Genomic DNA, 57,671 nt, shown 5'->3' with positions numbered 1-57,671 from the left:
GGCTCGGGTACGGCGAAGACGGCGGACGACGGCGCCCGGGTGGCGCTGGCCTGGTTGGGGCACCCGGGTACGGTGCTGGCGCTGATCGTGCTGGTCGTCAACGACCACCTGCTCAAGGCGGCCTTCCCGGGGTGGATCACCGGGAAGCTCAGCGACGTGGCCGGGCTGGTGGTCGCTCCACCACTGCTCGCCGCCGTCGGCACCCTGCTGGTTCCGCGCCTGCCGGCACGCGGCACCGCCGTGGCCGCGCTCGCCGGTGTCGCCGCCGGCTTCATCGCCGTCAAGACCAGCGGGTACGCCGCGATGGTCGCCTCCGCAGCCTGGAGTGTGGTCAGCGGACCGTCCCTGGTCCGCGCGGACAACACCGACCTGCTCGCCCTGCCTGCGCTGGTGCTGGCCGGCCGGGTCTGGCACCGGGCCCGCCGTGATCCGGTGGGCGGCCGGTCCGTGCGGCTGGTACGCCTGCTCGTCGTGCTGCCGGCTGCGGTGCTGGCCGTGGCGGCCACGTCCCCGATCCCGTACCCGGACGCGGGGCGGGTGGCTGTCGTCGAGGGCCGGCTCGCCGCCGGGACCGGTTACGGTCCCGGTGCCGGCGGCCGCGGGCCGAGCGCGTGGCAGATCAGTGACAATGCCGGAGGCGGATGGCGGCAGGCGACCGAGGGCGAGTCCGGTCGGCTGGCCGACGATCCGCCGGAGCCGGGCACAATGAGCTGCTCTGCTGCCGTCCCGCAACACTGTTATCGACCGCTGACCGGACGGATCGGGGTGCAGCAGAGCGAGGACGCCGGCCGGACCTGGCGGACGGGCTGGGCGGTTACCGAGGAGCAGCGGGCCATCCTCAGCCGGCTGTACCCAGCGGCCGGTGCCCGGCTTGCCACCCAGGAGGTCGTCGTGCTCGATGTATCCGGGGGCGGGTACGTGGTGCTGGCCGCCAACGGCCGGGACGGGTTCGTGGTCCGTCGGGTCAACGGGACCTGGGAGAGGATCGGCTTCGTCGGCGCGCCCGCCCAGAGCGACCCGTTCGACGGCCAGCCGCCCCGGCTCGGTGTCAGCAGTCCGGCCGACCGTCCGGACGATGTCTTCCGGGTGGTCGCCCTACTGGCGCTCGTCGGCGCCCTGGCCCTGGTGACGGTGGCGTTGCGTGCCGGCCGGCGGACCGGACTGGTCGGTGGCCTGCCGGTGGCGCTGTACGGCGGGCTGGCGCTGGACGCGCTGCTGCTCTCGTGCGCCTGGGCGATGCCGACCGATGAACTCCTCCTGCGTCCGTCGGTCGGGTTGACCGTACTGATCGCGGTTACCGTTGCGCTGGTCGCATTGGGCCGGGTGGCTCGGGCCGATTCCGGGTGGCTGGTGTTCGAGGCCCTGATGGCCGCCGGGCTGACCATGATCCTGACCGCGTTGCCGCTGGTCGGCTGGCTCTACGGCCGGCCGGCGCACTCGGCCACCGCAGTGCTGCTGGCCCTGGTGGCGACCCTGCCCGGCCTGGCGCTGGCCGTGCGGGCGGGCCGGCTCGTGGTGCGGCCCGACCGCGCCGACCCACCCTGGCCGGATCCGGTACGCCCGGCATAGCCCCGGGTCAGGGCAGACCGACCAGGTCGGCCATCAGCCGGGTCTGGTGGTCGAAGTAGGCGTCCTGGTGGTGGACACCGTTGTTCAGCCGGCCGAAGATCTCGAAACTGATCAGGCCGAAGAGCTGGGTCCAGCCGGCCATGCCCCGGGCCAGCAGCGCCTCCGGCAGGCCGGGGACGAAGGCGGTGCCGATGGCGGTGAGGTCGGTGCGGACCGGTTCGGGCAGCTCGTCCGCCGGGGGTGCGGCCAGTCGCCCACGGGTGAGGCCGTCCCGCAGGATGCCCACCAGGACGACCGGCGGGCGCTGGGCCGGGCCGATGGTGTCCTGGGGGGCGGCGTAGCCGGGCACCGGGCTGCCGTAGATCAGGGCGTACTCGGCAGGGTTGTCCAGGGCCCACCGGCGGGCGGCGCGAAACACGGCGTGCCACCGTCCCCGCAGGTCGTCGGGGGAGACCTCGGCGTCGGCGGCCTCCACCACCGTGCCCAGGGCCTGGTAGGCGTCGATGATCAGCGCGGTCAGCAGCTCGTCCCGGCTGGGGAAGTAGCGGTAGATGGCCGACGAGACCATGCCGAGGTCACGGGCGACGGCTCGCAGGGAGAGGTTGGCGCCGTCGGCGGCGAGGTGCCGGCGGGCGACCGCCTTGATCTCGTCGATCATCTCGGCCCGGACCCGGGCCCGTATCGAGGGTGCCGTCATGATGCCAATCTGCCACAGAGGAGAGCGGCAGACAAATTAGAGAGCACTGCTCTTGACGTGGTGCACGGCTCTCCGGCATGCTTCTCATGGCGAGAGCGGTGCTCTCGTTTCGTACTCCCGAACTGAAGGGTGACCACTCATGTCGCTGCAGGTGATCGTCGGCGCCGGTCCGGTCGGCACGGCCACGGCCCGCCTCCTCGCCGAGCAGGGTGAGCAGGTCCGGATCATTACCCGGCGCGGCGCCGGACCGGAGCATCCGTCCATCGAACGGGTCGCCGCCGATGCCACCGACCCCGACCGACTCACCGCCCTCACCACCGGCGCAGCCGCCCTCTACAACTGCGCCAACCCGGCCTACCACCGCTGGCCGACCGACTGGCCGCCGCTCGCCGGCAGCCTGCTCGCCGCCGCCGAGCGGACCGGCGCGGTCCTCACGATCACCGGCAACCTCTACGGGTACGGGCCGGTCGACGGTCCAATGATCGAGCAGACCCCGCTGCGGTCCCGCAGCGCCAAGGCACAGGTCCGGGTGCGGATGTGGCAGGACGTGCTCGACGCCCACCGGGCCGGCCGGCTGCGGGCCACCGAGGTGCGCGCCTCTGACTTCGTGGGGGCGGGCGCCAACTCCTTCCCGAACGTCCTGGTGCTGCCCAGGGTGTTCACCGGCCGGCGGGCCTTCGTCCCGGCCGACCTGGACGCCCCGCACAGCTGGACGTACGTCGGCGACGTCGCCCGTACCCTGGTCGCCGCAGCCGCCGACGAGCGGGCCTGGGGGCGGGCCTGGCACGTACCGACCGCACCGGCGGTGTCGCTGCGCGAACTGGCCACCCGGGCGGCGGCGCTCGCCGGTGCGCCCACGCCGAAACTGTCCCGGCTACCGGTCCCGGTGGTCCGGCTCGGTGGCCTGTTCGACCCGACCGTCCGCGAACTGCGCGAGGTCCTCTACCAGTTCGACCGGCCGTTCCTGCTGGACTCGACGGCGGCGCAGGAGACGTTCGGCATCCGTCCCACCCCGCTCGACGTGGTGCTGCGGGAGACCATGGAGTCGCTGGGCGTCACCGGTACGGCGGAGCAGGGTGTCGGCGCGCGTTGAGTTGTTAAAAGGGGGCCCTTCCTCTACCGAAAGCGTTAAGCGGGGGCCCTTCCTTACGTTGAGCGGAGGGCGGCGATGAGGACCGCCACCAGGGTGAGGGCCGCCCCGAGCAGGGTGGTCGGCCCCGGGTGGGATGCGTTGGTCGGCACCAGCAGGTCGACCAGGACCGCCCCGACCACCTGCCCGGCGATGGTGGACAGGCCGAGCAGGAGCACCCCGGTGAACCGGACCACCGCGGCGGCCATCGCGATGAAGATGACCCCGATCGGCCCACCGAGATAGAGCCACGGTTCGGTCGGGAGGCGGCCGTCCGGCAGCCCGCGCAGCACGATGTCCACGGCGAACGCGATCAGCAGCACGGTCGTACCGACGGCGAAGTTGACCAGCGTGGCGACCAGTGGGCTGCCGGCGGCCATCCCGACCCGTCCGTTGACCGCCTGTTGCCAGGCCATGCCGAGCCCGGCGAGCGCGGGGAGCAGGGCCAGCCCCAGCACCTTCAGGTCGCCGATCCGGTCGCTGACCGCCAGCAGCACGGCCAGCACGGTGAGCACCGCCCCGGCCAACCGGGCCGTGGTGGCCGGCTGCCGACCGGCGGGGCCGAGCCCGGCCCGGTCCACGGCGAGGCTGCTCGCGGTCTGCCCAGCGACCACCGCGACGGTGAACACCGCCACCCCGAGCGCACCGACGGTCGCCCCCTGGGTGACCACGAGGAACGCCCCGCAGGCGCCGCCGAGGCACTGCCAGGGACGTAACGTCCCGTCCGACAGGGCCGACCGCAGGGCGCCCAGGGAGTGGCGGCCGGCCGGGGTGGCCGGGACCATGATCAGCAGAAGGAACAGGCCGACACCGAAGGAGACCACTGCGGTGGCGATCCCGTCACCCAGGCGTACGCCCAGCTCGCCATTGATCCACGTCTGGGCAGCCACCAGGACACCGGAGGCCACCGCGAGCCCGACCCCGAACGCCCGACGGGACGTCGGCAGAGTCGGGCTGGTCACCCCGGCGAGGCTCACTCCTGCTCGGCCAGAGGGCGGCCGTCGAAGTCGACGGCCGAGTAGAGGGCCAGCTTCTCCAGACGGTGGTACGAGTCGATGACGCGGATCGTGCCGCTCTTGGAGCGCATCACGATCGACTGGGTGTACGCCCCGCCGCCGGCCCGGTAGCGGACGCCCCGGAGCAGGTCCCCGGAGGTGACACCGGTGGCCACGAAGAAGCAGTTGTCCCCGGTGACCAGGTCGTCGGTGCCGAGTACCCGGTCCAGGTCGTGCCCGGCGTCGATCGCCTTGGCCCGCTCGGCGTCGTCGGTGGGCCAGAGCTTCGCCTGCATCGCCCCGCCCATGCACTTGAGCGCGCAGGCGGCGATGATCCCCTCGGGGGTACCGCCGATGCCCATCAGCACGTCGACGTCGGACTCGCCACGGGCCGCCGCGATGGCACCCGCGATGTCCCCGTCGGAAATGAACCGGATGCCGGCACCGGCCCGGCGGATCTCCCGGACCAGGTCGGCGTGACGGGGCCGGTCGAGGATGCAGACGGTGACCCCGGACACGTCGGTGCCCTTGACCCGGGCGATCCGACGCAGGTTCTCCGCGACCCCGGCGTCGATGTCGACGACATCGGCGTAGACCGGCCCGACCGCGAGCTTCTGCATGTAGAAGACCGCACTCGGGTCGAACATCGCGCCCCGCTCGGCGACCGCGAGGACGGCCAGCGCGTTCGGCATGCCCTTGCTCATCAGGGTGGTGCCGTCCACCGGGTCGACCGCCACGTCCACCTCGGGCCCGGTACCGTCCCCGACCCGTTCACCGTTGAAGAGCATCGGGGCGTTGTCCTTCTCGCCCTCGCCGATCACCACGACGCCCCGCATCGGGATCGAGTTGATCAGCTTGCGCATGGCGTCGACGGCGGCCCCGTCGCCGCCCTCCTTGTCGCCCCGCCCGACCCAGCGGCCGGCGGCCATCGCTGCCGCCTCGGTGACCCGTACCAGGTCCAGCGCCAGGTTTCGGTCCAGATCCTGCGGGGTTCGGGTCCTGGTGTTCGTCATCACGACTCCTCCTCGCGGCATTGCGGGGTGGACCGGCAGGGTGCGGCACCCGCCGCCGCCGGCTTTGTGGCTGATCCTCACATGTTGGCCGACCTGGTGCCGGCTCGGGGCGGTGGTGGCCCGGATACTGCGAACCGGAGGGCTGTCAAGATGGAACCGTGGAGCCCGTCCAGCCTGCCGACCGCGTACCCGCCGACCGCGCCTCCGGTGCGCCGACCCCACCGGAGGGCCAGCCGATGGCCGGCCCTGGGGCGACCCCACCGGACGGGCAACCCCCCGTGGGGCCGGCCGGGGGTGCTGCGGACCCCCAACCGGTGGACCCCGACCCGGTGGACTCCGACCCGGATGTGCCCCCGGCGACCTCCGCCGCGGCGGTCCGGGAGGCCGCCCGGAACTCCGACGGTCGGTCGCCGAAGGACATGGCGATCTCCCTGCTGGTCCTGCTCATCCCGATCGCCCTGCTGCTCGGCTTCTACCGGGTGTTCCTCGGTGGTGACGAGCCCACCACCGTCGACCCGGCGCCGGTCATCACGCAGGCGCGCAGCGCCAACGCGTTCCCGGTCAGCGAACCCGCCGGCCTGGCCGCCGGCTGGCGTACCGTCAGCGCCCGTTACCAGCCGGTCGACGGTGGTGCCACGCTGCGGCTCGGGTACCTCAGCCCGGACGGGCGCGGGGTGCAGGTCGTGCAGAGCAACGTCGCACCGGAGAAGCTGCTGCCGGCCGAGTTGACCCGGGAGGGCCAGCCGCAGGGCACCACCCAGCTCGACGGCCGGAGCTGGCAGCGCTACACCGCCCGGAGCAACGAGCAGGCGCTGGTGCTCCTGGAGCCGAACCGGACAGTGATTGTGGTGGGTGCCGCGAGGGAACAGGAACTACGGGAGCTGGCCGGCGCCCTGCGCTGACCGGCCGGCGCCCAGCCGGGCCAGCCACCCCGACTGGCCGGCTGAGCCTTCCGGCGGCTCCGTCCGCCGGCCGACCTCGTGGGAGAGACCTCGTGATGATCCGACGGTGGAGTGTTTCCGGACTGGTGGCCGCGTCCCTGCTCACTCCCGCGCTGGCGGCCTGCCAGGCGGACGGTACGGACCAGCCCGGCGGGGCCGGCGCCTCGGCGTCGTCCGCCCCTTCGGCGTCCGCCGGCACCAGCGCCGCCAAGCAGGCCCTGCTCGACTCGACCCGGGAGATCAGTCAGGGCAACTTCCGGTTCGCCATCACCGGTCAGGGCGTGACCAGCCGGGGCGTGGTGCACCAGCCGAGCCGCAGCGCCCAGCTGACGGTCGCCTTCGACCAGGCGGGCGGGAAGTCGCCGATCAACTTCGACCTGATCCACGTCGAGCCGGAGAGCTGGGTCAAACTCGACCTGAACGGTGCCACCGGCATCCCGGCGCTGGACAACCTGGCGTCCGGGAAGTACCTGCACCTGGACCAGTCCCGGATCAAGGACATCAGGGACCTCCGGTTCGACTTCTCCAACGTCGACCCGGCCGGCAGTGCCGTGCTGACCCGGGCGGTCACCGACGTGAGGGAGACCGGGCCGGGCACGTACGCCGGCACGATCAACCTGGCGGAGGCGAGTGAGGCGGCGATGATCGACCCGACCTCGTTGACCGCCCTCGGGGTCGAGGCGAAGTCGGTGCCGTTCACCGCGAAGCTCGACGACCAGAAGCGGCTGACCGAGCTGGTCATCCAGGTGCCGGCGACCAGCAACACCAAGGCGTACGACCTGAAGGTCAGCTACTCCGACTACGGTGCCGCCACCCCGGCCCAGAAGCCGGCTGCGACCGAGGTGGTCGAGGCCCCAGCCGAGCTGTACGACCTGTACCGGTGATCCCTGCATCCCCGGCCATCGGTGGCCGGTTCGCCGGGATGCCGGTGAACCGTCCACCACACCATCCGTTCCCGGGTGACCGGTCCCAGCCTGGGGAAACGGGTCGGACAGAACGATGTGATCATGGCTAGACTGCGCCGTCCTGTTTCTGCCGGCCCGGCGGTCCGCTGACCGCCGGGCCGTCGCGGGCTGGTCCGGCTGCGGCCGGGCAGCCCTGGTCATCCGGTGCCGGAAAGCCGGCCCGGCTGACCATCGATCACGGAGAGAAATTCGTATGAAGATCCGTCGGTGGAGCCTTGCGGGCCTCGCCACTGTCGTCCTGTTCACGCCGGCCCTGGCGGCCTGTGGCGGTTCCGAGGGCACCGAAGGGAGCGGTGGCGCGGCGAGCCCGGCCGCCGCGAGCCCGACCGCAGCCGCAGACCCGAAGCAGGTCCTGCGCGCCTCGACGAGTGAGATCAAGAAGGGTAACTTCCGGTTCACGATCACCGGCGACGGGACGACCGGTGCGGGGCAGGTGCACCAGCCCAGCAAGAGCGCCCGCTACACCCTGAAGACCGAGGGCGCGGAATTCTCGGCGACCATGGACAACATCTACGTCGAGCCGTCGAGCTGGGTGAAGCTGGAGTTCGGCGGTGCGCTGGCCGACGCCATGAAGAACCCGAAGCTGGACGGCAAGTACCAGCACCTCGACCAGTCGAAGGTCAAGAAGCAGAAGGGACTCGGCTTCGACTGGAACGACATCGACCCGGCCGGTAGCGACCTGATCCTCAAGGGGATCGTCGACGTGGAGGCGGCCGGCGAGGGGGCGTACGCCGGCACGGTCGACATCACCGGGGCGACCGAGGCCGGCCTGCTGGACGAGGAGATCATCAAGGCGCTGGGCACGAAGGGCGCCGCGCTGCCCTTCACCGCCACCGTGGACAAGCAGGGCCGGCTCACCGCGCTGACCATCGACCTCCCGGCCGCCGGGGAGAGCAAGGCGCACCAGGTGAAGGTGACGTACTCCGACTACGGTGCGGCCACCAAGGTCGAGCAGCCGCCTGCGGCCCAGGTCGTCGAGGCGCCGGCCAGCACGTACGAGATGCTCAACTCCTGAGCCTGCGCGGCACTGGTGGTGCGGGCGGTCCGGCCGTCCGCACCACCGTGGCCGGTTCGCCGGCCGTGTCACCGGCAGCGTGGCCGGTTCGCCGGCCGTGTCACCGGTTGACGGTTCGCCGGCAGTTGGATCCGTCAGGAGGTGACGGAGTCCTCCCGGGCCCGGCGGGTGGCGTCGATCCGCTCCCGGGCACCGTCCAGCCAGCGCTGGCAGACCTCGGCCAGCCGTTCGCCGCGCTCCCAGAGCGCCAGCGACTCCTCCAGCGAGGTCCCGCCGGCCTCCAACCGCTCGACCACCGCCGCCAACTCGGCGCGGGCCTGCTCGTAGCTCAGCCGCTCGTCCGGATCACCGGTCTTCTTGTCAGCACCCATGGTGGTCCCATCTCAGCACAGTGCCCTGCCCTTCCGGTTGTCGGCCGGTCAGCCGTCGACGGTCGCGGTCAGCTCGCCGTCGGCCAACCGGACCCGTAGCGGGTCACCCGTCGCGACCTGCTCCGCGGCGCGTACCACCTGGCCGTCGGCGCGCTGCACGATGGCGTACCCGCGGGTGAGGGTAGCGGCGGGGGAGAGCGCCCGCAGCCGGGCCAGCGTGTGCCGCAGCTCGTCGGCCGCCGCGCCGAGCCGGTGGTCCAGGCAGCGTCCGCCCCGCTGACGCAGCGCGGTCACCTCGGACGCCCGGGCGTCCAGCATGACCTGGGGTCGGGCCAGCACCGGACGGGACCGCAGGCCGTCGAGCCGGTGCGCCTCCCGGTCGATCAGATTCCGTACCGAGCGGTCCAACCGGTGCCGGGCGAGCTGGATGAGGCGTACCTCCTCGGCCAGGTCGGGCACGATCCGTTTGGCCGCGTCGGTGGGGGTGGAGGCGCGGACGTCGGCGACGTGGTCGACCAGCGGCGTGTCGGTCTCGTGGCCGATGGCGCTGACCACCGGGGTACGACAGGCGAAGACGGCCCGGCAGAGCGCCTCGTCGGAGAAGGGGAGCAGATCCTCGATGCTCCCGCCGCCCCGGGCCAGGATGATCACATCGATGCTCTCGTCGGTGTCCAGTGCCCGCAGCGCGTCAACGATCTGGGGTACCGCCGTCGGGCCCTGCACGGCCACGTTGACTGTCCGGAACTCGACCGCCGGCCAGCGGCGGCGCGCGTTGGTGAGGACGTCCCGCTCGGCGGCCGAGGCCCGGCCGGTGATCAGACCGATCCGGCGGGGCAGGAACGGCGGTCGGCGTTTGCGGGCCCGGTCGAAGAGCCCTTCGGCGGCGAGCAGCTTCTTGAGCTTCTCCAGCCGGGCGAGCAGCTCACCGAGGCCCACCTGGCGGATCTCGTCGGCGCGCAGGCTGAGGGTGCCCCGGGCCGCGTAGAACTCCGGTTTGGCGTGCAGTACGACCCGGGCGCCCTCGCGCAGCTCCGGCGCACCCGCGTCGAGGACGTCCCGGTTGGTGGTGACGGTGAGGCTCAGGTCCGCCGACGGGTCACGCAGGGTCAGGAAGACAGTGGCCGCACCGGGGCGCCGGCTGATCTGGGCGACCTGCCCGTCCACCCAGACCCAGCCGAGCCGGGCGATCCAGGCGCCGACCTTCTGGCTGACCACCCGGACCGGCCACGGCTCGTCCGGACTGCTGCGCGGCGTCTCGGCGGTGCTCGGCGTCTCGGCGGTGCTCACCGGCCCAGCCTACGGTTCACCCCCGCCCTCCCCTCACCCCCACCCTCCCCGTTGATCATGAAGTTGTTGTCCCTGTTGTCGGCGTGTCGTGGCAATAACTTCATGATCAACGCGGAAGGCCGCGGGTGCAGGCCGAGCCGGAGTGGTACCCCGCGAAGATCACCCCGCAGTCCACGGAAACTTCTGGATCACCATTGCGTGCGTCCCTTCGTACCCGAAACGGGGTTTTCGGGTGGTCCGCCGGTGGCCGCGCGCTGCCGGGCGTTCCTGTTCTGCCAGTTGCGCGCGGAGCCGGTGGCGCCGGCTGCGACCGACCGGACGGAGCCGTGCCGTCGGCCGTGGCGACCGCCGACGGAGCCCGCGATGCCGGTTGCCGCCACGCCGCCAGGGCGGTGGGCCGGCCCGCGCACTCCGGGCGGTCCGATGGGGCGGCACGTAGGATGGGCGGGTGACCGAGGTTCAGGCGACCCCCCAGACCGGCAAGCGCGTGCTCCTGGCCAAGCCCCGCGGCTACTGCGCGGGCGTGGACCGCGCGGTGCAGACCGTGGAGGAGGCGCTGAAGCTCTACGGCGCACCGATCTACGTGCGCAAGCAGATCGTGCACAACAAGCACGTGGTCCGCACCCTGGAGGCCCGGGGCGCCATCTTCGTCGAGGAGAACGAGGAGGTCCCCGAGGGGGCGACGGTGATCTTCTCGGCGCACGGCGTGGCGCCGGAGGTCTACGAGCAGGCCCGGGCCCGCTCGTTGAAGGCCATCGACGCCACCTGCCCCCTGGTCACCAAGGTGCACCAGGAGGCGAAGCGGTTCGCCGCCGAGGACTACGACATCCTGCTGATCGGCCACGAGGGGCACGAGGAGGTCATCGGCACCGCCGGTGAGGCCCCCGAGCACATCCAGCTCGTCGACGGCCCGGAGGACGCGGACCGGATCACCGTCCGTAACCCGGAGAAGGTCGTCTGGCTCTCCCAGACCACCCTGTCGGTGGACGAGACGATGGAGACCGTCGCCCGGCTCAAGAAGCGGCTGCCGATGCTCCAGTCGCCGCCGAGCGACGACATCTGCTACGCCACCTCCAACCGCCAGCACGTGGTCAAGGAGATCGCCGCCGACTGTGACGTGGTGCTCGTCGTCGGCTCGCGCAACTCGTCCAACTCGGTCCGGCTGGTCGAGGTGGCGTTGGACGCCGGGGCCCGCGCCGGCCACCTCATCGACTACGCCGCCGAGATCGACGACGCCTGGCTGGCCGGCGCCCGCACGGTCGGCCTGACCTCCGGCGCCAGTGTTCCCGACGAGCTGGTCATGGAGGTGCTCGACCACCTCGCGGCGCGCGGGTTCACCGACGTGGAGGAGGTCGTCACCGCCAACGAGCGGCTCACCTTCTCCCTCCCGCAGGAGTTGAAGCGGGACATGAAGGCCGCCGCCGCAGCCGGTCGCTCCTGAAGATCTTCGATGGATGGCGATCGGATCCGGGAACCGTCCGGCCGGGCCGTGCGTCGGAGCGGTATGAGGACCCTGCGGATCACCACCGCCGCCCTGCTCGCCGTCGTGGCGCTGAGCGCCTGTGCGCAGGGCGGCGACGGTACGGCATCCACCCCCACCCAGGACACAGGATCGCCCGTGACGACTGACTTCCCGACCCCACCCAGCCCTGCCGACCCGGCGATGCCGTCCGGCCCCGGAAAACCGGGTGGCCCGGCAGGTACCCCCGGTCTGCCGCCGGCCACGGCCGGCACGGTCACACTGACCGGTACGGTCACCCCGGGCGTCGAACCGGGCTGCCTCCTGATCGACGGTTACCTGCTGGTCGACGGCCCCCGCGACGTCCTGCGGGCGGGTAACCGGGTCACCGTCACCGGTCGGGTGGAACCCGATCTGATGACCACCTGCCAGCAGGGCACCCCGTTGCGGGTGCAGAGCGCCAAGCGCGCCTGACCCGCCCCGACCACGGCAACGGAACCTCTGGTCCCGGTAGACGGGACAGCGCCCGTCCCCCTGGACCGGGGGACGGGCGCTGCCGTGTTCGCGGAGTGTCGGGTCAGTTGACCGCGCCGACCGAGACCGCGCCCCGGCCGACGACCGCACCCTCGCTGGTGACGATGGCCAGCTCACCGTAGAGCTGGCGACCCGCGGCCGGAGCCGACTGGGCGGTCACCGTACCGGTGAGCGCGGCGCTGCCGCCGTTGGCCAGGGTGAGCGGGGTGGCCGGAGCGGACAGCGTGCCCAGCGAAGCCGCCGAGAACGAGTCCCGGTAGTCGTACGCGGTGCTGCCGCCCGCGCCGTCCACCGCGTACCCCTCGACGACGATCCGGTAGCTGCCGGCCACCGGGCTGTTCAGCGTGACCGCCTCCTCCGAGTCGCCGTCGGCCGCCTGGCCGACCAGCGTGTTGCCCCGGAAGACGTACAGGTCCAGGTCGGCACCGGCGTTGGCCGGGTTGCCGATCCGGGCGGTGAACCGGGTCGTGCCCTCCGGCACCTCGACGGTGTACTCGTGCGAGGTGCCCTCGGTGATGGTCGGCCGTCCACTCTGCACGCTGGACAGCGGGCCACCCTGACCGGTCACCGAGACCGGGCCGAAGGTGTTGGTGAGCGACCAGTTCGCCCCGGCGGGCTGGCCGGCGACGACGCTGGGCAGCTCGATGACGGCCGGCTCGACCCGGACGCCCTGCACCCGCGCGGTGAGCTGGAACGGGTTGTTCAGCGCCGGCGACGTACGCCGCGACTCCACCTCGATCTCCCAGACCCCGGCGACCGGGTTCTGGTAGTCCCGCTCCTGCGGCTTGCAGACCGCCGGGTCGGAGAAGTTGGTGTAGCAGTTGGTGCTCAGGGTGCTATCCACCGGTACGCCGTACGGGTTGATCGCGATGAACCGGGTCTGCGAACCGGTGGCGATGCCGGACAGGTTCACCTGGAGGGCACCCGCACCCGGTGGCACGGTCACGAAGTACGACGTGAACGCGTTACGGTCGACGGTCCCCTCGGCCGAGAAGGCGTACGCCGGCCCGGTCACCTCGTGCGACGTGATCACCACGGTGGAGATCTCGTGGTCCACGACCGTCGTCGCGGGGTCGTTGATCGTCAGGATCGCGCTGTGCGCCCCGGCCGTCTTCGGCTTGGCGGTCACGTTGACCGTGACGGTCTGGTTCAGCGGCAGCCGGACCTGGGCCGGAGCCCGGAAGGTGCCGTCGTTGCCCCGCAGGACGATTTCGTGGGTGATCGCACCGGCCGGGCCGCTGGTACGGGTGATCTTCACCGGGTAGGTCTTCGCCTCACCGACCCGCTGACCGCCGTTGCCGGCCGTGCAGCGGTTGTAGACACCCGGGCCACGGTTGGCCCGCTCCACCGGCCGGAACTGGCCGGAGAGCTCGGTGCAGACCGGCGCGTCGGTGGTGTAGGACCGGGTCTCGACGCCGTTCTTCAGCAGTTTCCAGGCGCCGGGCACGTTGAACATGCCGTAGCCCTGGCCGTACGTCGGCACGCCGTCGATCGGCTTGGCCGAGGTGTAGATCGCCCGGCGCAGCGCGGCCGGGGTGACGCCCAGGCCCTTGGCCTTGGCGGCGGAGAGCAGCAGCGCGGCGGCACCGGCGGCCTGCGGGGAGGCCATCGACGTCCCGTTGATCATCGCGTAGCCCGGCGGGAGCGGGTAGCCGGCCTCGGCGACCGGGGCGCCCGCCTGCCAGGTCGGCGCCGTGGAGATCGCCGAACCGGGGGCGGTGATGTTCGGCTTGAAGCCGCCGTCCTCACGCGGGCCGCGCGAGGAGAAGTTGAACAGCGCGTTCGGCTTCCGGACGACCGAGCCGTAGTTCGCCAGCCAGGTGTCCTGGCTGATGCTGGCCGCGGTGCTGACCACGTTGTCCGCCACGGACGGGTCGCCGACGGTGTTCATGCCCGGTCCGGAGTTGCCGGCCGAGAGGAACAGCTGTACGCCGTACGTGGTGATCAGGGTGTTGTACAGCTCGGCGCGGGCGTTGAAGCCGTCGTTCAGCGGCGGCAGACCACCGATCGACATGTTGACCACGTCGACCTTGCGGTTGATCACCAGGTCGGCCATACCGGTGGTGAGCGCCGCGTAGGTGCAGCCGCCGCCCCAGGAGCAGGCCCGGGCGGAGACCAGCTTGGCACCCGGGGCCGCGCCGTCGAACGCGCTGTTGCCGAGCATGTCGTTGGCGGCGGTGATGCCGGCGACATGGGTGCCGTGGGTGGATTCGACGATGCCGATGTTGACGTAGTCGTAGAACGGACCGGGCACGCCGTCCGACGGGTTGGCGTCGACATCCTCGCGGTACTCGACCACGAACGGGATCTGGTCTCGCACCGCAGTCGCCGGGTTGTCCACACCGAAGTGCCCGATGTCGAACTTCTCCTTGTACGGCCGCATCATCGACTCGTCGGTGAAGTCCCGGTTCTGGTTGGTGTCGACCCAGACGTTGTGGGTGACCGGGTCGTAGAGGACGCCGAAACTGTCGTTGGTGTCACCGTCCCGGTTGACGTCACCACCCGGGTCGCTGGCGGCGGTGATCGACTCGTTGAACAGGTTGAACCGGTAGGTACCGGCGGCGGCGGTCCAGGTGCCGCCGGCGATGGTGAACGACGGGCCGGTCACCTCCGCCTGCATCCGCCGCCAGGTCAGGTCCTCCAGCGGGTCGGTCGCGGTGACCCAGTCGACGATCTTGCGCTCGCCGGTGGTGGTGGTCTGCAGCGCCGGGTGGCCGAGGTCGACGCCGGAGTCCATGATGCCGATGGTCACGCCCCGGCCGTCCCAGGTGGGATTCGCCGTCTTGAACGCGACCGCACCGGTCTCGTTGGTGGGCATGTACGGGTTCACTGCCGGGGTGTCCGCACCCGGCCCGCTGACCGTGGTGGTCTGCGCAACTTCGACGTCACCCGGCTTCGCCTCGGGGGTCGGGTCGGGCAGCTGGATGACCTCGTCCAGGTCGACCGCGGAGACGCCGGGCAGCGTGGCCGCCTTGAGTACCTTCGAGGTCGGGACCTCGGCGAGCACGTAACCGATGGTGTCGAACCGGCGGCTGACCGAAGCGCCGAGCGCGGTCAGGTCCGCCGCGACGTCCTTCGCCTCACCGGCCTCGGTGGCCACGATCAGGGTCACGGTCGGTTCGTGCTTGGCCTCGGCCTGGGCCAGCAGCTTGGCGTCGTGCGCTCCGAGGGTCTCGGCGGCGGTGGCCCGGGACACATCGGATTCGACCGGCGGGTTGGCGCTCGCGGTAGTCGTACCGCCCACCGTCATGGCACTGGCCGCCACGACCGATGCGAAGAGCGCAGCGGAGGTACGCCGGCTCCGTTTGCGGGGTTTACTCACGTTCTCTTTCCTCCAGAGAACAGGGCCCTGGCAATAGCAGGGCACGCGTTAGCCGCATCCTCGTGGTATTGGAAGTCGATGTCACTACTGGCCGGTACGTTGTGACCAGCCCGTGACGTGAAACGGCCCAGGGTCGTTGCAGACCAACCGGTCGGCCGATACGCGGACCGCTGCCAACCTGCCCCGCATCACGGTCCGCTGTGGAGCGTTATCGCCGGTGACTTTCCGGAAGTGGCTCGGTCAGCGGTACCAGCATCGGCTGCTCGATCAGCTCGGGGGCCTGTGGCTGGCGCGGTGCCGACTCGACCTGCGCCGGGGTGGCCAGTTCCTGGTCGGACACTCCCAGATCGGCCAGCTTGCGGGCGCTGACCAGCACCCGGGCCTCCAACGACCCGACCGTGCGGTTGTACGCGGTGACCGCGCTGCCCAGCGCACCGCCCAGCTTGGTCACGTGGTCACCCAGCGTGGCGAGCCGCCCGTACAGCTCCCGGGCCAGCGAATGCACCGCCACCGCGTTGCGGGCCAACGCCTCCTGCCGCCAGGCGTATGCCACCGTCCGGAGCAGGGCGACCAGGGTGGCCGGGGTGGCCAGCACGACATTGCGGGCGAATGCGTGCTCCAACAGCGTCGGGTCACGTTGCATGGCCACGTCGAGAAATGGATCCGCCGGCACGAAGAGCACCACAAACTCTGGGGTCGAATCGAACGCCGCCCAGTACGACTTCGCGGCCAGCGCGTCCACATGCGAACGCAGGTGCTTCGCGTGCGCGTCCAGGTGGGAATCCCGGGTCCGCTCGTCGCGGGCCTCCATCGCGGTCAGGTACGCGTCGAACGGCGCCTTCGCGTCCACCACCACCGTGCGGCCACCGTGCAGCCGGACCACCAGATCGGGCCGGACCATTTGCTGGTCGGTGCTGGCCGTCACCTGCTCGGCGAAGTCGCAGTGCTCCAGCATCCCGGCCGCCTCGATGATCCGGCGTAGCTGGTGCTCCCCCCAGCGGCCCCGCACCTGCGGGGCACGGAGCGCGGCGACCAGTTGCCGGGTCTCGGTCCGCAGCTCACCGGAGACCACGCCCATCGACCGGACCTGTTCCCGTAGCTCGGCGTACGCGTCCACCCGGTCGCGTTCCAGCTCGGTCACCCGCTCCTCGTAGCGGCGCAGCGTCTCGTGCAGCGGTGCCACCGCCCGGGCCACCGCCTCCTGGGACTGGGCGGTCGCCTCGTAGTTCAACGCCCGGATGGACTGCTCCAGCCGTGCCTCACCGTCCCGGGCAGCGGTCAGCGTGGCGTCCAGGCGGGCGATCTCCGCTGCGGATCGGGTCCGCGCGGCAAGCCAGCCGACCGCCCCACCGGCCCCGAGGCAGACGACGACCACGGCCAGCGTCGAGAAGTCCATCCTCCGAGCTTGCCAAACGGGTACGAGTGGAGCTGCGTGGGTACGTGCGGGTCATGAGGATCGTGTTGGTGGTACTGCCCGTGCTGCTGCTCGTGCTGGTGATCGCTGTCCTGCTCTGGTGGCGGGCGGAGAGCCGGGCGCGGGAGCAGCGGCTCGTCGCCGACGCCCGCGCCGACGCACAGCGGTGGTACGAACGCCTCGGTGGCCAGGTGATGAACCTGCACGGGGACGCCCCGGCGGTACGCCAGGCACTGGTCGACGCGGGGGAGCGGTACAACGCGGCCGGTGGGCAGTTGGAACAGGCGCGTACCGTCCGGCAGTTCGAACTGGCCCGGGAGACCGCCCTGGAGGGGCTCGCGTACGCCCGGGCGGCCCGGGTGGCCCTCGGCATCGATCCCGGCCCGGAACTGCCGCCGCTGGCCGCCGCGCAGGGCGCCGGTGCGTTGACCCGGGACCGGACCGTCGACGTGCAGGGCCAGGTCTTCAAGGCGGGCCCGCGACCGGGCCAGGACACGCCGTACTACCACCCGGGCGGCCGTTATGAGGGTCGGCCGGTACCGGCCGGTTGGTACTCGACCCCGTGGTGGCGGACCGCGCTGGGTGCCGGCGCGGGCGTGCTCGGCGGCATGCTGATCGCGGATGCCCTCCTCTCGCCGGCCTTCGTCGATCCCGGCTACTCCTACGGCGCCGGCGGTCAGGAGGGGTACGCCGACGCCGGTGGTGCCGACGCCGGTGGTGCCGGCCCCGGTGGTGACGTCGACGCCGGTGATCCCGGCTCCGGCGGGGGGAGCGGTGAGCTGGGCGGCGGAGATTCCGGCGGCGGTTTCGGCGGTGGCGGTGATTTCGGTGGTGGCGGTGATTTCGGTGGTGGCGATTTCGGCGGTGGCGGAGATGTCGCTGGCGGTGGTTTCGGCGGCGGCGGTGGTTTCGGCGGTGGAGGTGACTTTGGCGGTGGCGATGTCGGCGGGGGTGGCGACTGGTAGGGCGGGCGCTGGTGCCACCCGCAGGTGTTAAGAAGGGCCCCTTCCTATGCAAAATGCGTTAAGAAGGGGCCCTTCCTTACATCTGTCAGCCGGTGTTGCGCATGCCGGCGGCGATGCCGTTGACCGTGGTGAGCAGCGCGCGTTCCAGGGCGGTGCCGTCACCGGGAGCGCGACGGGCACCCGGCGCGGTGGCCACCGCGCGACCGGCGGCGCCCGAGTCGCGGTACTGCCGCAGCAGGGCCACCTGGAGGTGGTGCAGCGGCTCCAGGTAGGTGTCCCGGACGGCCAGGGTGCGCTGGAGCACCGGCGAGTTCTCCAGCAGGGCGGGCGAGTTGGTGATCGCCAGCACCTCCTGCTTGGTCCGCTCGTACTCCTCGCAGATCAGGTCGAAGATCGGGTGCAGCTTCTTCGGTACCAGCGTCTCGACGTACCGGCGGGCGATGCCCAGGTCGGTCTTGGTCAGCATCATCTCGACGTTGGACAGGAACGTCCGGAAGAAGTGCCAGTTGCGGTACATCTCGGCGAGTACGTCGGACAGTCCCTCGTCCCGGGCAGCGGCCAGGCCGGAGCCGACCCCGAACCAGCCGGGCACGATCTGCCGGGTCTGGGTCCAGCCGAACACCCACGGGATCGCCCGCAGCCCGGACAGCCCGGCGCCGGTGTTGGGGCGCTTCGCCGGCCGGGAGCCGATGTTCAGCGCGCCGAGCAGCTCGGTCGGGGTGGACGCCCAGAAGTACGCCGGCAGGTCCGGGTTCTCGACCAGGCCCCGGTACGACCGGAAGGCGGACTCGGAGACCACGTCCATGGCGGCGTCCCAGCGCTCCAGCGCCTCGGCCGGCTGCCGGGGCGTGGTGTGCAGCAGTGCGCTCTGCAGCACGGCGGCCAGGGTCAGTTCCAGGTTCTCCCGGGCCAGCGACGGCAGGCTGTACTTGTCGGAGATGACCTCACCCTGCTCGGTGACCTTGATCGCGCCGTCCAGGGTGCCGTACGGCTGGGCCAGGATCGCCTCGTGGGTGGGGCCGCCGCCCCGGCCGACGGTGCCGCCCCGGCCGTGGAAGAGCCGCAGCCGTACGCCGTGCCGTGCCGCCACGTCCCGCAGGCTGCGCTGCGCCCGGTGGATGGACCACTGGCTGGTGGTGATGCCCGCCTCCTTGTTGGAGTCGGAGTAGCCCAGCATCACCTCCTGCACGTCACCCCGGGCGGCGACCAGGGCCCGGTACGCCGGCAGGGAGAGCAGTTCGTCGAGGAGTTCGCCACCGGCGTTCAGCTCGGCCGGGGTCTCCAGCAGCGGTACGAAGCCGATCCGCGCCCGGCCGCTGTGCACGTCGACCAGGCCCGCCTCACGGGCCAGCACCACGGCGGCGAGTACGTCGTCCACCCCGAGCGTCATCGAGATGATGTACGACTCGATCACCTCGGTGCCGAACCGGTCCTGCGCCTCCCGGATGGTGCCGAAGACGTCGAAGGTCTTCCGGGCGCTCTCGGTCAGCGGGGTGTCGACGTTGCTGAGCGGACGACGACCGGCCAGCTCGTCGGCGAGCAGCTTGGTCCGTTCCAGCCGGCTCAGGCCCGGGTAGTCGGAGACCTCGCCGACCGCCGCGTAGAACTGGGCGAGGACCGCGTGGTGGGCCTCGGCGTGCTCCCGGACGTCCAGGGTGGCCAGGTGCAGACCGAAGGCGGAGACGGTACGGATCGCCGAGGCGAGCTTGCCGACCGCGGTGAGCTGGCCGGAGTTACGGGCCAGGGAGGCCCGCATCAGCTCCAGGTCGGCGAGGAGTTCGGCGGTACCCCGGTAGTCCCGGCCGGGGGTGTGCGCGGTGCCCTCCCGCAGCCGGCGCCGGGTGTTGGCCAGCTTCGCCTTCACGCAGCGCGCCTTGAGCCGGTACGGTTCCTCGGCGTTGACCCGGCGGAACCGGGCCGCCACCTCGGGCAGGACGTCCAGGTCGGCGGCGAGGCTGGCGGAGAGGTCCAGGGACACCCCGCGCAGCCGGCGGGAGACGGAGACCTCGTTGATCAGCCCCTCCATCGCCGTCTCGGTCGCCTGAAGGCCGTGCTCGTGCTGGATCAGCAGCACCTCACGGGTGACGTGCGGGGTGACGAACGGGTTGCCGTCCCGGTCACCGCCGATCCAGGTGCCGAAGGTCAGCGGGCGGGCGCTCGGGGAGGTCTCCACACCCAGGGTGCGCAGCGTGTCGGCGAGGTCGTTGAGCACCCGCGGCGCCGCGTCACTGTAGAGGTCGCGCAGGTAGTAGATGGCGTTCCGGGCCTCGTCGGTCGGGTCGGGCCGGTCCAGCCGCAGCTCGTCGGTCTGCCACATCAGGTCGAGCAGTTCGGCGAGGCGCCGGTTGCTCGGGCTCTCGTCGCTGGCGCCGTAGAGGATCGCGGCGGCGGCCTCGGCGTCCAACTCGTCGGCGATGGCGCGCAGCTTGGACAGGATCGACCGGCGGGCCGCCTCGGTGGGGTGCGCGGTGAACACCGGCCGGACGGCCAGCCGGCGGGCGGCGGCGGCGATCTCGTCGGCCGGTACGCCCCGCTCGGCGATCATCTTGGCGGCCTGGTCCAGCCAGCCCCCGTGGGTGGCCCGGCGGCGGCGCAGATCCCGCGCCCGGTGCACCTGCTCGGTGATGTTGGCCAGGTGGAAGTAGGTGGAGAAGGCCCGGGCCAACTTGGTGCCGGTGGTCACGTCCATCCCGGCCAACCGGGTGGCGGCGGCCGGTGGGTCGGACCGGACCAGGGCGCGGATCTCCTCGACCAGGTCGAGCAGGGGCGGGCCCTCCTGCCGGGCGAGGGTCTGGCCGAGGAGGGTGCCGAGCCGCCGGATGTCGGCGCGCAGGGCGGCGTCAGGTCCGTCGTGGTCGTACTGGTCGGTCATACCCGCGCTCCTTACGTGAGTACGAAGGACAGCGCTGTCCGACTGTCTGGATGGTATCCGCGCCCCAGGGATGGATTGGAAGGGCCCCTTCCTATCGTTTTTTGCATAACAGGGGGCCCTTCCCAACAACTCAGGAGGGGACGGGGTGCCGGGTGGGGTTGGCCGGCCGGCCCCGGACCAGGGCGGCGGTGAGCAGTCCGACCAGCCGGAGCAGCAACCCGACGGTACGGATCAACTGCCCCGGCCCGGCCCGCCGGTCTCCGGCCGTTACCCCCACTCTTGCCAGGCTATGGGTGTTGCAGTAGTTATGAGATGGTTCAGGGCAATCGCCCGCTAGCCGGAAAACCGGTGGCCCGCCGGTACCGTGCTGCCATGCATGCCGTGCCATGCCATGCCACGCCTGAGCTGCGGTGGTGGTCTTCGACGTCGACCTCGGGCACACCGACCCGCAGTTGATCACCCCTTATGGCTGCACCGTGCGGGTCGATGCGCCCGCCCGGCGGATCAGCGTCCGATACTGACCTGATGATCGACGTCACCCATCAGATCAACGCAGTACGCCGTCAGGTCGGCACGCGGGTGCTGGAGGCCGGCGAGGCCCGGGTGGTCACCGTCAGCCAGACCTACGGCGCCTCGGTCGAGGACGTCTGGGATGCGTGTACCAGCGCCGAGCGGATCGCCCGCTGGTTCCTGCCGGTCACCGGCGACCTGCGGCTACACGGCCGGTACCAGTTGCAGGGCAACGCGGGCGGGGTGGTCGAGCGCTGCGACCCGCCGAGGAGCTTCGCCGCCACCTGGGAGTACGGCGGCGACGTGAGCTGGATCGAGGTCCGCCTCTCAGCCGAGCCGGACGGGCGGACCCGGTTCGAACTGGAGCACGTGGCGCACGTCGACGACGACCGGTGGACCGAGTTCGGGCCGGGTGCGCTCGGGGTCGGCTGGGACATGGCCCTGCTCGGCCTGGCCGGGCACCTCGGCACCGGGGAGTCGGTGACCCCGGAGACGGCCGCCACCTGGGTCGGCTCCGACCAGGGGCGGGAGTTCATGACGCTGAGCAGCGCGCGGTGGGGGGAGGCCAGTGCCGCCGCCGGTACCGACGCGGAGCAGGCGCGGGCAGCCGCCGACCGGACCACCGCCGCCTACACCGGTACGCCCCCACCCTGACGCCGGCCGGGCTGTGCCGGGTGGCATCCGCTCAGGTGTCGCGGTGCCCGGTCAGACGATCGGGCACCGACCACGGCTGTCCGGTCAGACGATCGGGCATCGACCACGGCTGTAGTGGGCGACCGCCGCCAGGATCTCCGCCTCCGACCGGTCCGCGAAGTTCAGCGTCGCGACCAGCCCGGAGCCGTAGAAGGCGGTCAACATCCCGCTGTCGATCGCCGTGAACACGCCGAGGTTCTGCAGAGCGCGCGAGTCGCGGGGCTGGACGACCAGCATCTTTTCCAGGCTCCACCGGCGGCGGGAGATTTGCGCGACCGCCTCCCAGGGCAGCCAGACCGCCTGGCCCCGGGTCGGCCGGGTACGGATCCAGAGCCCGGCCGGGCCCAGTGCCAGCACCGGACCACCGGACCCGATCAGCCACAGTTGGAGCCCCAGCGGCAGGCCGACCAGGCACAGCAGGCAGCCCACCGTACCGAGGATGGCCGGCACGGCGTTGGCCCGCAGCTCCGGATCGGCGGAGTCCACCATGCCGAGGCCGGCGAAACAGGCAATCGGAATGATCAGGACCAGCACGATCCCAGCGAAGACGAGACCGCGTTTGGTGAGGTTGGGGCGTACCACGAAGGGCTGGTTGTCCGGGATGCGCTTGGTCGTCGGTGCCGGCGGGGGCGGATACCCCGGCGGCGCCGCCGGGTAGCCGGGATGCGGGTATCCCGGTGGCGGGTAGCCCGGCGGGTTGCCGTACGGGGGCTGTGCGGGATAGCCGGGGGGCGGAGTGGTCACCGGATGACTCCAGCTCCTGAGTAGGGCAAGGGGGACACCAGCCTACGGCGGCCCTGATCACCGGGCGCCCGCCCGGCTCCCGGACGCGGCGGCACCGGCGGAGTCACCGCTTCCACGGCCTCGATCCGCCCCGTGGGCCGGTACCGCCGGCACCGACCGGATCGTCCGTCCCACGAGATAGGCTGGCATCCGTACACCCCCCGTCCGGTCGGACGCGGGGTACCTGTTCGTGTGCCGACGGTTGCGCCCCGGCCCACCGGGCCACGGCCGTGTCCACCGCCGACCCGGCGACACTCCTGGAAGTGATTCACATGCTCACCGGACTGCTGGCCGCCGCTCTGGGTGACCCGGGGCTGACCCGGGCCCGCGATCTCGCCCGCTCGGGGGCGGCGCAGGTCGACGGGCTCGACCTGACCGCGCCCGCCGCCCTGCGCCCGTTCGCGGTGGCCACGGTCGCCGCCGACATCGAGGCCGGGGGTGCCGGCCGGCCGGTGCTCGCGGTCACCGCGACCAGCCGCGAGGCGGACGACCTCGCCGCCGCGCTGGGCAGCCTGATCCCGGCCGGCCAGGTGGCCGTCTTTCCGGCCTGGGAGACCCTGCCGCACGAGCGGCTCTCCCCCCGCTCCGACACCGTGGGCCGCCGGTTGGCCGTCCTGCGCCGGCTCGCCCATCCGCAGGCCGCCGACGCGCACGGGCGTACCGGCCCGCTGCGGGTGGTCGTCGCGCCGGTCCGTTCGCTGCTGCAACCCCAGCTCAAGGGGCTCGGTGACCTGGAGCCGGTGCAGCTCGCCGCCGGTGCCGAGGCGGACCTGGAGGGCGTCGCCCGCCGGTTGACCGACATGGCGTACGCCCGGGTCGACCTGGTCACCAAGCGTGGCGAGTTCGCGGTACGCGGCGGCATCCTCGACGTCTTCCCGCCGACCGACGAGCACCCGTCCCGGGTCGAGTTCTGGGGCGACGAGGTGGAGGAGATCCGTACCTTCGCCGTCGCCGACCAGCGGACCATCGAGCAGGTCGAGCAGCTCTGGGCACCGCCCTGCCGGGAACTGCTGCTCACCCCGGCGGTGCGCAGGCGGGCCGCCGCGCTCGCCGAGCAGCACCCCGAGCTGGCCGAGATCCTGGACAAGCTCGCCGAGGGCATCCCGGTCGAGGGGATGGAGTCGCTGGCCCCCGCGCTGATCGGCCCGGACTCGCTGGAACTGCTGCTGGACACCATGCCGGCCGGTACCCATGTGCTGCTCTGCGACCCGGAGCGGATCCGGACCCGGGCGCACGACCTGGTCCGTACCTCGGAGGAGTTCCTCCAGGCGAGCTGGGCCGCAGCCGCCGTCGGCGGCCAGGCCCCGGTGGACCTCGGCGCCGCTGCCTTCCGGACCCTGGCCGAGGTACGCGCCGCCGCCGGCAAGCTGGGCCAGCCCTGGTGGACGCTGTCCCCGTTCGGCCTGGACGGGGCGGAGCCGGCACCGGCCCGGCAGCCCTGGGAGGACGAGCCCGGCGAAATCAACGTCACCCCGGACGACGCGATCGCGGTCACCCTGACCGCCCAGCCCACCCCGCTCTACCACGGCGAGACCGCCCGGGTGGTGGACGACCTCAAACGCTGGGCCGGCGACGGCTGGGCCATCGCCCTGGTCTTCGAGGGGCACGGCCCAGCCCAGCGGGCCGTCGAGGTGCTCCGGGACGCCGGGCTCGGCGCGGCGCTCACCGACGCCATCGCCGCCGCACCCGCACCCGGCGAGGTGATGGTCTCCTGCGGTGCGCTCAACCACGGCTTCCTCGCCGAGTCGTCGCGGTTCGCGCTGCTCACCGGCAACGACATCACCGGCGGGCGGGGCTCCTCCACCCGGGACATGCGCAGGATGCCGAGCCGGCGGCGCAACACCATCGACCCGCTGGAGTTGAAGGCCGGCGACTACGTCGTCCACGAGCAGCACGGCATCGGCCGGTACGTCGAACTCGTGCAGCGGGCGGTCAACGGGGCCGAGCGGGAGTACCTCGTCATCGAGTACGCCGCCAGCAAGCGCAACCAGCCCGGCGACCGGCTCTTCGTCCCCACCGACCAGCTCGACCAGCTCTCCCGTTATGTCGGCGGCGAGACTCCCACGTTGCACAAGATGGGCGGCTCGGACTGGCAGAAGTCCAAGGCCCGCGCCCGCAAGGCGGTCCGGGAGATCGCCGCGCAGCTCATCCAGCTCTACGCCGCGCGCAAGGCGTCCAAGGGGCACTCCTTCGGACCCGACACCCCGTGGCAGCGGGAACTGGAGGACGCCTTCCCGTGGACCGAGACGCCCGACCAGCTCGCGGCGATCGAGGAGGTCAAGCGGGACATGGAACAGACCGTCCCGATGGACCGGCTGATCTGCGGCGACGTCGGCTACGGCAAGACCGAGATCGCGGTACGCGCCGCGTTCAAGGCGGTGCAGGACGGCAAGCAGGTCGCCGTGCTGGTACCCACCACCCTGCTCGCCCAGCAGCACTACAACACGTTCGCCGAGCGGATGGGCCAGTTCCCGATCGAGATCCGGCAGCTCTCCCGGTTCCAGACGCCGAAGGAGGCGGAACGGACCATGGAGATGGCCGCCGACGGCAGCGCGGACATCGTCATCGGTACCCACCGGCTGCTCTCGGCGGCCACCCGGTTCAAGTCCCTCGGGCTGGTCATCGTCGACGAGGAACAGCGCTTCGGGGTGGAGCACAAGGAGCACCTGAAGACCCTGCGCGCCTCGGTCGACGTGCTCAGCATGTCGGCCACCCCGATCCCCCGGACCCTGGAGATGGCGATCACCGGTATCCGGGAGATGTCCACCATCGCCACCCCGCCGGAGGAGCGGCACCCGGTGCTGACCTTCGTCGGGGCGTACGACGAGCGCCAGGTGGCCGCGTCCATCCACCGCGAGCTGCTCCGCGACGGGCAGGTCTTCTACCTGCACAACCGGGTCGAGTCGATCGACCGGGCGGCCCGACGGCTCCGGGAGCTGGTGCCCGAGGCCCGGGTCGCGGTGGCACACGGCCAGATGGGTGAGGAAGCCCTGGAGAAGGTGATGGTCGGCTTCTGGGAGAAGGAGTTCGACGTCCTGGTCTGCACCACCATCGTCGAGTCCGGCATCGACATCCCCAACGCCAACACGCTGATCGTGGAGCGGGCCGACCTGCTCGGCCTGGCCCAGTTGCACCAGATCCGGGGGCGGGTCGGCCGGGGCCGGGAGCGGGCGTACGCGTACTTCCTCTACCCGGGCGAGAAGCCGCTCACCGAGCACGCCCACGAGCGGCTGGCGACGATCGCCCAGCACACCGAGTTGGGCGCCGGCATGTACGTGGCGATGAAGGACCTGGAGATCCGGGGTGCCGGCAACCTGCTCGGCGGTGAGCAGTCCGGGCACATCGAGGGGGTCGGTTTCGACCTGTACGTCCGGATGGTCGGCGAGGCGGTGCAGCAGTTCAAGGGCGAGCGGCCCGAGGAGGAGACCGACGTCAAGGTCGACCTGCCGGTCGATGCGCACCTGCCGCACGACTACGTCGCGGTGGAGCGGCTGCGCCTGGAGATGTACCGCAAGCTCGCCGAGGCCCGCGACGAGGCGCGGCTACGCGAGGTGGTGGCCGAGATGACCGACCGGTACGGCGAACCGCCCGCGCCGGTGCAGAACCTGGTCGCGGTGGCCCGGTTCCGGCTGCTCGCCCGCCGTTACGGCCTCACCGACGTGTCGATGCAGGGCAAGCACATCCGGTTCAGCCCGTTGCCGCTGCCCGACTCCAAGCAGATGCGGCTCAAGCGGTACCACCCGGACGCGGTCTACAAGCAGGTCGCCGACCAGGTCAGCGTGCCCCGGCCGAGTACCCGGCGGATCGGCGGCGAGCCGCTGCGCGACCAGGCGCTGCTGGACTGGTGCGCCCAGCTCCTCTCCGATGTGCTGGGCGAGCCGGCCGCGCTGGCGGGAGCAGGTCGGTGATCGCCACCCGGTCCCGGGTGGGCACAGTCATTACCAGCATGGGAGCGTGTGAGAGAGTGGCCGTCATGCGCGCTCGTCGTCTTGTCGCCGTCGCCGCCACGGCGGCCCTCGGTCTTGCCTCTCTCGCCGCCTGCGGGAAGTCCTCGCCGGATGTCGCCGCGTACGTGGGCGACACGAAGTACTCCGTCGAGCGGGTCGACGGGATCTACGACGACGCGCAGACCAGGTACGCCGCAGCGGTCAACGCGCAGGCCGCGCAGGCCGGTGCCACCCCGTCCCCCGAGCAGCTCAGGGCCCGCGTCAACCGGCAGGACATCGTCAACCTGCTGGTCAGCATCGAGCTGGGTAGGCGGGTGGCGACGGAGAAGCAGCTCACCGTGCCGGACGAGGTCACCCCGGAGCAGTTGGCGCAGCCCCTGCAGATGCCGCCGGACGCCGAGTACGCCCAGCTCTGGGGCGAGTGGCTGGACATCTACAACACCCTGGCCGAGAAACTGCCGCCGGCCGAGTTGAGCGACGCCTCGGTGATGGCCGTCTACGACGCGATCGCCGCGACCGGCGCGATCCAGCCCGGGCTGACCGTGGCCGAGGTGCGGCAGGCGTTCGGCACCGGCGACTTCGTGCGGCAGGGCTCGGCGGTCAGTGCCGCCCTCCAGGTGGAGGCCGAGCAGGCCGGCGTCTCGATCAACCCGGCGTACCGGCCGGTCGGCGTACCCTCGGCGGTCAACGCCGCGCAGGGCCCGGTCTTCTACTCGCTGCCGTACATCGACGAGAGCGGTCCGGTGACCGACATCTCCACTCCCGAGGCACCAGCCACGGCAGCCGCCGACGCATGAGCGCGCGGATCGTCCTGCTGGTCACCTCGCCCCGGCTGCCCGCCGGACTGCTGACCGCTGCCGCCTGGGACGTGGTACGCGCCCATCCGGTGCTGGCCGGCACGGAGAGCGAACTGACCGGGGCGGTCCGGGCGGCCGGCGCCGAGGTGACGATCGTGGCCTCCGGGGCGACCGACGCGCTGCTCGACGCGGTCACCGCGCACGGCACGGTGGTCTGGCTGGCCGGCCCGGCCGGGGACGAGTCGCTCGCCCGTGAGTTGGGGCTGCGGCTGGCCCGCCAGCCGGGTCTGGCCGAGTTGGAGCTGATGTACGGCTCGTGGGACCCGCCCGGCGCCCGGCTGCTCGACGCGGTGACCGTGATGGACCGGCTGGCCGGCCCGGGTGGCGACCCGTGGAAGCGGGCGCAGACCCACCGGTCACTCGCCGGCTTCCTGCTGGAGGAGTGCTACGAGGCGTACGACGCGATCGTCACCGACAACCTCGACGAGCTTCGCGAGGAGCTGGGCGATGTGCTGTTGCAGGTGCTGCTGCACAGCCGGCTGGCCGAGGAGCGCGCCGACGGCGAACCGTGGAGCGTGGACGACGTTGCCGCCGGTCTGGTGGACAAGATGGTCCGGCGTAACCCGCACGTCTTCGCCGGGGCCGAGGCCGGCACCCTCGACGAGATCACCGCGAGCTGGGAACGGATCAAGCAGGCCGAGAAGTCCCGGGAGTCGGTGCTGGAGGGGATCGCGCTGAGCCAGCCCGCGCTGTCCCTGGCCGCCAAGATCCTGCAACGGGCGGCCCGGGTGGGGCTGGCCGTACCGCTGCCGACCGGCGCGGGACCGGCGGACGCCAGCGCCGTGGACACCGCCGGGCCGGCCGACGCCGAGGCCCGCCTCGGCGCCACCCTGCTGGCCACGGTCGCGCAGGCCAGGGAAGCCGGCCTGGATGCCGAGGCGGCGCTGCGCCGGGCTGCCCTGGCCTACGCCGACGAGGTGCGCGCCGCCGAGGCGGGCCGGAGACCCTGATTTCGGGTGTCCCGGGCGGTGGTGAGACCGACGGCCAGGCCGGCGGCGACCACCAGGACCCCGGTCGCCTGGACGGCACCCGGTGGGTGGCCCGCCTGGACGGCTGCGGTGACCAGGGTGGCCACCGGCATCAGCCCGACGAGCATTCCGGCGCGGGCCAGGCCCAGCCGACGCAGACCCAGGAACCAGGCGACGAACGCCACCACCGTCATCAGCCCGGCGAGGTAGACCAGCGTCGCCGCCTCCACCGCCGTGGGCAGGCGCAGCCGCGCCGGTTCGCCCGCCACGACCGCTGCCACCAGCAACAGGGGTACGGCCAGCCCGCAGCCGTACGCGGCGACCCGTACCGCCCCCAGCCGGGGCAGCACGATGGCGGCGAGCAACGAGAACGCGATCTCGCCACCGAGCGCCCCGAATGCGGCGAGGAGGCCGATGGCGTCGGTCCGACCGGCACCCTGCACCAGTGCGGTTCCGGTGACCACGATCCCGGCGGAGAGCAGCAGGCGCGGGGCGGGACGGCCCCCATGCAGCAGGGGGGCCAGCAGGGCCAGACCGAGGGGTGCGGCCCCGATGACGGTGCCGACCATCGCCGGTTCACTGTGCCGTAGGGCGATCAGTACGCATGCGTTGAAGCCGGCCAGGCCGGTTGCCGCGAGCAGGGTGAGCAGACCGAGTTCCCGTCCGGTCGGCCGGGACCGGGCCGCGACGGTGGTGCCGGTGCCGGTGCCGGTGTCGGTGTCGGTCGGCGGGGCGGCGCCGGTCGGGTCGAGCCGGGGCCACCAGCGGGCGATGGCGGCCAACCCGGCGGCGGCCAGCGCGTAGCGCACGGCCTGGCCGGTCAGGGGCGGGTAGTCGAGGATGAGCTGGCTGATCGAGATGGAACTGCCGACGATCACCATGCCGATGGTGCAGAGCAGGACGCCACGTGGATCGAATCTGGTCACCCGGTCGACGCTAGGAGGCAGGTGGTCCACTCTTAAGGTCCAGTTGCCGGACAGATTGGGGGACCACTTGTCGTCCCTGGAAGCACTGGTCACCCTGGACCGGGGGCGTCCCGGCCTGGCTGGACAGCTCATCGTGGCCCTCCGCGCGGCGATCGAGGCTGGCCGGCTGGCGCCCGGTACCCGCCTGCCCGCCAGTCGGGCTCTCGCCGCCGACCTGCGACTGTCCCGGGGCGTCGTGGTCGAGGCGTACGAGCAACTGGTCGCCGAAGGGCGGCTGACCGCCCGGCGAGGTTCCGGCACGGTGGTGGCCGACTCAGGCGCGGCCAGGCCGGTCGACGCCGGACCCGGCCGGGACGGCCGCCGCTCCGATCACCACCTGCCCGGCGTCCCGGGGACGGGGCTGCCGGCGGCGCCCCTGCGGGCCGGGGTACCGGATCTGGGACTCTTCCCGAGGGCCACCTGGCGCCGGGTGTACGAGCGGGCGCTGCGTGAGGTCCGCGACGCCGAGCTGGGCTACGGCGATCCGGCCGGGGCGCCCCGGCTCCGGACCGAGCTGGCCGGCTACCTGGGCCGGGTCCGGGCGGCCCGGGTCGACCCGACCGACCTTGTCGTCACCACCGGCGCCGCGCAGGCGTTCACCCTGCTGGCCGGGGTGCTGGCCGCCCGGGGCGTGACCCGGATCGGGGTCGAGGACCCGGGTAGCAGCGGTGTGCTGGCGCCGCTGCGGGCCCAGGGTCTGCGCCCGGTCGGGGTACCGGTCGACGCCGACGGACTGGACGTCGCCGCGTTGCGCCGCTCCCGGTTGCGGGCCGTCCTGGTGACGCCCGCGCACCAGTTCCCGACCGGAGTGGTGCTCGCCCCGGCCCGCCGGACCGCCCTGCTCGACTGGGCCAGGTCCACCGGCGGACTGATCGTCGAGGACGACTACGACGCCGAGTTCCGCTACGACCGGGACCCGGTCGGCTGCCTTCAGGGGCTCGCCCCGGACTCGGTCGCCCATCTCGGTTCGGTGAGCAAGGCGCTCGCCCCCGGGCTGCGGTTGGGGTGGCTGGCGGTACCGCCCGCGCTCCGGCCGGCGGTGCTGGCCGGCAAGTTCGCCGCCGACCTCGGCGGCCCGGCGCTGGAACAGTTGGCCTTCGCCGAGCTGCTCGCCAGCGGCGGTTACGACCGGCACCTCCGCCGGGCCCGGCGGACCTACCGGGACCGGCGGGACGCCCTGGTCGGCGCGCTCCACCGGTACCTGCCCGGCGCCCGGGTCTCCGGGATCGCGGCCGGGCTGCACCTCGTACTCGAACTGCCCGCCGGGACCGACGACGCCGCGCTGGCCGTTGCCGCCCGAGCGGCCGGGCTCGGCCCGGTCCCGCTGGCCGAGCTACGGCTGACCCGTTCCGGACCACCCGGACTGGTGCTGGGTTACGCCGCCCACTCCGCTGCCGAGCTGGAGTCGGCCGTGGCGGTACTGGCCGGCCTCCTCCGCGCCCTGTACCGGCCCGGACCGGCCACCTCGGCGGTCGATCCGTAGCGGCCCGCCAGCGACTAGATTCATCGGTATGTCCACCTTCCTGCCCCGCACCGAGCGGATCATCGACGCGCTCCTGGAACGCCGCCCGGGCCTGGCCAACTCGGCCGGGGAGCACCGGTACGACGACCGGTTGCCCGACTACTCCGCCGATGCCGTGGCGGCCGACGGGGCGATGCTGCGGGAGGCGGCGCACGCGCTCGCCGAGGTGGACGGCGACCTGCTCGACCCCGACGAGCAGGTCGACCACGCCATGCTCAGCGCCCTGGTGGACCGGGAACTGTTCGAGCTGACCGAGATCCGGGCGCACGAGTGGGACCCGCTGCGGCACAACCCCGGGCCGCTGCTGCACACCCTCATCGCCCGCCCGTACGCCCCGGTGGAGGTGCGGTTGACGGCGCTGGCCGGTCGGCTGGCCGCCGTACCGGACGCACTGGCCACCGCCCGTGCGACGCTGAGCGACGTACCCCGGATCCACGCCGAGACGGCGGTCGGACAGTTCGCCGGAACGGCGGCGCTGGTCCGCGACGAGCTGCCGGCGCTGCTCGCCCAGGCACCGGCGCTGCGCAGCAGCGTCGAGCCGGTCGCACGGGCGGCGGTCGAGGCGCTGACCAGATTCGCCGGCCAGCTGCGGGCCGGCCTGGCCGACGACCCGGGCCCCGGCCGGGACCCGCGTCTCGGGCGACGCCGGTGGGAGGCACGGCTCTGGCACACCCTGGACACCGAACTGCCGGCGGCCGAGGTGCTCCGCCGGGCCTGGGCCAACCTGAACCGGGTGACCGACGAGATCCGGGCCGCCGCCGCCGAGCTGGTCGGCGGTCCGGAGACCGACGAGACGGTACGCCGCGCGTTGGACCTGCTCGCCGCCGAGCACCCGGACGACCACACCATCGTGGCAGCGGCCGGGGTCACCCTCGACGAGGCGACCGATTTCGTCCGGGAACACGACCTGGTGTCCCTGGTGGACGACCCGTGCATCATCCAGGAGATGCCCGAGTTCGCCCGGGGGGTCGCGGTGGCCTACTGCGACTCGCCCGGCCCGCTGGAGACGGCGGACGTGCCGACGTTCTACTGCATCGCCCCCACCCCGGCGGACTGGCCGGCGGGCCGGGTCGAGTCGTTCTACCGCGAGTACAACGACCACATGCTGCGCAACCTCACCGTGCACGAGGCGATGCCCGGCCACTTCCTCCAACTCGCGCACGCCCGCCGGTACGCCGGCTCCACCCGGGTCCGGACGGTGGCGCAGTCCGTCCCGTTCATCGAGGGCTGGGCCGTGTACGCCGAGGAGGTGATGGCCGCCGCCGGCTTCGGTGGCCTGCCGGTGCGGCTGCAACAGCTCAAGATGCAGCTCCGGATGACCATCAACGCCCTGCTCGACCAGCTCGTGCACGTCGAGGAGCTGCCCGAGGCCGAGGCGATGGCGCTGATGACCGGGCGGGGCTTCCAGGAGGAGGGCGAGGCGACCGGCAAGTGGCGGCGCGCCCTGCTCACCTCGACCCAGCTCTCCACGTACTTCGTCGGCTACAGCGAGGTGGCCGCGATCGCCGCGCTGCGCCCGTCCGGGACGTCGGTACGGCAGTGGCACGACGCGATGCTGGCGCACGCCTGCCCGCCGCCCCGGCACCTACGCACCCTGCTCACCGCCTGAGGTGTAAGGAAGGGCCCCTTCTTATCGTTTTTGGTATAGGAAGGGGCCCTTGTTAACACTGCCTGCCGTCAAGCGCGGCGACGTGGTCGATCAGCCAGCGGGAGATCGAGTACGCCGGGGGCAGCTCAGCCGGCAGCGCGTCCACCGGGAACCAGCGGGCCTGCACCAGCTCCTGTCCGTCGATGACCGGCTCGGCCAGCGGGTCGGCGGCGACGGCGGTGAATCCGGCGAGCAGCACCCCCGGCCCGGACATCGCCCACGGCTGGCTGCCGAAGTAGGTGACCCGGTCGATGGCCAGCCCGACCTCCTCAGCCACCTCCCGGCGGGCCGCCGCCTCCAGCGGCTCGCCCGCCTCGACGAACCCGGCGACCAGTGCCCAGATCCCGGTCGCCCCGTACGAGTGGCGGACCAGGAGCAGCTCGGTGCCGCCGGTCGGGCCGGGGCGCGTGATCGCCACGAGTACGGCCGGGGAGAGCTGCATCGGGACGTACAGCGCGCAGTCCGGGCAGCGCCGGGCGGTCTCGCCGGGTACGTCCGCCAGTTCCGCCCGGCACGCGCCGCAGCACCGGTGGGTACGCCGCCAGGTGACGACCTGCAACGCCCGGCCGGCGAGCGAGGCGAGCGGCTCGGGCAGCTCACCGGCGACCGACGGCCAACTCCGCCAGCGCCCGTCGGGAAGGGCGTCGGCCTGCTCGGCTGCCACCGCATTGGCCTGCTCGGCTGCCACCGCGTCGGCCTGCTCGGCTGCCACCGCATTGGCCTGCTCGGCTGCCCCGGATGCTGCGCTCCCCGCTGGCCCGGCTACTACGGCTTCGGTCGGCTCGGCGACCCAGACCGGCCTGCCGTCCAGCCGGCCCAGCGGCAGGCAGCGCAGACCGGGCGGCAGGTCGGCTACCCGGGGCAGCCGACCGCCCGGGCCGACCAGCACTTCCCTGTCGGCAACCAGCAGTACCGGGTCGCCGCCGGCCGGGGCGGGCTCAGCGGTGGCGCCGGGGACGAAGCGGGCGGTCGCTGCCGGTGTGGTCACTTCGTGGCGGTACGCCGGTCGACGACCCCGGCCCCGGGCGGCAGGTCGAACGCGGTGGCCGGCACCGAGTCCTGGTAGCGGGTGAGATCCAACTCGACCGCCTTGCCGTCCAGCACGCCCCGGAAGCTGCCCAGCACACCCTCGGTGGTCACGCAGGCGTCGAAGGGAGTCGCGCCGCTGTCCCCGACCTCGGTGACCTTCACGCAGGTCGCGTGCCGCCCGGCGACCGTGGTGTCGGTCTGCTTGATGACGGCGGCCGGGTCCAGCGCGGCGGTGGCGAGTAGCCCCATCACCACCGGGGGCGCGATCAACCCCTGCTGCTTGGCCTCGGCGAAGACGGTCACCGACGGGCGGTTGCTGGGTACCGGTGGGGGCGCCAGGGTGCAGGTTGTCCTGCTTCCGGAGGTGACGCAGGTGGTGGTCGCCTCCGCGGTCACGGTCAGCTTGCCACCCGGATAGGAGTACGCCGACCGGGCCGGCTTCTGGGTCTGCGAGATCGACGCGGTCTGCCCGCCGGGGAGCTGGTAGTCGGCCGAGTAGGTCAACTCCATCGCCCGATCCAGCCGGGCGGCCAGGTCGTTGACCAGGTCGGCCCGGCCGACCACCCGACCGGCATCGTCGAGGGTCTGGCAGCCGGTGACCGTCAGCAGGGCGATGACCGATCCGACTAGAAGGCGGTACGTCGTCGTGGCCGAGGGCATGGACCACAGCCTTGCCGATCGGGTCCATCCCGTGCAAACCCGTTGCCGGTTGCGGTACGAGAATCCGGGAATGTCCGGCACGCTGGGCGGTAAGCCGTGGGACGGGCGTCTCCGCCGGCCACCGCCCGACGGTGTACCTCCGCCCGATACGCTGCCATCAACACGCCTCAGCCGCACCGTCGCGGCCCTGCCGACCGCATTTACATCGAAACGAGGAGCGACACAGTGGCAACCATCGAGGGAATCGTCGCCCGGGAGATTCTCGACTCGCGGGGCAACCCGACGGTCGAGGTCGAGATCGGCCTGGATGACGGCACGGTCGCCCGCGCTGCGGTACCGTCCGGCGCCTCCACCGGTGCCTTCGAGGCGATCGAGCTGCGCGACGGTGACGCCGACCGGTACCTGGGCAAGGGTGTCGAGAAGGCGGTCCAGAACATCGAGGACCGGATCGTCGACCAGCTGATCGGGTACGAGGCCAGCGAGCAGCGGCTGATCGACCAGAAGATGCTCGACATCGACGGCACCGACAGCAAGTCCGAGCTGGGCGCGAACGCCATCCTGGGCGTGTCGCTCGCGGTGGCCAAGGCGGCGGCCAGCAGCGCCGAGCTGAGCCTCTTCCGCTACCTCGGTGGCCCGAACGCGCACCTGCTGCCGGTGCCGATGATGAACATCCTCAACGGTGGCGCGCACGCCGACTCCAACGTCGACGTGCAGGAGTTCATGATCGCCCCGATCGGCGCGCCGAGCTTCCGCGAGGCGCTGCGCTCCGGCGTCGAGGTCTACCACGCGCTCAAGTCGGTGCTGAAGAAGAAGGGCCTCTCCACCGGCCTCGGTGACGAGGGCGGCTTCGCCCCCAACCTGCCGACCAACTCGGCCGCGCTGGACCTGATCGCCGAGGCGGTCGAGAAGGCCGGCTACACGCTCGGCTCGGACATCGCCCTCGCGCTCGACGTGGCGGCCACCGAGTTCTGCGAGAACGGCACCTACACCTTCGAGGGTTCGGCGAAGTCCGCCGAGGAGATGACGAACTACTACACCAAGCTGGTCGGCGACTACCCGATCGTGTCGATCGAGGACCCGCTCTCCGAGGACGACTGGAGCGGCTGGACCGCCCTCACCGCCGCCCTCGGCGACCGGATCCAGATCGTCGGCGACGACCTGTTCGTCACCAACCCGCAGCGCGTCGCCCGGGGCATCGCGGAGAGCGCGGCGAACGCCGTACTGGTCAAGGTGAACCAGATCGGTTCGCTGACCGAGACCTTCGACGCGGTCGACCTGGCCCACCGGGCCGGCTTCCGGTGCATGATGAGCCACCGGTCCGGCGAGACCGAGGACACCACCATCGCCGACCTGGCCGTCGCCACCGGCTGCGGCCAGATCAAGACCGGTGCCCCGGCCCGTTCCGAGCGGGTCGCGAAGTACAACCAGCTCCTGCGGATCGAGGAGGAGTTGGCCGACGCGGCGCGGTACGCGGGTGTGGGTGCCTTCCCGCGTTACCGTTCCGCCTGAGAGCGCCGGTCGCTCTGAGTCAGGGAGCCGGTTCCACCCGGGTCAGCTGCTGCGTGTGCCCCTGTCGGGCGGTACGTTCGCCTGATCGGGGCCATGCCATCGGGGGAGGGGTGTGACGAGGATGCAGCCACGGCGCACACCGAGCGGTCAGCGTCCCGCCCGACGACCGGGTCAGCCCGGTCGGACGGGCGGGGCCCGGGGCGCCCGGGTGACGGCCCGCGACACCGGCGTACGCGCCGAGCCGCGGGGCACCGGTACCCGGGCGCCGGGGGCCGGCCGGGGGGAGACCGTACGCTCGGCGAGCCGACCGGCCGCCGCCCGGCGCGTCGCTACCGGCGGTGCCGCCAAGCGCACCTCCGCGCCCCGCCCCCGCCGGATCACCGGGCGGGCCACCGTGCTCTTCGCGGTACTGATCGCACTGGCGTTGGCCTACACCTACCCGGTCCGGCTCTATCTCAGCCAGCAGTCGGACATCGCCCGGATGGAGGCCTCGCAGGCCGCCCAGCGGGAGGAGATCGGTGAGCTGTCCGCCCGGGCGGCCAAGTGGCAGGATCCGGCCTACATCCGGATCCAGGCCCGGGAACGCTTCTACATGGTCTATCCGGGTGAGGTGCCGGTGCTGGTCTACGACGACCCGGAGAGCGCGGCCCGGGACGCCGGCGGGGGTGGTCCGACGTCACCATCGGAGCGGGCGCCGGCCACCTGGTACGACTCGCTGTGGTCGAGCATCCAGGCGGCTGACGCCGAGCGCCCCACCCGGTAACCGAACGAAAGATGGCACCGTGACTGTCGTACCACCGCAGGAGCCGGCGGCGGACTCCGTACCCCGGCCGGAGCGCGAACCGGCCACCGAGGCCGACCTGGCGGCGGTGGCCGCGCAGCTCGGACGCCCGCCGCGCGGCACCCGGGCGGTGGCCCACCGCTGCCCGTGCGGCCTGCCGGACGTGGTCGAGACGACCCCACGGCTGGCCGACGGTACGCCGTTCCCGACGCTGTTCTACCTGACCTGCCCGAGGGCGACGGCGGCGTGCAGCCGGCTGGAGTCGGCCGGGCTGATGAAGGAGATGGCGGAGCGCCTGGCCGCCGATCCGGAGCTGGCCGCCCGGTATCGCGCCGCGCACGAGGACTATCTGGCCCGCCGGGACGCCATCGGTGAGGTACCGGAGATCGCCGGGATCTCGGCCGGCGGCATGCCCGGCCGGGTCAAGTGTCTGCACGTGCACGTGGGGCACGCGCTCGGCGCCGGCCCGGGGGTCAACCCGTTCGGCGACGAGACGCTGGCGTTGATGGAGCAGTGGTGGTCCGACGGCCCCTGTGTCGACGTGCCGGTGGTGGACGAGCCGTGACCGACGGTACGGCCGGGGCCGGCGGGATCGTCGTCCGGCGGGCCCGCACCACCGACGTACGCGGCATCCGGCGGCTGATCGACACCTACACCGACGAGCGGCGGCTGCTCAGCAAGGCCACCGTCACCCTCTACGAGGACGTCCAGGAGTTCTGGGTGGCGGTCCGGGCCGGCGACGGCACGGTGGTCGGCTGCGGGGCGCTGCACGTCATGTGGGAGGACCTGGCCGAGATCCGTACGGTGGCGGTCGACCCGGAGTGCCGGGGCCAGCGGATCGGCCACCGCATCGTCGCCGAACTGATCGGGGCGGCCCGGGAGCTGGGGGTGGCCCGGATCTTCGTGCTCACCTTCGAGACCCGGTTCTTCGGCTCGTTCGGTTTCGTGGAGATCGACGGCGCGCCCGTGCCGCCACCGGTCTACGAGCAACTGCTCCGCTCGTACGACGAGGGTGTGGCCGAGTTCCTGGGGCTGGAGCGGGTCAAGCCGAACACCCTGGGCAACACCCGGATGCTGCTCCGGCTCTCCTGACCCGTGGTGCGGGCCGGTCCACCACGACCGGGTGCCTTGATCCACCCCGGCATGCTGGGGCCGTGCCGACCTTCGTTGCGTTGCCGTGCTGACCCTCGTGCGCCGGGCCTACCGGCTGGTCGCGGTGCTGACCACGCTCTGTGCCCTGATCGGGGTGGCCCGGTTGGTCGTACCGGCCACCGACACCGGGAACGGCGAGCCACCCGGTGTCCGCCGCCAGCTGACGTTCCTGCGCGCGGCGCTGGACGCCGGGGCGGGTACGGAGGCCCAGCAGCTCTTCCCCGAGGGGTACTTCTTCAGCCACGTCCTCTACGGGCTGAGTTGGGTCGAGCTGGGTATGCGGGCCTCAGCCCGGGAAGGGACGGCGCGGACGGGGGCGACCCGGGAAGGGGCGGCGCGGACGGGGGCGGCCGGTCGACGGACTGCGGTCGAGGAGGAGCGGGACACCGCGCTGCGCGAGGCCCGGTGGGCGCTGGCCAGGCTGGATTCCCCGGCCGGCCAGGCACCGTTCAGCGCCGACCTCACCCCGCCGTATGGAGTCTTCTACCAGGGCTGGACCACCTGGTTGCGCGGCGGGATCCTCGCCCTGCAACCCGCCGACCGCCGGGATCCGGGTGAGGTGCAGCGGTTCGCCGTCGACGCGGTGGCCCTCGGTGCCGCGTTCGACGACTCGGCGTCGCCCTACCTGCCGGCGTACCCGGGACAGGCGTGGCCGGTCGACTCGACGGTGGCGGTGGCCGCCCTGCGGTTGCACGACACGCTGCTGCCGCCCCGGTTTGCCGGTACGGTGCAGCACTGGCTGACCGGGGTACGTCAGCGCCTCGATCCGGCCACCGGCCTGCTGCCGCACCGGGTGGATCCGGTCGACGGCGCACCGGCCGAGGTGGCCCGGGCCACCTCGCAGAGCGTCATCCACCGGTTCCTGGTGGAGATCGACCCGGTCTTCGCCCGCGAGCAGTACCTCCGCTTCCGGGACCGGTACGTGGCCACACCGCTCGGCCTCGGTCCGGCGGTCCGGGAGTACCCGGACGGCACCGCCGGGCCGGGTGACGTCGACTCGGGGCCGCTGCTGCTCGGGGTGAGCCTGTCGGCGACCGTGGTGACCATCGGCGCGGCCCAGGTGCAGGGGGACACCACGCTCGCCGGGGCACTCGCGAACTACGGCGAGCTGGCCGGCCTGCCCGTCGACACCCCGTGGACCAAACGGTACGCCTTCGGGCTGGTCCCGGTCGGTGACGCCTTCCTCGCCTGGTCGAAGACCGCCCGGCCCTGGTTGGCGGCGGCCAGCGGATCGACGGCCGGGGCGGTTGGCGGGCCGCCAACGGTCGGGCCGGTTGGCGTGGGGCCGACGGCCGGTGCGGACAGGAGGACGTCGAAGGCCCGGCAGGGCCCACCGCCCACGGTCGGCTGGTGGTGGCGGCTCCCGCTGCTCGGTCTGCTGCTGCTCGCCGGCACGCTGCCCTGGCTGCCCGAGTTGCTGGTCCGGTCCCGGCGCCGCCGACCGTTCCCGGTGCTCCGGGTGCCCCCGCCGACCCCGGCCCATCCGCCGACGGTGGCCGGTGCCGGCCCGGGCCCGCTGTCGTAGGGTGACGGTCGTGACGACTCGTGTGGCAGCCATCGACTGCGGAACCAACTCGATCCGCCTGCTCGTGGCGGACCTGCCCGACCCCTCGGCCGGTCCGGAGGCGCCACTGGTCGACCTGACCCGCCGGATGGAGATCGTCCGGCTGGGGCAGGGGGTCGACCGGACGGGCCGGTTGGCGCCGGAGGCGATCGAGCGGACCCGGGTCGCGTTGCAGGCGTACGCGGCCGAGATCCGGTCGCTCGGCGCGGAGCGGGTGCGGATGTGCGCCACCTCCGCCTCCCGGGACGCGTCCAACGCCGCCGAGTTCCGGGCCATGGTCGAGCAGACCCTCGGCGTCGCGCCCGAGGTGGTCAGCGGCGACGAGGAGGCCCGATTGTCGTTCACCGGTGCGGTCCGGGGACTGCCGGCCGCCGCCGAGGCGCCGTACCTGGTGGTCGACATCGGTGGCGGCTCGACCGAGTTCGTCGTCGGCTCCCGTGACCTGACCGTCGACGCGGCGATCTCGGTCGACATCGGCTGCGTCCGGATGACCGAACGTCACCTGGCCGGGGACCCGCCGACGGCCGACGAGATCGGCGCGGCGGAGGCGGACATCGCCGCCGCCGTCGACCGGGCGCTCGCCGTCGTGCCGGGCCGGGAGGCGGCCACCCTGATCGGGCTCGCCGGGTCGGTCACCACCGTGGTCGCGATCGCCGAGGGCCTGACCGGGTACGACCCGGAGCGCATCCACCACGCCCGGGTGTCGTACGACGAGGTGGCGAAGGTGACCGGTGACCTGCTGTCGATGACCCGCGAGCAGCGCCTGGCGATCCCGGTGATGCACCCGGGCCGGGCCGACGTGATCGGTGCGGGTGCCCTGGTGCTGCGGGTGATCATGGAGCGGGCCGGTATGCCGTCGGTGGTCGCCAGCGAGCACGACATCCTCGACGGCATCGCCTGGAGCCTGCTGCCGTCCGCGAGCTAGCCGATTCCGCTGGTGCGGCCGGAGGCGTACCCGGACCCTTGATCGTCTGGCGGATATCTGTACGACACGCCGTGTCGATCCCCGATATCCCTCAGACGATCATGTGCAGCAGCCCGCCCGGTCGACTCTGCTACCGGCCGGTCCCGGGATAGATGTGGTAGCCGGCGACGGACTGCGGGACGCGCCCCGGGGACCGACGCGCCAGTTCCGCGTCCATCGGGCTGCCGATCACCGCCACCTGGGCCTGCGCATCCGGTCGCCAGTACGCCGGGTACCGGTTGAAGCCCCGGCCGAGCCGGTCGTCGATGACGCCGCAGACGGTCCGCTCCCCGCTCAGGTAGGTGATCCAGTTGCAGGTCCAGTATTCGCCGTGCACGTAGGTCAGCCCGGCGTCGTCCAGCGCGGCGAGCAACTGTTCCTGCTGGTCCCGCATCGCGGTGTACTCCGGCACCTGCCCGACGACGCTGACCGTCGCGGCGGACATGGTCGCGGCCAGCGCGACGATCGGCAGCGCCGCCGGCACGGTTGCCCGGAGCCGGCGCCGTCGAGCCGTCGCGTCAACGGGTGCGTCAACGGCTGCGTCAACGGTCGCGTCAGCGGTCGCGTCAGCCCCGGCGCGCACGAGGCGATCCGGCAGCTGGTGGCGCACGATCCGCCAGAGCGGCCACAGGGCTGCCGGCAGGGAGAGCGCCAGGATGGACAGGTACCGGGCACTCTCGACCGGCGTGTCCGCAGCGGCCGGACTGCGTACGTAGCTGAGCAGGCTGAGCAGGCCGGCCCCGGCGAGTACGAGCCGGAGCCGGTGCCGGGCCGCCTCCGGTCGGATGGTGGCCGGTCCGGCGTGACCCTCGTCGGCTCCCTGACCACCGCCCGCCGGTCCGGCGGTCCGGCGGATCCCCCGGATCGCGTGAACCGTGGCGACCACCAACAGGACCACGACCGCCGGGCCCCACCACAGGGACCAGCCGTCGCAGCGACTCGGCGCGCACAGCCCCATGCCGAGGGGCAGGCCGAGCCAGGCGCCACCGACGATCCGGTCCCACAGCGCGGCGTCCGTACCGGCACCGTTGAGCCCCAGGAAGACCGCCACCGAGTTGTCGTCCGCCCCGGCGCGCACGTTGTCGATCAGCAGCGGCAGCACCCCGGCCAGGAAGCCGCCCAGCGCGGCGAGTGCGGTCCGGACGGTCAGGATCCGGGCGGTGAGCAGTACGAGCAGTGCGCCGAGCAGGAACGGGGCCGGGAGCCAGTGGTTCCAGGCGACCAGTCCGAGGAGCAGTCCCCAGCCGGCGACGGCGTGCCAGGGTCGTGACGGCCGGATGAGCAGCAGGTAGGTGAGCAGCAGCAGGCCGGCCACCATCGGTCCGGTCTCCGGATAGCCGCCCCCGGCGATGAGCTGGTTCTTCACCACCCGGTCGGAGCCGAGCGCGAGCAGCCCGACCGTGAGTACCGCCAGTCCGGGGGAGAACAGCCGGCGGACCAGGGCGAACATCAGGGCCAGGAATGCCGCGTAGAGCAGGATGGTCGGGGCGCGCAGCGCGTACACCGACGGCCCGGTCACGGTCACCAGCGGAGCCGCCAGGTACGCCTCGATGGTGCCCATGTAGTGCTGGCCGTAGAAATAGACCGGTAGTTCACGCCCCTGGCCGATGTGCAGGGCGGCCAGCCCCATCGTCGCCTCGTCGCTGTTGTGCGGTGGCGTGCCCACCGAGGTCAACCAGACCCGCCAGCCGACGCCCGCCGCGCCCAGCAGAACGGCGAGCAGGGCGGGCGGCGGGACGGGCCGGAGGTGGCGACGGGTGACGCCGTGGGACGGGACCCGCGCCGCGGTCGCAGGGGTGGTGGCCTGCCCGGACCGGTTCTCTGCCGTCGACGCCACGGATCGCACCCTACGGCAACGGCTCGGTCACCGGGCGCACCGGCGGCGGTCCATGATGGGTGGTGCATCTCGCTCCACCCCGGCTGACCGCCGACCCGCCGGCCCGCCGACCCATTAGACCGCAGGTATCACGTCGTTGACGGTACTGCGCAATGCACACTACTGTCTGATCCGTGGACACCACCCAGTTGCTCAAAGGTGTGCTGGACCTCGCGGTCCTCGCCGTGCTCCGGGAGGAGGACGGCTACGGGTACGACATCCTCCGCCGGCTGCGCGCAGCCGGGCTGGAGGAGGTCGGCGACGCCTCGGTCTACGGCACCCTGCGCCGGCTCTTCGCCGCCGGCCTGCTCACCACCTACGTCGTGCCCAGCGAGGCCGGCCCGCACCGGAAGTACTACGCCCTCAACGCCGCCGGGCGGGACCAGCTCAGCCGCTCCGGCAAGCTCTGGCGATCCTTCGCCACCACCATGGACGCACTGCTCGACGAACGGGGGATGGCGGCATGACCGGCGTGGATGAGCAGGAGATCGCACACTACGTCGAGCGGGTCCGGGCCGCACTGGCCGACCTGCCCCCGGCGGACCGCGACGAGTTGACCGAGGACCTGGTCGAGCACCTGACCGAGGTGGCGGCCGAGGCGGACGGCTCGCTGACCGAGCGGCTCGGCCCGCCCGAGGCGTACGCCGCCGAGTTGCGCAGCGCCGCCGGTGCCGGCACGCCGGACAGCACCCCCAACCTGGACCAGCGGATCGCCACCGGCGTGCTCCGGGTCCGCGCCCGGCTGCGGGCCGTCGACGCCCGGCTCGGCCCGACCATCGGGTACGCCTCGGCGAGCGAGTTCCTGGGCCTGCTCCGCCCGGCGTGGTGGCTGCTGCGTGGCTACCTGGCCGCGATGCTGATCAGTGTCATGTTCGGTGGCGTACCGGTCGGCCTGCTGCCCCGGCTCGGTGGCAGTGCCCTTGCGGCCCTGCTGCTGCTCGGGGTCTGTGTGGTCGCCTCGGTCTGGCTGGGTCGTCGTGCCGCACAGTTGCGCCGGTGGCCACGCCGGCTGGTCGGGGCGGCCGGTGCGGTGCTCGCCGTCTTCGCCGTGGTCGGCTTCTTCGAGGCGGACCAGGACGTGGTCGACAGCGGGTACGAGTACTACGCCACGCCGGTCGCGCACGACCAGTACCGCGTCCGGGACGTGTACGTCTACGACAGTGAGGGCCGGCTGATCACCGGCGCCCGCCTCTTCGACCAGGACGGTACCCCGATCCGGCTCGGCGTTCCGGACTGTCTGGAGCAGACTGAGCCGCCCGTCGTGTCGGACCGGGTGCCGGTGGTCCCGGCGTACCCGCACTGCCCGGAACGTGCGCCGTTCCGATTCGGCCCGCTCCCGGCTCCCACCCCGCCGGTTCCCACCCCGCCGGCCGAGCCGACCGCCGCCCCCTCGCCGACCGCGGCAGCCACGTCGACCGCCGCACCCGAGCCGACCGCTTCGCCGTCGCCGTCGGCCTAGGTGTTAGGAAGGGCCCCCTATACCACCGAAAACGATAAAAGGGGGCCCTTCCTAACGTTCAGCCAGGGCGTGGCGCCGCACCGTGTACGCCGAACCCTTCTTCATACCCCCGGAAGCTGAGAATTGGCTGAACGGACGAGGCTGGTGGGGCAGCGGTTTGTCCTACCCGGTCGCTACGGTGTCGACTGCTTGTTCACCCCTTGGAAGGAAACACAGTGTCTGAGCAGGTCGCACCGTCTCCCGCCCCGCACCCGGGTCAGCCGCAGCCGGGTATGCAGGTGCCGCCTCCGGCTGCGCCGGAGAAGAAGAAGAGCGGCGGCAAGAAGCTGCTCGGCATTCTCGGCGTCATCCTCGCCGTGATCGTCATCGGCGGGTTGAAGTTCGGCGCCAAGTCCCTCTTCGGGGACAAGGACGAGACCGCCCAGGCGAAGGTCGGCGACTGCATCGCCGGGCTGCCCGAGGTCGCCGAGGGCAAGGAGAAGGAGGCCAACGACGCCAAGGTCGTCGACTGCACCTCGACCGAGGCGGCGTTCAACGTGGTCGGCCGGGTGGAGAACCAGACCGCAGCCCAGGCCCAGATCGGTTCCGCCTGCGAGCAGTACATCAAGGAGGGTGAGGAGGGCTACACCTTCTACAGCATCCCGGCCGGCGGTAAGGGCTACCTGCTCTGCCTGACCAAGAAGTCCTGACGGGGGAACCGGATCCTCCATCCACCGACGGCGGTGGTGCGGCCCGAGGCCGCGCCACCGCCGTCGGCGTCTCCGGCCCCGTTGCGGACGACACCGCCCACCGCCACCGCAACGCCGGAACGTCGCCACAACCGGCACCGTTACCAGGACCGGCCGGGCGGTGAACAGGAGGTATATGCCACTGTCCCGCTGTCTTCCCCGGTGCGGTGAGGGCGTGGCAGGCTACCGGCACGTACGACCACTGTGCGACCAGCCGATGATGACTGACCGCTAGGAGACGGGCCGATGGGCGAGATGGTGAGCTACCGCAGCAACGGTGGGACCAGCGAGGGGTACCTCGCGTTACCCGCCGATGGTGCAGCCGGCCCGGCGGTCGTCGTGATCCAGGAGTGGTGGGGCCTGGTGCCGCACATCACCAGCGTGGCGGACCGGTTCGCGGCGGCTGGCTTCGTCGCCCTCGCCCCGGATCTCTACCACGGCGAGTCGACCACCGAGCCGGACCACGCCGGGAAGCTCATCATGGGCCTGGCCATGGACCAGGCGGCCCGGGACATCGCCGGGGCGGCCGACTACCTCGCCGGGCGTCCCGAGGTGACCGGTAAGGTCGGTTGTGTGGGTTTCTGCGCCGGGGGCAGCCTGGCCCTCTGGTCGGCCACCCTCTCCGACCGCATCGTCGCCGCCGTCGGCTTCTACCCGGTCCTGCCGTGGAACCGGATGCGCCCCGACTGGGCCGACTACGCCGGCAAGACCGCGTTGATCCACTGCTCGGAGGAGGACGGCACCTCGGCCGCTGAGGGCGTACAAACCGCCCGGGCGGCGATCGAGGCGGCCGGTGGGGACTGCACCGTGTACGACTACCCGGGCACCGCGCACGCGTTCTTCAACGACGACCGGCCCGAGGTGTTCCACCAGCAGGCCGCAGCCAGTGCCTGGGCCCGTACCCTCGAGTGCTTCCGGGCCCGGCTTGGCTGAACCGCGTACCCCGTCCGAGGTGGTCGCCCGCGCGGCGCGGGCGACCGACCTCGCCGACCTCGACGGCGCGGTCAGTGACTGTTTCGCCTGCCCGCGCCTGGTCGACTGGCGGGAGGAGGTGGCCCGGGTCCGCCGGGCCGCCTTCCGCGACCAGAAGTACTGGGGTCGCCCGGTGCCCGGCTTCGGCGTGCCGGACGCCCGGATCGGCATCCTCGGACTCGCCCCGGCCGCCCACGGCGGCAACCGGACCGGGCGGATCTTCACCGGTGACCGGTCCGGGGACGTGCTCTTCGCCGCGCTGCACCGGGCCGGGCTGGCCAACCAGCCGACCAGCGTCGCCGCCGCCGACGACGGCTTGGCCCTGTGGCACACCCGGATCTTCGCCGCCGTCCGCTGCGCACCGCCGGACAACAAACCCACCCCGGCCGAGCGGGACACCTGCGCACCCTGGCTGCACCGGGAGGTGGCGCTGATCAGACCCACGCTGCGGGTGGTGGTCGCGCTGGGTGCCTTCGCCTGGGCCGCGTGGTGGCCGACGTTGCAGCAGGTGTACGGCGTCCGACCGCCCAGCCCGCGCCCCTCCTTCGGCCATGGGGCACACTGGTCCGGCACGGCCGTGCCGCAGGTGCTGGGTTGCTACCACGTCAGCCAGCAGAACACCTTTACCGGGCGGCTGACGCCGGCCATGCTGGATGACGTGTTCGTCCGGGCCAGGGAGCTGGCCGGACTGGACTGACGGTGCGACGCGGGGGCGGTGGCGATGACGGATGTACGCCCACCGAACTGGTTCCACCCCACCCTGGGTACGCTGCGCCGGTTCTGGCCACTGGCCGTGGTCGCCGGGCTGCTGACCGTCGCCGGCTTCGCGGCCACCCGGTCCGGCCTGCGGTTCAGTCGCGTCGAGCAGCCATCCGACGAGTTTCCCGCCCTGGCCGAGTACCCGACCGACACCCCGTCGTTCCCACCGATGGAGGAGGTGGCCCCGGCCGAGCCGACGCAGCTGCCCGGCTGGATCACCACGCTGGCGGCGGTGCTCTGCACCCTGGTGGCGGCGGTGCTCATCGGGCTGCTGGTCTGGAGCCTGTTCAAGGGGCTGTCCGGCAGCATCCGGCGGCGCGGCGCGAAGGCGCCGGTGCGACCGGGGACCGCCGGCCGGTCGGCGGAACAGACCGCTGCCGAGGTGGTCGCCGCCCTCGACGCCGGACTGGTCGACCTCTCCGACACCGACGCCGATCCGCGCCGGGCGGTGATCGCCTGCTGGGTACGCCTGGAGGAGGCCGCTGCGGCGGCGGGGGTGCCGCGTAGTGTCGGGGACACCCCCACCGACCTGGTGACCCGGCTGCTCGGCAGTGGTTCGGCGCGGATCAGCGTGGACGTGCTGGCCGCTTTCGCCCACGTCTACCGGCAGGCCCGGTACGCCACGCACACCGTGGACGAGCAGATGCGCGACGAGGCCCGCTCCGCGTTGGCCCGGCTGCGGGCCGAGCTGACCGCCGAGGTCGGGTCGTGAACCGGCCCGGCCGGGACGCGGGGGTACCACGGTGAGCCGGACCAGCCGTACCGGGGGAGTGGTGCAGTCGTGAGCCAGTCCAGCGCGAGCATCGACGACCTGCTCCAGCACGAGGAGGAGCCCGCCGGTGACGATCCGGGGCGACGGGAGCGCACCGGTCTCGGCGGGTGGTTGCGTACCGCCGCGTCGGCCGGGGCGCTGACCGCCGTCACCATCGTCGGGATGCGGCTGTTCGGGGTGGCGCTGCCGGTCGTGGCGGTACTCGCCGGCTGGCTGGCGCTGCTGCTGCTCCGCCGGGTCACCGGTCCGCTCGTGCCGCCCCCGCCCGGCCGGCGCCGGTCGTACTCCGGCAGTGCGGACGACGGCCGGTACCGCTTCAGCGGCGATGACGCGTTGAGCCGGGCGGTGGCCCGGTGGGAACGCAGACTCACCTGGTCCCAGGGGGAGCCCGACCGGTTCCAGCGGAGCGTGCTGACGGCCCTCGGCGAGCTGGCCGACGACCGGCTGCGCCAACGGCACGGACTGGACCGGCGGTCCGACCCGACCCGGGCCCGTGACCTGCTCGGTGCGGACGTCTGGGCCCTGCTCACCTCGACGACGACCCGGCACACCCCGTCGCCGCGTGACCTCGCGGCGGTCATCGCCAGACTGGAGAAGGTATGAACGAGGCCCGCTTCCTGCCGGTCGCCGAGGTCGGCCGGTTGGCCCGCTCGGTGCTCGACGCGGTCGGCACCGTGGTGGTCGGCAAGCGGGAGGCACTTGAGCTGGTCCTCTCGGGCATCCTGGCCGGTGGCCACGTGCTGCTGGAGGACCTGCCGGGGCTGGGTAAGACGCTGACCGCCCGGTCGTTCGCCCAGGCACTCGGCCTGGACTTCCGGCGGCTCCAGTTCACCCCGGACCTGCTCCCCGCCGACGTGACCGGTTCCTTCCTCTACGACCAGCGCAACGGCGACTTCGCCTTCCGGGCCGGTCCGGTCTTCACCAACCTGCTGCTCGCCGACGAGATCAACCGGACCCCGCCGAAGACCCAGTCCGCACTGCTGGAGGCGATGCAGGAGAAGCAGGTCTCGGTGGAGGGGGTCACCTACCGGCTCGACCCGCCGTTCCACGTGCTCGCCACCGCCAACCCGATCGAGTACGAGGGGACGTACCCGCTGCCCGAGGCGCAGCTCGACCGGTTCCTGCTCCGGGTCTCGTTCGGCTACCCGCTGCCGGAGGAGGAGTGGGACATCCTGCGCCGCCGGATCTCCCGCCGCCGGGAGGAGGCCGTGCTGGAGCCGGTGGTGGACGCCGCCACCCTGCTGGCCATGCAGGCGGCCCTGGAGGAGGTGGTGGTCGAGGACTCCATCGGCCGGTACATCGTCGCGCTGACCGCGGCCACCCGGGAGCACCCGTCGGTGCTGGTCGGTGCCTCACCCCGGGGCTCCCTGGCCCTGTTGCTGCTGGCCCGGGCCCGGGCCGCGCTGGCCGGGCGGGACTACGTGATCCCCGAGGACGTCAAGGAGGTGGCGGCGCCCGCCCTGGCGCACCGGATCACCCTGCGTCCGGAGATGTGGCTGCGCCGTACCGACCCGTCGTTCGTGGTCAGCGAGGTGCTGGAGCGGACCCCGGCCCCGGCCAGCGGCGCACTGCCGAGCTACGCGGCCACCACCGGCCTGGCATGACCCGGGTGCTGCGGCCCGCCGTACCGGCCGGTACCGCCGACCCGCCACCGGAGGCCGGTGCGTCCGGTCCGGCAACGGCACCGGAGTGGGTACCGACCCGGGCGCTCGGCCGGGCGGTGCTGTTGACCGGTCTGCTGCTGATCCTCGGGGTGCTGCTCGGCCGGATCGACCTGGTCGTGCTGGCCGTGCCGTTCGGGCTCGGCACCGCGTACGCGCTGCGGCACCGACCCTCCGTCGCACCCGGGGTACAGGTCGACGCCGACGACACCCACCTGGTCGAGGGTGGGCCGGTCGCCGGCACGGTGGCCGTGGACAACCCGGGCGAGGTCGACTTCGACCTGGTGATCGTCCGTACCCTGGTCTCGCCCTGGCTGCGGATCGACCGGGCCGGGCCGGACACGGGAGCCGGGCCGGACGCGGGGGTCGACGAGGCCCTGCCCGCCGGAGGAACGGACCGGCCGTTCGTGCTGGCCACCCCGGCCGGCAGCGGCTCCGACCTGCTACTGAGCGGTGAGGCACTGCGCTGGGGACGGCACCCGATCGGCCCGGCCGGGGTGCGGGCGGTGGCCTGCGACGGCCTGGTCGCCTGCCGGCCGGTGGTCAGTGGCGCGCGGACGGTCCGGGTCTATCCGGTGACCGAACCGTTCGAGGCGGACGAGGCGATGCCCCGGGCCGCCGGCCTGGTCGGCGGGCACCGGTCCCGGCGCCCCGGCGAGGGCGGCGAGCTGGCCGGGGTACGCGTCTTCGGCCCGGGGGACCGGCTGCGCCGGATCGACTGGCGGGTGTCGCTGCGGGCCCGGCAGCTACACGTGGCCGCGACCCTCTCCGACCGGGATGCCGAGGTGGTGCTCCTGCTCGACGTGCTGGCCGAGGCGGGGCGTTCGGGCGGGATCGCGGGTAGCGCCTCGGTGCTCGACACCACCGTCCGGGCGGCGGCGGCCATCGGCGAGCACTACCTGCACCGGGGTGACCGGGTGGCCATGCTGGAGTACGGTCCGTCGGCCCGTCGGCTGCGCCCGGCCACCGGGCGCCGGCAGTACCTCACCCTGCTGGAGTGGCTGCTCGACGTGCAGGTGGAACAGTCCGAGTACGAGCCCTACGACCAGGTGTTCGGCCCGCACCTGCTCTCGTCGAACGCGCTGCTGGTGGTGCTCACCCCGCTGGTCGATCCCCGCTCGGCGGAGATGCTGGCCCGGCTGGCCCGCTCGGGCCGGTTCGTGGTGGCCGTGGACACCCTGCCCGCCGGGGTCGGTCCGCCGTCGCGGGGGCCGTGGACGCCGGTGGCGTACGGGTTGTGGCGGCTGGAACGGGAGAACACGATCGGCCAGCTCCGCCAGCACGGGGTACCGGTGGTGGCCTGGGCCGGCGCCGGCAGTCTCGACCTGGTGCTCCGGGACGTCGCCCGGATGGCCTCGGCGCCGAGGGTGGGCATGCGATGATCTCCGCCATCAACGACCGGATCCGTTCGGTCAGCGTGGGGGTGGCCAGGATCACCCTGGTCCCGTTGCTGATCCGGACCGGTGTCTTCGTTACCGCCCTGGCCGCCTTCGCGCTGGCGTACCCGGTTCGGATCCTGTTCGACCGGCCCGGCCTGCTGCTGCTGGTCGCGGCGGTTCTGCCGGCGGTGGCTCCCCGCCGACGGTGGCCCACCGTGGCGGTGCTGGTCGCGGTGGCCGGCTGGCTGCTCTCCACGAGCTGGTACGGCGAACCGGTGGCGCTCTGGCGGCTGCTCGGCCTGGCGACCCTGCTCTACCTCACGCACACCCTGGCCGCGCTGGCGGCGCTGTTGCCCTACGACGCGGTGGTCAGCCCGGACGTGCCGACCCGCTGGCTGCTCCGCGCCCTGGGGGTGACCCTCGCCGGGGCGGTCCTCTCGGTGCTGCTGATCTCGTTCACCGAGTCCGGCGCGGACCGGGCCGGGTTGATCGCGGCACTGGCCGGGCTGGGGGTCGCTGTGCTGGTCGCCGCGCTGCTCGGCTGGTTGTTCCGCCGCCGTTGAGTTGCTGCCCGGCTGGTTGGTCCGCCGCCGTTGAGTTCCGGCCACCATTCGGCGGATGATCTCCGGCGCTATTCCTGATCTTGCGAAATTCGTCCGGTGAACACCCGGGACGCCTGCGGAATCGTCATCCCCGATGGGGTCGGAATGCCCATTCCGGCCCCATCGCAGGCATTTTTCGCAGCGATGAAAATCACTTTCTCACCTGGGGTTATGCAGGTCACAAGGGGTCCTCCGTCACAGAAGGGGGCATCGAACGCGCATAATCCGGGCCGGGTGGGAAAGATGGATGACGTGAATCCGAAGCGGATCCTTGTGGTGGGTGCCGGACACGTCGGCCTCTATGCCGCCCTGCGCCTGTCGAAGAAGCTCAGCCCGCGCGAGGCCGAGGTCATCGTGGTTGACCCCCAGCCACACATGACGTATCAGCCGTTCCTGCCCGAGGCTGCGGCGGGGAACATCTCCCCCCGGCATTCCGTCGTGCCGCTGCGCCGCGAGCTGCGGCGCTGCAAGGTGGTCGCGGGTGCGGTGACCCGGGTCGACCACGCCAACCGGACCGCCACCGTGCAGCCGATCACCGGCCCGGTGCGCGAGATCCGGTACGACCACATCGTCATGGCGCCCGGCTCGGTGTCCCGGACCCTGCCGATCCCCGGCCTGCACGAGCACGGCATCGGGTTCAAGACCATCGGCGAGGCCATCTACCTCCGTAACCACGTGCTGGACCGGCTCGACGTGGGTGCCGTCACCACCGACCCGGAGGTCCGGCGCTCCGCGCTGACCTTCGTCTTCGTCGGCGGCGGGTACGCGGGCATCGAGGCGCTCGCCGAGATGGAGGACATGGCCCGGGACGCGCTGAAGTACTACCCGGAGCTGAAGCCGGAGGACATGCGCTGGGTGCTGGTCGAGGCGACCCAGCGGGTGCTGCCCGAGGTCGACCGGGACATGGGCGCGTACACCGTCCAGCAGCTGCTCAAGCGGAAGATGGACATCCGGCTGGACACCCGCCTGGAGTCCTGCGTCGACGGGGTGGTCAAGCTCTCCGACGGGGACAGCTTCCGGGCCGACACCATTGTCTGGACCGCCGGTGTCAAGCCGTCGCCGGTGCTGGACGCCACCGACTTCCCGCGCGACGAGCGGCGCCGCGTCACCTGCAACCCGAAGCTCCAGGTCGTCGACTCCGACCGGGTGGTCGAGGGTGCGTGGAGCGCCGGTGACTGCGCGGCCGTCCCCGACCTGACCGGCCCGCCCGGGGCGTACTGCTCGCCGAGCGCCCAGCACGCGGTCCGGCAGGCGGCCCGGATGGCCGACAACATCGCGGCGGTGATCCACGGCCGGGAGCCGGTCAACTACCGGCACAAGCACGCCGGCAGCGTGGCCAGCCTCGGTTTGCACAAGGGCGTGGCCCAGGTCTACGGCATCAAGATGACCGGTTGGCCGGCGTGGTTCATGCACCGGACGTACCACATGAGCCGGATCCCGTCGTTCAACCGGAAGGTCCGCGTGGTGGTGGACTGGACGCTGGCCTTCTTCCTCAAGCGGGAGGTCGTCGCACTCGCCCAGCTGCACGACCCGCGTGAGGAGTTCGTCGAGGCGACCCCACCGGTCCGCTGACCTGCAAGGAAGGGCCCCTTCTTATCGCTTTTCGCATAGGAAGGGGCCCTTCTTAACACCTGAGCCGCCCGGCGGTGCCCCGGTCGGGCAGTCAGTCGGGTCAGCCAACCCGCCAGGTCCAGGCGTCGGCCACCCGGGTACCCGGGCCGAACAACCCCTCCAGGGTGCCCCGCAGTTCGTTCCCGTGCGGTGCCCCGTCGGCCAGTACGACGCACGAGGCGCCCCAGAAGTCCACGTCCCGCTGCGCCTGCCGGCGGTGGTTGTCGTCGATCAGCGGGGTGGTACCCCGCTTCGCGACCTCGGTCAGCAGCAACGAGGTGGGCTGCTTGTAGGTGCCCATCGCAGCGGTCCCGCCCCGACCGTACGGGCCGATGAAGAACCCCTCCGGCATGCTGAAGCCGGCGTCGGCGCCGGTCGCCCAGCGCATCGGCCACGGTTCCTTGGGGGTGGCCAGCGGCACCGGCACCAGCACCCCGCCGGGGCGTACGCAGTCGCGCCAGTGGCCGGCGGTGATGAACTCGGGCAGCGCCGGCCGGTCGGCGGTGGGCAGCGGAGCGGGCAGTACCGGCAGCAGGGCGACGGCCACCGCACCGGGTACCAGCCAGCGCACCGGGGGCCGGCCGGCCCGCAGTGCCCGGTCCAGCACGAGGACCAGGATGGTGGCGATCAGCGGGAGCAGCGCCAGCGCGAAGCGCATCGGCAGCGCGCCGTCCACCACCGGCAGCCCCTCCAGCAGCCGGTACGGCCCGGGCACGTCGGTCCGGTCCCGGTTGACCACCAGGTCCGGGCCGAGCGACAGCGCCGCCATCAGCAACCCGGCCACCGTGCAGGCGATCACCAGCGGCCGGCGGATCAGCCAGGCCGCCCCGGCGAGCGCGACCAGCAGCAGCGGCCAGCCGAGGAAGGTGTTGTACTCAGCCGGGCCGGTGCTCAGCCGGGCCGCCGAGTCGTCGCCGAGCACCGACAGCGGCGAGACCGCCGACCAGCTCGCCAGGTCGGCCGAGAAGTAGTCCGGGCTGAACATCCCGTCCGCCACGCCCTGCGGCCCGGCGAACTGGAACCACAGCGGGTAGGCGAGCGCGGTGACCGCCAGCGCCGCGGCGAGCGCCATACCGGCCAGGAAACCGGGCAGTGCCCGACGGGTCAGTGCCGGCCGGGCGGCGGCGTACGCGATGGTCATCACGACCAGGGTGAGCGCGGTGAGGAAGAGGACCTCCTCACCGATGAAGACCTGCACGGTGATCGCGGCGGCCAGGCCGACGGCGGAGCTGACCAGCCGGCGGCGGTCGATGCCAGGGGTGGCGGTGCGTGCGGTCGGGTCGACACCGGTGTCCGTCCGTCCGGCCGGGTCGGCGGCCCGGAGCAGCCGGACCACCAGCCAGATGATCACGGGTACCAGCCACTGGGCGGTCATGTGCAGGTGGCTGTTGCTCTGCGACAGGATGCCGGGGCCGAATCCGCAGAGCCCACCCCCGACGGCGGCGGCCAGCCGGCGCGCGCCGAGGACCCGGTGGTAGAGGAGGTACCAGGCGATCGCCGTACCGGCCAGGTTCGCGGCGGCGAGCAGCGCGAAGGTGACCGGCGCCCCGAAGGCCAACGTCACCGGCGCGAAGAGCATGCCCAGGACGATGACCGTGGTGTTGGTCATCAGGTTGACCCCGTCGGGGGCGTTGAGCCGGTCGCTGAGCAGGCTGAAGTCGCCGAGCAGTACCCGGGCGTCGACCGCCAGGAACCACTCGTAGAGGGCCTGGTCCTCCGGATTGAGCGCGAGCACGCGGCCGGCCGGGTCGGGCCACATGCCGTGGGTCAGCCAGCCCGCGAGGAGGACGAAGAGGAGCCCGGTGACCAGGTCGGCCCGGTGCCGTCTGCCGGCTGCCGCCCACCGCGCCCGCCGGCTCGTGGCCGCTGTCCGGTCGGCGCGCGTCACGGTCTCACCGGGGCCGGCTTTCTCTGCGGTACGGGTTGCGCTGGTCACGGCCTCGACCCTAGTGCGACAACCGAAACGGGGTGCGCCGGGTGGGCCAGAACCCGCTACCGTGGCAGTCACCGGGGATGCTTTCGGCATCACCGCACCCATCCGCCCGGGTGGTGGAAAGGCAGACACGGCCGCCTTAAAAGCGGCTGCCGAGAGGCATGCGGGTTCGACCCCCGCCCCGGGCACCGAGTGTGCTGCTGGTCGGCGCTCCCGGGCGATCTCCACACAACCGGTCGCGGCACATTACTCTTGAAGCGCACGTCATGTGCGTTGACCCCCTGAGGGAGGCCCGACAGTGAAGACTTCCAACCCGGTACTGGCCCGGCTTGGCCAGGCGGCCGAGCGCGAGCGGGCTGCCGGGTACGCTCCGACCGGCCCGTACGGCCAGCCCGGTTACCCGCAGCAGCCCGGTTACGCTCCGCAGGGCTACGGACAGCCCAACCCGGCCGCACCCGGCTACCCGGCGGCGCCCGGCTACCCGGCGGCGCCGCCGACCGTGGCGCCGATGTCCATCGACGACGTGGTCGTCAAGACCGTCACCCTGCTGGGCATCCTCGGCCTGTCCGCCGCAGCGGCCTGGGTGCTCGTACCCGATGCGCTGGTCCGGACGGCCTGGATCGGTGCCGCGCTCGTCGGTCTGGCGCTCGGCCTGGTCATCTCGTTCTCCCGGATGGCCAACCCGGCCCTCGTGGTGGCGTACTCGGTCGTCGAGGGCGTCTTCGTCGGCATGGTCAGCAAGGCCTTCGAGTCGCTCTACAACGGCATCGTGCTCCAGGCGGTGGTCGCCACCTTCGGCGTCTTCTTCGTGATGGCGATGCTCTACAAGGTGCGTGCCATCCGGGCCACCCCGAAGTTCGTCCGCGGCGTGACCGCGGCGATCGTCGGTCTCTTCGCGGTGATGCTGATCAACCTGGTGTTGGCGCTCTTCGGGTTCGACACCGGCCTGCGCAGCGGTGGTCCGCTGGCCATCGGCTTCAGCCTGGTCTGCATCGTGGTCGCCTCGCTCAGCTTCGTGCTGAGCTTCCACGAGGTCGAGGAGGGCGTGCGGATGGGTCTGCCGCAGCGCTACTCCTGGACCGCCGCGTTCGGCATCCTGGTCAGCCTGGTCTGGCTCTACATCGAGATCCTGCGTCTGCTCAGCTACTTCCAGGGCGACGACTGATCACCTGACCGGCGCGGCGCCCACCCCGTTCCCGGGGATGGGCGCCGCGCCGTTTCCGGCACCGTGCGGTGCCCGTCACCCCACCACAAGTCCATGATCGGCGGTGAGGGGTCGGGGGCCGGTGGCCTCGTGCAGGTACGCGCGGTAGCCGGTCGGCTCGACGACGACGGTGACCGGGTGGCCGGGGTACCGACTGGCGAGGCGGGTGAGCAGCGGCAGCGGGTCGGGCATGGCCGGGGGTGCCGGATTCTGCGGGGCGATGATGGGCTGGGTGGCGTCGGTCGGTACGGCGGCGAGGGCGTTGTCCAGGCTTTCCAGGCAGAATCCGATCGCGTGTTCCAGGGTCGGTCGTACGGGTGGGGCGAGCCGGTCGACGGGTGCACCGGGGGGCAGGATGTCGACCTCCCAGCGTTGCCCGTGCAGCCGGGTCGGGTCGTCATCGTGGTGCCGATGGTCGGCGACGGTGACGGCGATGCCGAGGTGCAGGCCGAGCGCAAGGCGGGTCACCTCGGTCAGGGGCGGTACGTCGGGGGTGGCGGCGAGGACGAGTAGCCGCGCACCGGGTTGGCCGGCGCTGGCCGTCCGGAGGTACGCCACGATCGGGTCGTTCTCGGTGGCGGTGACGACGATGCCGTCGCGTAGGTCCTGGCCGATCTCGTGGCCACCGTCGAGGTCGGTGAGGTCCTCCGGGCGTACCCCGAGGATGCCGGCCCAGCGACCGAGCCGGTAGCCCTTGGGGAGCTGGTGGACCGGCGGGCCGAGGGGCGGTCGGGCGACCAGGGTGGCCGACTGCGCGGCGTCGGGTTGCCACAGTTCGTGGCCGACCCGGGAGTGCAGGTCGGTGACGGTGACCGCGAGCGCGTCGTACTGTCGTCCGCTGTCGTGGCAGGTCGGGCAGGCCAGCGCGGAGGCGGCGTAGCCGGCACCCTGACATGCGGGGCACTCCAGACGGGGCGGGTGGCCGCCGAGGGTGCAGTAGCAGCGGCGTAGCGGGCTGCCCGGGAAGCAGTCCGGGCAGGGACGATGGGGGATCGGCTCGCCGCGCCAGGATGGCGCGGGTGGCTCCGGGACCCGGAGCAGGCGGACAGCAGCGGCGGGGCTGCCTTCGGGGCTGTCGGGGTGAACGGGGCTGCCGGGGCGGAGCTGGGTGTGCCACCACCGGCCGTCCCGCCAGATCGCCTGAGCGCCGGCCGCGCCGGCACAGTCGCCGTCGACCCGGCGTGCGAGTTGGTCGAGGTCGATCACGGGCGGCCGGGCCGGGGGCATTCCGGCTGGCCTGATGGCGTACGCCGGGGCGGTGCGCCCCCGGTCGGTGAGCCCGGCCAGGGCGTCGTCGACGGTTGTCGCGGTGACCGCTGTGGGCAGGTCGACGGCGGTCAGGCGGGGCCCGGCGGGCACCTTGGCGCCGGGCAGTTCGTAGCGGATGTCCCAGGTCGGGTGGTCATCGTGCTGCCGCCGGGCTTCCACCACCAGGTCGAGGCAGAGCAGGTCGGCGACCGCGCAGAGCCGGGCCAGCACACTTTCCGGGGCGGGTACGGGTGGGGCGGTGTTGCGGCCGAGGAAGAGCCGCCACGGCTGGTGGTCCTGGCGGGCCAGCGCCTCCGCTTCGGCCGTCCGGCGTTGCCCGGCGGTCAGGTAGGGCCGCCATGAGGGCAGACCGATGGTCTGGGCGTCGGCGCCCCGGTCGGGGTCGCCGACCTGGCGTAGGCCGACGGCTGCGACGCTTTCGGCCAGTTCCCGGATCAGCGGGGCACAGTCGAGCTGCCAGCCGTGCCGGCCGTCGGGGACCGGCGGCAGGCTGCCGGGCCCGATCGTGCGGGAGGCGACCGCGCCGGTGTCCAGGTTGGCGACGGTGTAGGTGAGTTGCGCCCGGCGTCGGCCCTGCCCGCCGCAGCCGGAGCAGCGACCGGCCGGCAGGCCAGCGCCCCGGGTCGGCTCGGCCGGCACGCTGGCATCCTGGGTTGGCTCGGTGCAGTCCGGGCAGACGATCACGACGGGTTCGGTCATCGGCGCAGCCTCCGGGCGCAGGGTCCATCATGGTCGGGGTGGAGCAGGCAGCGCCGGCCGGCGGGCAGCCGACGATCGCAGAAGACCCGGTGGCGTACCCCTTGGGCGTCCTCCTCGGACACGGTGGTGTCGCCGGGGTCGCAGGGCGGCAGCAGACTCATCCAGCGGGCCACCACCCGGCCGAGCCGTTTCGCGGCGGTCAGGTCGTTGACGACTACGGGCAGGTGGATGACGTACCGGCCGGGCATCAGTGGTGGGCCCGCGAGTTGGCCATCCGGGCCTGCCGGGTCTGCCACTGCCGGAGCGCATCCTTGACCCGGCTGGTCTCGGCGCGGCTGCGGTCCAGCTCGGCGTAGACGGCGGCCAGGTCCTCGGCCACCCGGTCCAGGAACTCGCGTACCTCGTCCGGGTCGAAGCCCCGCCGACCGAACCGGGTCCAGCCGAACCGCCGCCCCCGCACCTGCCAGGGCCGCAACGGCAGGTAGGACGCCGACCGGTAGCAGCCCGGACGGCTGCGCCGGGCCGCCGGCCGTCCGGGCGGCGCGGTGTTCCGGCCGGGCCGGGTGTCGCGGGTACGCCAGAAGGTGACTGGTCAGGTGGTCGCTGCGCCGGTGGGTAGCCAGGGACAGCCGGCGACGAGTTCGGTG

49 protein-coding genes, 1 tRNA gene and 1 pseudogene (1 of these 51 running past the window's edge) are annotated in these 57,671 nt (G+C 72.5%); 33 read left to right on the top strand and 18 right to left on the bottom strand.

Annotation, left to right across the window (positions count from 1 at the left end; genetic code table 11):
• On the top strand, positions 1 to 1,569 hold the 3' portion of the coding sequence (locus V6U90_RS20030) for a hypothetical protein (protein ID WP_334438664.1). Its footprint begins 6 nt before the window's first position; 1,569 of the gene's 1,575 nt are visible here — the last part of the coding sequence; its start codon lies beyond the left edge, outside the window; its stop codon occupies positions 1,567 to 1,569.
• A gap of 7 nt (positions 1,570 to 1,576) precedes the next feature.
• Here the strand turns inward: V6U90_RS20030 and V6U90_RS20025 are convergent, their stop codons facing one another.
• The gene (locus V6U90_RS20025; protein WP_334438661.1) at positions 1,577 to 2,266 is read right to left on the bottom strand and encodes a TetR/AcrR family transcriptional regulator; all 690 of its coding nucleotides are present in this window, start codon (positions 2,264 to 2,266) and stop codon (positions 1,577 to 1,579) included.
• Between the two features lie 139 nt (positions 2,267 to 2,405).
• Here V6U90_RS20025 and V6U90_RS20020 point away from each other — a divergent pair, with 139 nt between their 5' ends.
• Positions 2,406 to 3,359, top strand: a complete 954-nt coding sequence (locus tag V6U90_RS20020; protein WP_334438658.1) for an NAD-dependent epimerase/dehydratase family protein — start codon at positions 2,406 to 2,408, stop codon at positions 3,357 to 3,359.
• Between the two features lie 53 nt (positions 3,360 to 3,412).
• On the opposite strand, the gene V6U90_RS20015 is transcribed toward V6U90_RS20020, so the two are convergent.
• Positions 3,413 to 4,357 carry a DMT family transporter gene (locus V6U90_RS20015; protein ID WP_334438655.1) on the bottom strand — a complete coding sequence of 315 codons (945 nt, stop codon included), beginning with the start codon at positions 4,355 to 4,357 and terminating at the stop codon, positions 3,413 to 3,415.
• 11 nt (positions 4,358 to 4,368) lie between these two features.
• Positions 4,369 to 5,403 carry a class II fructose-bisphosphatase gene (gene glpX, locus V6U90_RS20010; protein ID WP_334438653.1) on the bottom strand — a complete coding sequence of 345 codons (1,035 nt, stop codon included), beginning with the start codon at positions 5,401 to 5,403 and terminating at the stop codon, positions 4,369 to 4,371.
• A 158-nt stretch (positions 5,404 to 5,561) separates the two neighbouring features.
• Between glpX and V6U90_RS20005 the strand changes: the two genes are divergently transcribed.
• The 3 genes from V6U90_RS20005 to V6U90_RS19995 all read left to right on the top strand — a co-directional run bounded on the left by V6U90_RS20005 (position 5,562) and on the right by V6U90_RS19995 (position 8,324).
• Entirely contained in the window at positions 5,562 to 6,305 is a 744-nt protein-coding gene (locus V6U90_RS20005; RefSeq protein ID WP_334438651.1) for a DUF4245 domain-containing protein, read from the top strand.
• A 95-nt stretch (positions 6,306 to 6,400) separates the two neighbouring features.
• Complete coding sequence (locus V6U90_RS20000) at positions 6,401 to 7,228, top strand: hypothetical protein (RefSeq protein ID WP_334438719.1); 828 nt, start codon at positions 6,401 to 6,403, stop codon at positions 7,226 to 7,228.
• Positions 7,229 to 7,502: 274 nt separating this feature from the next.
• Complete coding sequence (locus V6U90_RS19995; RefSeq protein ID WP_334438649.1) at positions 7,503 to 8,324, top strand: hypothetical protein; 822 nt, start codon at positions 7,503 to 7,505, stop codon at positions 8,322 to 8,324.
• Positions 8,325 to 8,458: 134 nt separating this feature from the next.
• Here the strand turns inward: V6U90_RS19995 and V6U90_RS19990 are convergent, their stop codons facing one another.
• Positions 8,459 to 8,695, bottom strand: a complete 237-nt coding sequence (locus V6U90_RS19990) for an exodeoxyribonuclease VII small subunit (protein ID WP_334438646.1) — start codon at positions 8,693 to 8,695, stop codon at positions 8,459 to 8,461.
• Between the two features lie 48 nt (positions 8,696 to 8,743).
• On the bottom strand, positions 8,744 to 9,982 hold the full coding sequence (gene xseA, locus V6U90_RS19985; protein WP_334438643.1) for an exodeoxyribonuclease VII large subunit: 1,239 nt from the start codon (positions 9,980 to 9,982) through the stop codon (positions 8,744 to 8,746).
• A 448-nt stretch (positions 9,983 to 10,430) separates the two neighbouring features.
• Here xseA and V6U90_RS19980 point away from each other — a divergent pair, with 448 nt between their 5' ends.
• Both V6U90_RS19980 and V6U90_RS19975 read left to right on the top strand, forming a co-directional pair.
• A complete protein-coding gene (locus V6U90_RS19980) occupies positions 10,431 to 11,423 on the top strand; it encodes a 4-hydroxy-3-methylbut-2-enyl diphosphate reductase (protein ID WP_334438640.1) in 993 nt (330 codons plus the stop codon).
• 63 nt (positions 11,424 to 11,486) lie between these two features.
• Positions 11,487 to 11,915 (top strand): hypothetical protein, encoded by a 429-nt coding sequence (locus V6U90_RS19975; protein WP_334438636.1) that lies wholly within the window; start codon positions 11,487 to 11,489, stop codon positions 11,913 to 11,915.
• Positions 11,916 to 12,018: 103 nt separating this feature from the next.
• Here V6U90_RS19975 and V6U90_RS19970 read toward each other — a convergent pair whose 3' ends face one another.
• Positions 12,019 to 15,297: a S8 family serine peptidase gene (locus V6U90_RS19970; RefSeq protein ID WP_334438633.1), complete on the bottom strand. Its 3,279-nt coding sequence runs from the start codon at positions 15,295 to 15,297 to the stop codon at positions 12,019 to 12,021.
• A gap of 208 nt (positions 15,298 to 15,505) precedes the next feature.
• Complete coding sequence (locus V6U90_RS19965) at positions 15,506 to 16,693, bottom strand: DNA recombination protein RmuC (RefSeq protein WP_334438631.1); 1,188 nt, start codon at positions 16,691 to 16,693, stop codon at positions 15,506 to 15,508.
• Between the two features lie 53 nt (positions 16,694 to 16,746).
• On the opposite strand from V6U90_RS19965, the gene V6U90_RS19960 reads away from it, so the two are divergent.
• Complete coding sequence (locus tag V6U90_RS19960) at positions 16,747 to 17,676, top strand: hypothetical protein (protein WP_334438629.1); 930 nt, start codon at positions 16,747 to 16,749, stop codon at positions 17,674 to 17,676.
• An 85-nt stretch (positions 17,677 to 17,761) separates the two neighbouring features.
• Here V6U90_RS19960 and ppc read toward each other — a convergent pair whose 3' ends face one another.
• Both ppc and V6U90_RS19950 read right to left on the bottom strand, forming a co-directional pair.
• Complete coding sequence (gene ppc / locus V6U90_RS19955; protein WP_334438626.1) at positions 17,762 to 20,548, bottom strand: phosphoenolpyruvate carboxylase; 2,787 nt, start codon at positions 20,546 to 20,548, stop codon at positions 17,762 to 17,764.
• A gap of 130 nt (positions 20,549 to 20,678) precedes the next feature.
• On the bottom strand, positions 20,679 to 20,825 hold the full coding sequence (locus tag V6U90_RS19950) for a hypothetical protein (RefSeq protein ID WP_334438623.1): 147 nt from the start codon (positions 20,823 to 20,825) through the stop codon (positions 20,679 to 20,681).
• A 248-nt stretch (positions 20,826 to 21,073) separates the two neighbouring features.
• On the opposite strand from V6U90_RS19950, the gene V6U90_RS19945 reads away from it, so the two are divergent.
• The gene (locus V6U90_RS19945) at positions 21,074 to 21,712 is read left to right on the top strand and encodes an SRPBCC family protein (protein WP_334438620.1); all 639 of its coding nucleotides are present in this window, start codon (positions 21,074 to 21,076) and stop codon (positions 21,710 to 21,712) included.
• A gap of 84 nt (positions 21,713 to 21,796) precedes the next feature.
• Here V6U90_RS19945 and V6U90_RS19940 read toward each other — a convergent pair whose 3' ends face one another.
• Positions 21,797 to 22,495: a hypothetical protein gene (locus V6U90_RS19940; protein ID WP_334438617.1), complete on the bottom strand. Its 699-nt coding sequence runs from the start codon at positions 22,493 to 22,495 to the stop codon at positions 21,797 to 21,799.
• A 311-nt stretch (positions 22,496 to 22,806) separates the two neighbouring features.
• On the opposite strand from V6U90_RS19940, the gene mfd reads away from it, so the two are divergent.
• The 3 genes from mfd (at position 22,807) to V6U90_RS19925 (ending at position 28,288) form a co-directional block, all read left to right on the top strand.
• On the top strand, positions 22,807 to 26,442 hold the full coding sequence (gene mfd / locus V6U90_RS19935) for a transcription-repair coupling factor (RefSeq protein WP_334438716.1): 3,636 nt from the start codon (positions 22,807 to 22,809) through the stop codon (positions 26,440 to 26,442).
• Between the two features lie 65 nt (positions 26,443 to 26,507).
• Positions 26,508 to 27,278 (top strand): hypothetical protein, encoded by a 771-nt coding sequence (locus V6U90_RS19930; protein ID WP_334438614.1) that lies wholly within the window; start codon positions 26,508 to 26,510, stop codon positions 27,276 to 27,278.
• Entirely contained in the window at positions 27,275 to 28,288 is a 1,014-nt protein-coding gene (locus V6U90_RS19925) for a nucleoside triphosphate pyrophosphohydrolase (protein WP_334438610.1), read from the top strand. The genes V6U90_RS19930 and V6U90_RS19925 overlap by 4 nt, the downstream gene beginning before the upstream one ends.
• On the opposite strand, the gene V6U90_RS19920 is transcribed toward V6U90_RS19925, so the two are convergent.
• A complete protein-coding gene (locus tag V6U90_RS19920) occupies positions 28,243 to 29,232 on the bottom strand; it encodes a DMT family transporter (protein ID WP_334438607.1) in 990 nt (329 codons plus the stop codon). The two genes, V6U90_RS19925 and V6U90_RS19920, sit on opposite strands and share 46 nt — an antisense overlap.
• A gap of 67 nt (positions 29,233 to 29,299) precedes the next feature.
• Between V6U90_RS19920 and pdxR the strand changes: the two genes are divergently transcribed.
• Both pdxR and V6U90_RS19910 read left to right on the top strand, forming a co-directional pair.
• A complete protein-coding gene (gene pdxR, locus V6U90_RS19915) occupies positions 29,300 to 30,754 on the top strand; it encodes a MocR-like pyridoxine biosynthesis transcription factor PdxR (protein WP_334438605.1) in 1,455 nt (484 codons plus the stop codon).
• Positions 30,755 to 30,782: 28 nt separating this feature from the next.
• Positions 30,783 to 32,402 carry a DUF885 domain-containing protein gene (locus V6U90_RS19910; RefSeq protein WP_334438603.1) on the top strand — a complete coding sequence of 540 codons (1,620 nt, stop codon included), beginning with the start codon at positions 30,783 to 30,785 and terminating at the stop codon, positions 32,400 to 32,402.
• A 52-nt stretch (positions 32,403 to 32,454) separates the two neighbouring features.
• Here the strand turns inward: V6U90_RS19910 and V6U90_RS19905 are convergent, their stop codons facing one another.
• Both V6U90_RS19905 and V6U90_RS19900 read right to left on the bottom strand, forming a co-directional pair.
• Complete coding sequence (locus tag V6U90_RS19905) at positions 32,455 to 33,429, bottom strand: NAD(+) diphosphatase (protein ID WP_334438601.1); 975 nt, start codon at positions 33,427 to 33,429, stop codon at positions 32,455 to 32,457.
• Positions 33,426 to 34,130, bottom strand: a complete 705-nt coding sequence (locus tag V6U90_RS19900; protein WP_334438599.1) for a hypothetical protein — start codon at positions 34,128 to 34,130, stop codon at positions 33,426 to 33,428. Before V6U90_RS19900 ends, V6U90_RS19905 begins: the two co-directional genes overlap by 4 nt.
• A 225-nt stretch (positions 34,131 to 34,355) precedes the next feature.
• Here V6U90_RS19900 and eno point away from each other — a divergent pair, with 225 nt between their 5' ends.
• From eno to V6U90_RS19870, 6 genes are all read left to right on the top strand, one after another.
• Positions 34,356 to 35,639 (top strand): phosphopyruvate hydratase, encoded by a 1,284-nt coding sequence (gene eno, locus V6U90_RS19895; RefSeq protein ID WP_334438596.1) that lies wholly within the window; start codon positions 34,356 to 34,358, stop codon positions 35,637 to 35,639.
• A gap of 121 nt (positions 35,640 to 35,760) precedes the next feature.
• On the top strand, positions 35,761 to 36,402 hold the full coding sequence (locus V6U90_RS19890; protein WP_334438714.1) for an FtsB family cell division protein: 642 nt from the start codon (positions 35,761 to 35,763) through the stop codon (positions 36,400 to 36,402).
• Between the two features lie 19 nt (positions 36,403 to 36,421).
• Entirely contained in the window at positions 36,422 to 36,985 is a 564-nt protein-coding gene (locus V6U90_RS19885; protein WP_334438594.1) for a DUF501 domain-containing protein, read from the top strand.
• A complete protein-coding gene (locus tag V6U90_RS19880; RefSeq protein ID WP_334438592.1) occupies positions 36,982 to 37,512 on the top strand; it encodes an amino-acid N-acetyltransferase in 531 nt (176 codons plus the stop codon). Before V6U90_RS19885 ends, V6U90_RS19880 begins: the two co-directional genes overlap by 4 nt.
• Before the next feature lie 85 nt (positions 37,513 to 37,597).
• A complete protein-coding gene (locus V6U90_RS19875; RefSeq protein WP_334438590.1) occupies positions 37,598 to 39,097 on the top strand; it encodes a hypothetical protein in 1,500 nt (499 codons plus the stop codon).
• 22 nt (positions 39,098 to 39,119) lie between these two features.
• Positions 39,120 to 40,061 carry a Ppx/GppA phosphatase family protein gene (locus tag V6U90_RS19870; RefSeq protein WP_334438711.1) on the top strand — a complete coding sequence of 314 codons (942 nt, stop codon included), beginning with the start codon at positions 39,120 to 39,122 and terminating at the stop codon, positions 40,059 to 40,061.
• Between the two features lie 130 nt (positions 40,062 to 40,191).
• Here V6U90_RS19870 and V6U90_RS19865 read toward each other — a convergent pair whose 3' ends face one another.
• The gene (locus V6U90_RS19865; protein WP_334438587.1) at positions 40,192 to 41,937 is read right to left on the bottom strand and encodes a hypothetical protein; all 1,746 of its coding nucleotides are present in this window, start codon (positions 41,935 to 41,937) and stop codon (positions 40,192 to 40,194) included.
• Between the two features lie 173 nt (positions 41,938 to 42,110).
• Here V6U90_RS19865 and V6U90_RS19860 point away from each other — a divergent pair, with 173 nt between their 5' ends.
• The 11 genes from V6U90_RS19860 to V6U90_RS19810 all read left to right on the top strand — a co-directional run bounded on the left by V6U90_RS19860 (position 42,111) and on the right by V6U90_RS19810 (position 51,880).
• The gene (locus tag V6U90_RS19860; protein WP_334438585.1) at positions 42,111 to 42,443 is read left to right on the top strand and encodes a PadR family transcriptional regulator; all 333 of its coding nucleotides are present in this window, start codon (positions 42,111 to 42,113) and stop codon (positions 42,441 to 42,443) included.
• On the top strand, positions 42,440 to 43,435 hold the full coding sequence (locus V6U90_RS19855; protein ID WP_334438582.1) for an HAAS signaling domain-containing protein: 996 nt from the start codon (positions 42,440 to 42,442) through the stop codon (positions 43,433 to 43,435). The genes V6U90_RS19860 and V6U90_RS19855 overlap by 4 nt, the downstream gene beginning before the upstream one ends.
• 215 nt (positions 43,436 to 43,650) lie before the next feature.
• Positions 43,651 to 44,124 carry an LppU/SCO3897 family protein gene (locus tag V6U90_RS19850; RefSeq protein WP_334438580.1) on the top strand — a complete coding sequence of 158 codons (474 nt, stop codon included), beginning with the start codon at positions 43,651 to 43,653 and terminating at the stop codon, positions 44,122 to 44,124.
• 285 nt (positions 44,125 to 44,409) lie between these two features.
• Positions 44,410 to 45,096, top strand: a complete 687-nt coding sequence (locus V6U90_RS19845; RefSeq protein WP_334438578.1) for a dienelactone hydrolase family protein — start codon at positions 44,410 to 44,412, stop codon at positions 45,094 to 45,096.
• Positions 45,097 to 45,115: 19 nt separating this feature from the next.
• The gene (locus V6U90_RS19840; protein ID WP_442933629.1) at positions 45,116 to 45,832 is read left to right on the top strand and encodes a uracil-DNA glycosylase; all 717 of its coding nucleotides are present in this window, start codon (positions 45,116 to 45,118) and stop codon (positions 45,830 to 45,832) included.
• 24 nt (positions 45,833 to 45,856) lie between these two features.
• A complete protein-coding gene (locus tag V6U90_RS19835; RefSeq protein ID WP_334438573.1) occupies positions 45,857 to 46,606 on the top strand; it encodes a DUF4129 domain-containing protein in 750 nt (249 codons plus the stop codon).
• Positions 46,607 to 46,675: 69 nt separating this feature from the next.
• Positions 46,676 to 47,269, top strand: a complete 594-nt coding sequence (locus V6U90_RS19830) for a hypothetical protein (RefSeq protein ID WP_334438570.1) — start codon at positions 46,676 to 46,678, stop codon at positions 47,267 to 47,269.
• Positions 47,266 to 48,270: an AAA family ATPase gene (locus V6U90_RS19825; RefSeq protein ID WP_334438568.1), complete on the top strand. Its 1,005-nt coding sequence runs from the start codon at positions 47,266 to 47,268 to the stop codon at positions 48,268 to 48,270. The genes V6U90_RS19830 and V6U90_RS19825 overlap by 4 nt, the downstream gene beginning before the upstream one ends.
• Complete coding sequence (locus V6U90_RS19820; protein WP_334438566.1) at positions 48,267 to 49,709, top strand: DUF58 domain-containing protein; 1,443 nt, start codon at positions 48,267 to 48,269, stop codon at positions 49,707 to 49,709. The genes V6U90_RS19825 and V6U90_RS19820 overlap by 4 nt, the downstream gene beginning before the upstream one ends.
• Entirely contained in the window at positions 49,709 to 50,269 is a 561-nt protein-coding gene (locus tag V6U90_RS19815) for a hypothetical protein (RefSeq protein ID WP_442933628.1), read from the top strand. Before V6U90_RS19820 ends, V6U90_RS19815 begins: the two co-directional genes overlap by 1 nt.
• A gap of 291 nt (positions 50,270 to 50,560) precedes the next feature.
• On the top strand, positions 50,561 to 51,880 hold the full coding sequence (locus V6U90_RS19810) for an NAD(P)/FAD-dependent oxidoreductase (RefSeq protein ID WP_334438708.1): 1,320 nt from the start codon (positions 50,561 to 50,563) through the stop codon (positions 51,878 to 51,880).
• A 100-nt stretch (positions 51,881 to 51,980) separates the two neighbouring features.
• On the opposite strand, the gene V6U90_RS19805 is transcribed toward V6U90_RS19810, so the two are convergent.
• On the bottom strand, positions 51,981 to 53,855 hold the full coding sequence (locus tag V6U90_RS19805; protein ID WP_334438562.1) for a hypothetical protein: 1,875 nt from the start codon (positions 53,853 to 53,855) through the stop codon (positions 51,981 to 51,983).
• A gap of 104 nt (positions 53,856 to 53,959) precedes the next feature.
• Between V6U90_RS19805 and V6U90_RS19800 the strand changes: the two genes are divergently transcribed.
• Positions 53,960 to 54,040: transfer RNA gene (locus tag V6U90_RS19800), tRNA-Leu, on the top strand.
• Positions 54,041 to 54,150: 110 nt separating this feature from the next.
• Complete coding sequence (locus tag V6U90_RS19795) at positions 54,151 to 55,017, top strand: Bax inhibitor-1/YccA family protein (protein ID WP_334438559.1); 867 nt, start codon at positions 54,151 to 54,153, stop codon at positions 55,015 to 55,017.
• A 75-nt stretch (positions 55,018 to 55,092) separates the two neighbouring features.
• Here the strand turns inward: V6U90_RS19795 and V6U90_RS19790 are convergent, their stop codons facing one another.
• The 3 genes and pseudogenes from V6U90_RS19790 to V6U90_RS19780 all read right to left on the bottom strand — a co-directional run.
• Complete coding sequence (locus tag V6U90_RS19790; RefSeq protein WP_334438556.1) at positions 55,093 to 57,024, bottom strand: hypothetical protein; 1,932 nt, start codon at positions 57,022 to 57,024, stop codon at positions 55,093 to 55,095.
• Entirely contained in the window at positions 57,021 to 57,272 is a 252-nt protein-coding gene (locus tag V6U90_RS19785; protein ID WP_334438705.1) for a hypothetical protein, read from the bottom strand. The genes V6U90_RS19790 and V6U90_RS19785 overlap by 4 nt, the downstream gene beginning before the upstream one ends.
• Positions 57,272 to 57,556 (bottom strand): annotated as a pseudogene (locus tag V6U90_RS19780) (DivIVA domain-containing protein); the annotation flags it as partial. The pseudogene V6U90_RS19780 and the gene V6U90_RS19785, both read right to left, overlap by 1 nt.
• Between the last annotated feature and the right edge of the window lie 115 nt (positions 57,557 to 57,671).

This window comes from Micromonospora sp. CPCC 206060, assembly GCF_036906895.1.
Classification (GTDB): domain Bacteria; phylum Actinomycetota; class Actinomycetes; order Mycobacteriales; family Micromonosporaceae; genus Micromonospora.
This window is presented reverse-complemented; position numbering and strand designations above follow the sequence as displayed.

Bases quoted from the DNA above. Each gene is read 5' to 3' on its own strand.
- V6U90_RS19975 (WP_334438636.1), top strand. From the start codon at position 11,487: ATGAGGACCCTGCGGATCACCACCGCCGCCCTGCTCGCCGTCGTGGCG.
- V6U90_RS19825 (WP_334438568.1), top strand. From the start codon at position 47,266: ATGAACGAGGCCCGCTTCCTGCCGGTCGCCGAGGTCGGCCGGTTGGCC.
- V6U90_RS19925 (WP_334438610.1), top strand. From the start codon at position 27,275: ATGAGCGCGCGGATCGTCCTGCTGGTCACCTCGCCCCGGCTGCCCGCC.
- V6U90_RS20025 (WP_334438661.1), bottom strand. From the start codon at position 2,266: ATGACGGCACCCTCGATACGGGCCCGGGTCCGGGCCGAGATGATCGAC.
- V6U90_RS19965 (WP_334438631.1), bottom strand. From the start codon at position 16,693: ATGGACTTCTCGACGCTGGCCGTGGTCGTCGTCTGCCTCGGGGCCGGT.
- V6U90_RS19790 (WP_334438556.1), bottom strand. From the start codon at position 57,024: ATGACCGAACCCGTCGTGATCGTCTGCCCGGACTGCACCGAGCCAACC.
- V6U90_RS19900 (WP_334438599.1), bottom strand. From the start codon at position 34,130: ATGCCCTCGGCCACGACGACGTACCGCCTTCTAGTCGGATCGGTCATC.
- mfd (WP_334438716.1), top strand. From the start codon at position 22,807: ATGCTCACCGGACTGCTGGCCGCCGCTCTGGGTGACCCGGGGCTGACC.
- glpX (WP_334438653.1), bottom strand. From the start codon at position 5,403: ATGACGAACACCAGGACCCGAACCCCGCAGGATCTGGACCGAAACCTG.
- V6U90_RS20000 (WP_334438719.1), top strand. From the start codon at position 6,401: ATGATCCGACGGTGGAGTGTTTCCGGACTGGTGGCCGCGTCCCTGCTC.
- V6U90_RS19910 (WP_334438603.1), top strand. From the start codon at position 30,783: ATGTCCACCTTCCTGCCCCGCACCGAGCGGATCATCGACGCGCTCCTG.
- V6U90_RS19960 (WP_334438629.1), top strand. From the start codon at position 16,747: ATGAGGATCGTGTTGGTGGTACTGCCCGTGCTGCTGCTCGTGCTGGTG.
- V6U90_RS19785 (WP_334438705.1), bottom strand. From the start codon at position 57,272: ATGCCCGGCCGGTACGTCATCCACCTGCCCGTAGTCGTCAACGACCTG.
- V6U90_RS19855 (WP_334438582.1), top strand. From the start codon at position 42,440: ATGACCGGCGTGGATGAGCAGGAGATCGCACACTACGTCGAGCGGGTC.
- V6U90_RS20020 (WP_334438658.1), top strand. From the start codon at position 2,406: ATGTCGCTGCAGGTGATCGTCGGCGCCGGTCCGGTCGGCACGGCCACG.
- V6U90_RS19945 (WP_334438620.1), top strand. From the start codon at position 21,074: ATGATCGACGTCACCCATCAGATCAACGCAGTACGCCGTCAGGTCGGC.
- V6U90_RS19930 (WP_334438614.1), top strand. From the start codon at position 26,508: ATGCGCGCTCGTCGTCTTGTCGCCGTCGCCGCCACGGCGGCCCTCGGT.
- V6U90_RS19890 (WP_334438714.1), top strand. From the start codon at position 35,761: ATGCAGCCACGGCGCACACCGAGCGGTCAGCGTCCCGCCCGACGACCG.
- ppc (WP_334438626.1), bottom strand. From the start codon at position 20,548: ATGACCGACCAGTACGACCACGACGGACCTGACGCCGCCCTGCGCGCC.
- V6U90_RS19820 (WP_334438566.1), top strand. From the start codon at position 48,267: ATGACCCGGGTGCTGCGGCCCGCCGTACCGGCCGGTACCGCCGACCCG.
- V6U90_RS19995 (WP_334438649.1), top strand. From the start codon at position 7,503: ATGAAGATCCGTCGGTGGAGCCTTGCGGGCCTCGCCACTGTCGTCCTG.
- V6U90_RS19835 (WP_334438573.1), top strand. From the start codon at position 45,857: ATGACGGATGTACGCCCACCGAACTGGTTCCACCCCACCCTGGGTACG.
- V6U90_RS19990 (WP_334438646.1), bottom strand. From the start codon at position 8,695: ATGGGTGCTGACAAGAAGACCGGTGATCCGGACGAGCGGCTGAGCTAC.
- V6U90_RS19845 (WP_334438578.1), top strand. From the start codon at position 44,410: ATGGGCGAGATGGTGAGCTACCGCAGCAACGGTGGGACCAGCGAGGGG.